Origin of the sequence: Rothia sp. HMSC069D01, assembly GCF_001810135.1 — a bacterium.
In the GTDB taxonomy this organism is placed as follows: Bacteria; Actinomycetota; Actinomycetes; order Actinomycetales; family Micrococcaceae; genus Rothia.
Window position 1 is genome coordinate 748,688 of the sequence record NZ_KV800108.1, and the last position, 57,671, is coordinate 806,358.

Annotated in this window: 40 protein-coding genes and 1 pseudogene; 8 read left to right on the plus strand and 33 right to left on the minus strand. The window is 61.0% G+C overall.

Features of this window, described 5'->3' with window-relative positions; genetic code table 11:
* Positions 1–441 precede the first annotated feature (441 nt).
* Together HMPREF2710_RS07430 and glnA are read right to left on the minus strand one after the other, a co-directional pair.
* Positions 442–3,795, minus strand: a complete 3,354-nt coding sequence (locus HMPREF2710_RS07430; protein WP_210388908.1) for a bifunctional [glutamine synthetase] adenylyltransferase/[glutamine synthetase]-adenylyl-L-tyrosine phosphorylase — start codon at positions 3,793–3,795, stop codon at positions 442–444.
* Positions 3,796–4,008: 213 nt separating this feature from the next.
* Positions 4,009–5,349 (minus strand): type I glutamate--ammonia ligase, encoded by a 1,341-nt coding sequence (gene glnA / locus HMPREF2710_RS07435; protein WP_012903787.1) that lies wholly within the window; start codon positions 5,347–5,349, stop codon positions 4,009–4,011.
* A 441-nt stretch (positions 5,350–5,790) separates the two neighbouring features.
* Between glnA and HMPREF2710_RS07440 the strand changes: the two genes are divergently transcribed.
* Together HMPREF2710_RS07440 and panB are read left to right on the plus strand one after the other, a co-directional pair.
* A complete protein-coding gene (locus HMPREF2710_RS07440) occupies positions 5,791–7,635 on the plus strand; it encodes a geranylgeranyl pyrophosphate synthase (RefSeq protein ID WP_070600396.1) in 1,845 nt (614 codons plus the stop codon).
* A 66-nt stretch (positions 7,636–7,701) separates the two neighbouring features.
* A complete protein-coding gene (panB, locus tag HMPREF2710_RS07445) occupies positions 7,702–8,616 on the plus strand; it encodes a 3-methyl-2-oxobutanoate hydroxymethyltransferase (RefSeq protein ID WP_070600398.1) in 915 nt (304 codons plus the stop codon).
* Positions 8,617–8,785: 169 nt separating this feature from the next.
* Here panB and HMPREF2710_RS07450 read toward each other — a convergent pair whose 3' ends face one another.
* The gene (locus HMPREF2710_RS07450; protein WP_083303513.1) at positions 8,786–9,043 is read right to left on the minus strand and encodes a hypothetical protein; all 258 of its coding nucleotides are present in this window, start codon (positions 9,041–9,043) and stop codon (positions 8,786–8,788) included.
* A 259-nt stretch (positions 9,044–9,302) separates the two neighbouring features.
* Here HMPREF2710_RS07450 and map point away from each other — a divergent pair, with 259 nt between their 5' ends.
* A complete protein-coding gene (gene map / locus HMPREF2710_RS07455) occupies positions 9,303–10,214 on the plus strand; it encodes a type I methionyl aminopeptidase (RefSeq protein ID WP_049350342.1) in 912 nt (303 codons plus the stop codon).
* A 112-nt stretch (positions 10,215–10,326) separates the two neighbouring features.
* Positions 10,327–11,178 carry a polyphosphate--glucose phosphotransferase gene (ppgK, locus tag HMPREF2710_RS07460; RefSeq protein WP_070600400.1) on the plus strand — a complete coding sequence of 284 codons (852 nt, stop codon included), beginning with the start codon at positions 10,327–10,329 and terminating at the stop codon, positions 11,176–11,178.
* A 185-nt stretch (positions 11,179–11,363) separates the two neighbouring features.
* Here the strand turns inward: ppgK and nrdR are convergent, their stop codons facing one another.
* The 24 genes and pseudogenes from nrdR to dinB all read right to left on the minus strand — a co-directional run bounded on the left by nrdR (position 11,364) and on the right by dinB (position 43,663).
* Complete coding sequence (gene nrdR, locus HMPREF2710_RS07465; RefSeq protein ID WP_005506525.1) at positions 11,364–11,819, minus strand: transcriptional regulator NrdR; 456 nt, start codon at positions 11,817–11,819, stop codon at positions 11,364–11,366.
* Between the two features lie 175 nt (positions 11,820–11,994).
* Positions 11,995–15,537: a DNA polymerase III subunit alpha gene (gene dnaE / locus HMPREF2710_RS07470; RefSeq protein ID WP_070600402.1), complete on the minus strand. Its 3,543-nt coding sequence runs from the start codon at positions 15,535–15,537 to the stop codon at positions 11,995–11,997.
* Between the two features lie 91 nt (positions 15,538–15,628).
* Positions 15,629–16,615, minus strand: coding sequence for an RluA family pseudouridine synthase (locus HMPREF2710_RS07475; RefSeq protein WP_005506532.1), 987 nt, complete (start codon positions 16,613–16,615; stop codon positions 15,629–15,631).
* Between the two features lie 107 nt (positions 16,616–16,722).
* Positions 16,723–17,370, minus strand: a complete 648-nt coding sequence (lspA, locus tag HMPREF2710_RS07480; RefSeq protein WP_096740709.1) for a signal peptidase II — start codon at positions 17,368–17,370, stop codon at positions 16,723–16,725.
* Positions 17,371–17,680: 310 nt separating this feature from the next.
* Positions 17,681–18,220, minus strand: a complete 540-nt coding sequence (locus HMPREF2710_RS07485) for a DivIVA domain-containing protein (RefSeq protein WP_049340716.1) — start codon at positions 18,218–18,220, stop codon at positions 17,681–17,683.
* Between the two features lie 479 nt (positions 18,221–18,699).
* Complete coding sequence (locus HMPREF2710_RS07490) at positions 18,700–18,999, minus strand: YggT family protein (RefSeq protein WP_070600404.1); 300 nt, start codon at positions 18,997–18,999, stop codon at positions 18,700–18,702.
* Between the two features lie 10 nt (positions 19,000–19,009).
* A pseudogene (locus tag HMPREF2710_RS09570) lies at positions 19,010–19,321 on the minus strand (cell division protein SepF); the annotation flags it as partial.
* Positions 19,322–20,085: 764 nt separating this feature from the next.
* A complete protein-coding gene (locus HMPREF2710_RS07500) occupies positions 20,086–20,919 on the minus strand; it encodes a YggS family pyridoxal phosphate-dependent enzyme (protein ID WP_049337577.1) in 834 nt (277 codons plus the stop codon).
* Between the two features lie 51 nt (positions 20,920–20,970).
* Complete coding sequence (locus tag HMPREF2710_RS07505) at positions 20,971–21,819, minus strand: purine nucleoside phosphorylase YfiH/LACC1 family protein (protein ID WP_070600406.1); 849 nt, start codon at positions 21,817–21,819, stop codon at positions 20,971–20,973.
* A gap of 149 nt (positions 21,820–21,968) precedes the next feature.
* Entirely contained in the window at positions 21,969–23,159 is a 1,191-nt protein-coding gene (gene ftsZ / locus HMPREF2710_RS07510) for a cell division protein FtsZ (protein ID WP_070600408.1), read from the minus strand.
* Between the two features lie 196 nt (positions 23,160–23,355).
* Entirely contained in the window at positions 23,356–25,026 is a 1,671-nt protein-coding gene (locus tag HMPREF2710_RS07515) for a cell division protein FtsQ/DivIB (RefSeq protein ID WP_246822816.1), read from the minus strand.
* Positions 25,027–25,035: 9 nt separating this feature from the next.
* Entirely contained in the window at positions 25,036–26,535 is a 1,500-nt protein-coding gene (murC, locus tag HMPREF2710_RS07520) for a UDP-N-acetylmuramate--L-alanine ligase (protein WP_070600412.1), read from the minus strand.
* The gene (gene murG / locus HMPREF2710_RS07525) at positions 26,535–27,635 is read right to left on the minus strand and encodes an undecaprenyldiphospho-muramoylpentapeptide beta-N-acetylglucosaminyltransferase (protein WP_049360242.1); all 1,101 of its coding nucleotides are present in this window, start codon (positions 27,633–27,635) and stop codon (positions 26,535–26,537) included. The genes murC and murG overlap by 1 nt, the downstream gene beginning before the upstream one ends.
* Before the next feature lie 210 nt (positions 27,636–27,845).
* Positions 27,846–30,044: an FtsW/RodA/SpoVE family cell cycle protein gene (locus HMPREF2710_RS07530; RefSeq protein ID WP_070600413.1), complete on the minus strand. Its 2,199-nt coding sequence runs from the start codon at positions 30,042–30,044 to the stop codon at positions 27,846–27,848.
* Between the two features lie 149 nt (positions 30,045–30,193).
* Positions 30,194–31,780, minus strand: coding sequence for a UDP-N-acetylmuramoyl-L-alanine--D-glutamate ligase (murD, locus tag HMPREF2710_RS07535; RefSeq protein WP_049337565.1), 1,587 nt, complete (start codon positions 31,778–31,780; stop codon positions 30,194–30,196).
* A complete protein-coding gene (gene mraY / locus HMPREF2710_RS07540; protein WP_049337563.1) occupies positions 31,780–32,985 on the minus strand; it encodes a phospho-N-acetylmuramoyl-pentapeptide-transferase in 1,206 nt (401 codons plus the stop codon). The genes murD and mraY overlap by 1 nt, the downstream gene beginning before the upstream one ends.
* A 6-nt stretch (positions 32,986–32,991) precedes the next feature.
* Positions 32,992–34,611, minus strand: coding sequence for a UDP-N-acetylmuramoyl-tripeptide--D-alanyl-D-alanine ligase (murF, locus tag HMPREF2710_RS07545; protein ID WP_070600415.1), 1,620 nt, complete (start codon positions 34,609–34,611; stop codon positions 32,992–32,994).
* Positions 34,604–36,340, minus strand: a complete 1,737-nt coding sequence (locus HMPREF2710_RS07550) for a Mur ligase family protein (protein WP_070600417.1) — start codon at positions 36,338–36,340, stop codon at positions 34,604–34,606. Before HMPREF2710_RS07550 ends, murF begins: the two co-directional genes overlap by 8 nt.
* Before the next feature lie 168 nt (positions 36,341–36,508).
* Positions 36,509–38,374, minus strand: coding sequence for a peptidoglycan D,D-transpeptidase FtsI family protein (locus tag HMPREF2710_RS07555; RefSeq protein ID WP_049345236.1), 1,866 nt, complete (start codon positions 38,372–38,374; stop codon positions 36,509–36,511).
* 62 nt (positions 38,375–38,436) lie between these two features.
* The gene (locus tag HMPREF2710_RS07560; protein WP_070600419.1) at positions 38,437–39,438 is read right to left on the minus strand and encodes a cell division protein FtsL; all 1,002 of its coding nucleotides are present in this window, start codon (positions 39,436–39,438) and stop codon (positions 38,437–38,439) included.
* 20 nt (positions 39,439–39,458) lie between these two features.
* Entirely contained in the window at positions 39,459–40,523 is a 1,065-nt protein-coding gene (rsmH, locus tag HMPREF2710_RS07565; protein WP_070600421.1) for a 16S rRNA (cytosine(1402)-N(4))-methyltransferase RsmH, read from the minus strand.
* Between the two features lie 102 nt (positions 40,524–40,625).
* Entirely contained in the window at positions 40,626–41,057 is a 432-nt protein-coding gene (gene mraZ / locus HMPREF2710_RS07570) for a division/cell wall cluster transcriptional repressor MraZ (RefSeq protein ID WP_005507741.1), read from the minus strand.
* A 528-nt stretch (positions 41,058–41,585) separates the two neighbouring features.
* Complete coding sequence (locus HMPREF2710_RS07575) at positions 41,586–41,987, minus strand: DUF3040 domain-containing protein (protein ID WP_049350360.1); 402 nt, start codon at positions 41,985–41,987, stop codon at positions 41,586–41,588.
* A 254-nt stretch (positions 41,988–42,241) separates the two neighbouring features.
* Positions 42,242–43,663: a DNA polymerase IV gene (dinB, locus tag HMPREF2710_RS07580; RefSeq protein ID WP_070600423.1), complete on the minus strand. Its 1,422-nt coding sequence runs from the start codon at positions 43,661–43,663 to the stop codon at positions 42,242–42,244.
* 185 nt (positions 43,664–43,848) lie between these two features.
* On the opposite strand from dinB, the gene HMPREF2710_RS07585 reads away from it, so the two are divergent.
* Positions 43,849–45,081: a polyprenyl synthetase family protein gene (locus HMPREF2710_RS07585; RefSeq protein ID WP_070543353.1), complete on the plus strand. Its 1,233-nt coding sequence runs from the start codon at positions 43,849–43,851 to the stop codon at positions 45,079–45,081.
* Positions 45,082–45,194: 113 nt separating this feature from the next.
* Here HMPREF2710_RS07585 and HMPREF2710_RS07590 read toward each other — a convergent pair whose 3' ends face one another.
* Entirely contained in the window at positions 45,195–45,563 is a 369-nt protein-coding gene (locus tag HMPREF2710_RS07590) for an Rv2175c family DNA-binding protein (protein WP_005506572.1), read from the minus strand.
* Between the two features lie 248 nt (positions 45,564–45,811).
* Between HMPREF2710_RS07590 and HMPREF2710_RS07595 the strand changes: the two genes are divergently transcribed.
* The gene (locus HMPREF2710_RS07595; RefSeq protein WP_239669200.1) at positions 45,812–47,500 is read left to right on the plus strand and encodes a serine/threonine protein kinase; all 1,689 of its coding nucleotides are present in this window, start codon (positions 45,812–45,814) and stop codon (positions 47,498–47,500) included.
* Between the two features lie 149 nt (positions 47,501–47,649).
* Here HMPREF2710_RS07595 and HMPREF2710_RS07600 read toward each other — a convergent pair whose 3' ends face one another.
* Positions 47,650–49,014 (minus strand): class II 3-deoxy-7-phosphoheptulonate synthase, encoded by a 1,365-nt coding sequence (locus HMPREF2710_RS07600; protein WP_070543355.1) that lies wholly within the window; start codon positions 49,012–49,014, stop codon positions 47,650–47,652.
* Between the two features lie 336 nt (positions 49,015–49,350).
* A complete protein-coding gene (locus HMPREF2710_RS07605) occupies positions 49,351–50,100 on the minus strand; it encodes a lysophospholipid acyltransferase family protein (RefSeq protein ID WP_070506767.1) in 750 nt (249 codons plus the stop codon).
* 225 nt (positions 50,101–50,325) lie between these two features.
* Here HMPREF2710_RS07605 and HMPREF2710_RS07610 point away from each other — a divergent pair, with 225 nt between their 5' ends.
* Positions 50,326–51,192: an alpha/beta hydrolase gene (locus tag HMPREF2710_RS07610; RefSeq protein ID WP_070600425.1), complete on the plus strand. Its 867-nt coding sequence runs from the start codon at positions 50,326–50,328 to the stop codon at positions 51,190–51,192.
* Between the two features lie 152 nt (positions 51,193–51,344).
* Entirely contained in the window at positions 51,345–53,507 is a 2,163-nt protein-coding gene (locus HMPREF2710_RS07615) for an AMP-dependent synthetase/ligase (RefSeq protein ID WP_070600427.1), read from the plus strand.
* Positions 53,508–53,633: 126 nt separating this feature from the next.
* On the opposite strand, the gene HMPREF2710_RS07620 is transcribed toward HMPREF2710_RS07615, so the two are convergent.
* The 3 genes from HMPREF2710_RS07620 to HMPREF2710_RS07630 form a co-directional block, all read right to left on the minus strand.
* Positions 53,634–55,091, minus strand: coding sequence for a mycothione reductase (locus tag HMPREF2710_RS07620; protein WP_012903832.1), 1,458 nt, complete (start codon positions 55,089–55,091; stop codon positions 53,634–53,636).
* 258 nt (positions 55,092–55,349) lie between these two features.
* Positions 55,350–56,162: a ParA family protein gene (locus HMPREF2710_RS07625; protein ID WP_049350368.1), complete on the minus strand. Its 813-nt coding sequence runs from the start codon at positions 56,160–56,162 to the stop codon at positions 55,350–55,352.
* A 204-nt stretch (positions 56,163–56,366) separates the two neighbouring features.
* Positions 56,367–57,014, minus strand: coding sequence for a MerR family transcriptional regulator (locus tag HMPREF2710_RS07630; protein WP_070600429.1), 648 nt, complete (start codon positions 57,012–57,014; stop codon positions 56,367–56,369).
* Between the last annotated feature and the right edge of the window lie 657 nt (positions 57,015–57,671).

A 57,671-nucleotide genomic window follows, 5' to 3' on the forward strand; every position in this document is an offset into this window, starting at 1 on the left:
GTGGTGCTCTACCAACTGAGCTACAACCGCATATCAGCGTATTCAATTTGAATCATTCCGTTGGAGTTTTTCGCTCCGTCGTGCTGACAGGTAAATACTATACGGGGTTTTTGAGTGTTTGCCAAATCCTTTGTAGATCATCTTGTGTTCCGCGTGTTTCCGGGGCAGAACGGGGTATTTGGGCTCGTTTTTGAGGTGTGCGAGCAAAATTTATTTTCATGGTGCCGGTCACATTTTCGGGGTTTTGGGATGGTTACTGTTCCCGCGAGGATAGCGGCGGGCACACAATGCCCGCCACGATATCCGCGAAACGTCCACAAAATTTTTCACAAGGACACGAAAAGGAGGGGCGGGGAGCCAGGTTCCCCGCCCCTCCCCTATGAAATCCGCATCAGAAATCCGCACCGACAAAAATGCCAGGCTCATGTTTTTCTGGAGTCTCTAGAGCTCTTCGAAGAAGAGGCGTTCGTAGACCTTGCGGGCGTTGCGAGTTTGGCGCAGGTAGTCTTCTTCGAGGGCGCGGGCACTGCCGGCCGGGTATCCGCACCAGCGGGCGATTGCTTCCAGGTCGGCGCGTCCCGAGGGTAGGGTGTCGGATTGGCGCACGCCGCGCAGTACGTTGCCGCCGCGGATCTTCGTGGCGAGCAGCCAGGCGCCACTGAGGATTTCAGCGTCCGCGGCCTCGACCAGCCCCGCCTCAACCGCGGCGTTTAGCGCCTTCAGCGTGGAGGTGGTGCGCAACCCCGGCACGGCGTGCGCGTGGCGTAGCTGTACGAGCTGGACCAGCCATTCCACGTCGGAGAGGCCGCCGCGGCCGAGCTTGAGCTGGCGGGTGCGGTCGGCGCCGTGCGGCATGCGTTCGTTTTCAACGCGCGCTTTCATGCGGCGAATCTGCTGCACCTGTTCGGGCGCGAAATTTGCCGGGTAGCGGTACGGGTCGATGAGCTCCACGAAAGCCTCGCCGAGCTCTTCGTCGCCGGCGATGGGGCGGGCGCGGGTGAGCGCCTGGAACTCCCAGGTTTCCGCCCAGCGTTCGTAGTAGGAGCGGTAGGAGTCCAGCGAGCGCACGATAGCGCCCTGCTTGCCTTCGGGGCGCAGGTCGGCGTCCACGTCGAGGGGCCGTTCGGCGCGAATGGCGGGCTTGACGGGCTGCTTGAGGAGCGCCAGGGTGCGGTTGACAATGCGTGCCGCCTGTTCCTGTGCGGCGTCCTCGTCTGCGCCGTCGAGGGGTTCGTGGACGAACATGACGTCCGCGTCGGAGCCGAAGCCGTTCTCGGCGCCGCCGAGGCGGCCCATGCCGATGACGGCGATGCGGGTGAGTAGCTTCTCCCCCGCTGTCTCCTCAGCTTCGGCGGGTTCAGCGCCTTCCGGTGCCGCTTGGAGCTCACGCAGGGCAATCTGCAACGCCGCACCGATTGTGCACTCGTCGATGGCGGCAAGACCGGCGCAGGTGTCCTCAATGTCGACGATGCCCAGAGTCCACCCCATGGCAGTGCGCAGAGTCTCACGCCGACGCATATAACGCACGGCGCGCATCGCCTCGGCGGCGTCCTCGTGGCGTGCCAGCAGCGAGGAAACCTCGGAAGCAAGCGCCTCCTCCCCCAGCGGTTTGAGGTCAGCGACCTTGTCCAGCCAGGCGATGGAGGCGGAGGCGTCCTCGAGCAGGTCGGTCATGGGGCGCGAGCTGGAAAGTATCTGGCTGAGGCGTTCGGCGGCTGCGGGTGAGTCGCGGAGCATGCGCAGGTACCAGCTGGTGCTGCCGAGCGATTCGGAGACGATACGGAATCCGAGCAGACCGGCATCCGCGTCCACGCCGCGGGCGAACCAGCCCAGTAGTACGGGCATGAGGTGCCGCTGAATGTCTGCACTGCGGGAAAGTCCCGTGGTGAGCGCCTTGATGTGGCGCATGGCGCCGCGCGGGTCGCGGTAGCCGAGGGCAGCGAGGCGGTCCTGTGCCGCCTGTTCGCTGAGCACCACTTCGTCGCGGCTGAGCGTGGAGACGGCGGCGAGCAGCGGGCGGAAGAAGATCCGCTCGTGCAGTGAACGGACGTTCCGTTTAATTTTCTGCCATGCCTTGAGCATCTGCTCGGCGGAGAGCGTGCCGTTGCGTTCCGGGGAGAGGATCGAGCGGGCGAGGGCGCGCTGTTCGGCATCCTTCTCGGGCATCAGGTGGGTGCGGCGCAGCTGCTGCAGTTGGATGCGGTGCTCGAGCACGCGTAGCTTCTTGTAGTCGCGGCTGAACGCTTCGGCGTCGGTGCGGCTAATGTAGCTGACGGCGGTCAGCGCCGCGAGAGAATCCACGGTGGACTTGGTGCGCACGGCGGGGTCGGTTCGACCGTGCACAAGCTGCAGCAGCTGCACGGTGAACTCAATATCGCGCAGGCCGCCCGGGCCCAGCTTAATCTGACGGTCCACCTGGTGCGAAGGGATATTGTCGGTCACGCGGGCGCGCATCGCCTGCACGGATTCCACGAAGGATTCACGGGCGGCGGACTCCCACACGAAGGGGTCAATTGCGCGGGCGTAGCGGGCACCCAGCTGCGCCGAACCGGCGATGGGGCGCGCCTTGAGCAGCGCCTGGAACTCCCAGTTTTCTGCCCAGCGCTTGTAGTACTGAACGTAGGATTCGACGGTGCGAACCAGCGGGCCGTCCTTACCCTCGGGGCGCAGGTTCGCGTCGACCTCCCAGAGGGCGGGTTCGGGTGCGGGGCCCATGATGGCGCGGGTGAGGGCGTGCACGAGTTCCGTGCCGATGGTGGAACATTCGTTCTCGGTGAGCTTGAGCGGGGCGCTCTCCCTCTCTGCCCCGGCATTGGGCGCGGCGCCAGCGGCGGCGGGTTCCACGGGCGCAACCACGTACACCACGTCAACGTCAGAGATGTAGTTCAGCTCGCGGGCACCGCACTTACCCATACCGATAATCGCCAAGTCCAGGGCGTCTACGGCTTCGCCTCGGCGAGGAGCCGCCAGACCGGGCCCCAGTCCCTCCGCTACTTCGGTGCGCGCAATAGCGAGCGCGCCCTCCAGCGCGGCGGCTGCCAAATCGGCGAGGTGACGACCGATGGTGGGCATCATTTCGACCGGGTCTTCACAGCACACGTCGAGCAGGGCGATGCGCGCCAGGGCGGCGCGGTAGGCAACGCGCAGGGTCACGTAGCCGTCTTTGCCGGTCTGTTCGGCGGCAGCGCGCGGACGCTCCGCGTGGGGGTCGGCGCCGAGGGCGGTGAGGATATCGCGGCGGTAGGGGGTATCCAGCGGTGCGATGGGGGTCAGGAATTCCCCGTCGGTTTCCGGCAGGATTGACGCCGGGTGCTGGGAGCGAATCAGCGCGCTCTCAGCCGGGTACACCTGCGTGTCGAAGAGCGGGTCAATGTGTTCGGGGCGGCGGTAGAGAAAATCGCCAATCGCCTGGGACGCGCCGAGCAGTCGGTACATTCCGAATTCTTCTTCGCCGCGGTTGGCGCGTTCGGCGACCACCGGGTGCTTCTCGATGAGGCGCACGAGGGCGGGCAGGGCAATATCCGGTGAGGGTGCGAGGCGCAGCCCGGCAAAGAGCGCATCCTGCGAGACGTGCTTCAGTTCGGGTGCGTTGAGCCAGCGTTCTGCTTTGGACGGGTCGTGGAAGCCGGTGGCGATCATGCGGGTGCGCAGGCGTAGCTGGGCTTTGCGTTCGGCTTCGGCGCGTTGTTCGTCGTCGAGTGCGTCGGGGGCGATATCGGTGAGCGGTTTGGGTTCTTTGGCGGGGTCGATAATGCGGATGAGCCCGGTGGCCGGGTAGTGGGAGCTGTCAGTCATAGCGTGAGAACCGTGGGTAGAGAACTGGGGAAAGAACTGTGGGTGGAGAGTAGATCCGGGGTGGAAAGTATAAATTTCGCCAGCAAAAATCGGCGGCTAAAAATCGGCGGTGAACGGTGCAGCTGATAGGTGCATTTGATAGACCTGTGGGCGGTACCCGCCGGCGTGTTACCGGTAGCGGGTACCGCCCTGAGGCTGTCAGCGGTTACTCATTTAGAGGATTCCGAGGTTGTGCTTGAGCTCGTACGGGGTCACCTGAGCCTGGTACTGGTCCCAGTCGGCGCGCTTATTGCGCAGGAACTGCTCGAAGACCTGCTCGCCCAGAACCTCCGCCATGAACTCGGATTCTTCGGTGATATTGATGGCTTCACGCAGGGACGCCGGCAGCGGGTTGTAGCCCATGGCGCGGCGTTCGGCGTTGGTCATGGCGGCGAGGTCTTCGGTCACGGCGGGCATGAGCGGGTACTCGTTTTCGATGCCCTTCAGACCTGCGGCGAGAATCACCGCGTAGGCGAGGTACGGGTTCGATGCCGAGTCCAGGCCGCGGTACTCGATGCGGGCGGACTGCATCTTATTCGGCTTGTACAGGGGCACACGCACGAGGGCGGAGCGGTTGTTGTGGCCCCAGGAGACGTAGGAGGGTGCCTCGCCGCCGCCCCAGAGACGCTTGTAGGAGTTGATGAACTGGTTGGTGACCGCGGTGAATTCGGGGGCGTGCTTGAGCACACCGGCAATGAAGTGGCGTGCGGTCTTGGACAGCTGGTATTCGGCGCCGGCTTCAAAGAATGCGTTGGTGTCGCCTTCGAAGAGGGAGAAGTGGGTGTGCATGCCGCTACCGGCGTACTTGGTGAAGGGCTTGGGCATGAAGGTTGCGTACATGCCGAGCGAGTAGGCGACTTCCTTGATGACGGTGCGGAAGGTCATGACGTTGTCGGCGGTCTGCAGGGCGTCGGCGTGGCGCAGGTCGATTTCGTTCTGGCCGGGGCCGGTTTCGTGGTGGCTGAATTCGACGGAGATGCCGACTTCTTCGAGCATGGTCACTGCCTTGCGGCGGAAGTCCTGCACGATGCCGCCGGGGGTGTGGTCGAAGTAGGATTCGTAGTCCACGGGCACGGGGAATCCGTCGGCGCCGAGCTTGGAGGATTCGAGCAGGTAGAACTCAATTTCGGGCGAAGTGTAGCAGGTGAAGCCCATCTCCGCGGCCTTGTTGAGCACGCGCTTGAGCACGCCGCGGGTGTCGGATGCGCTAATCTCACCGTCGGGGGTGAGCACGTCACAGAACATGCGGGAGGTGTAGTCTTCCTCGCCGCGCCAGGGCAGGATCTGGAAGGTGGAGGGGTCCGGCTGCAGCAGCATGTCAGATTCGTAGATGCGGGAGAAACCCTCAATCGAGGAGCCGTCAAAGCCCAGGCCCTCATCGAAGGCGCTTTCTACTTCAGCCGGTGCGAGCGCAACGGATTTGAGGGTGCCGACCACGTCGGTGAACCAGAGGCGGATGAAGCGGATGTCGCGCTCTTCGATGGTGCGCAGTACAAATTCCTGTTGGCGGTCCATGAGTTGCCCTCTCGGTGCGGGCGCGCATCCGCGTGGTACCCGTCTGCGGGTGGCGGAGGCGCGCTAAATTTGCTGCCGAGGTGTGGAAGACCCTGCTGCGGAAAGCCCTGCATGTCCCATGGGATTCCAGAGGATTCCAGGGGGTTCCGCAGTGTTGCGTGCCAGCGGTGCTGGCGCCTCCTTGCCCCGGCGTGTGTCCTGTTGTTATCTAGCCTATCGGGTTCTGCTGTGCGTCGCGCGGGTGGAAGGTTTCGTTTGTGTAAATTCTCGCTCGTGTCTCGCTCGTGCGCCTCGGTAGATCAGATTCTGGGCGATGCGAGGAGGGGCGCTCCCCCACTTTTTCTGCGGTGTGGGTTTTACTCAGATGCCAAGCAGGTTCAGATACCTAGCATATGACGGTTCTCGGGGCGGGGAGCGGGGTCGCCTTGCGATAATGGGAGTATGCTACATTCCATTCTTCCCTCGACTGTGCAGTTTCCGTCGGAGCAGTTTCCATTGGCGCAGCTTCCGCTGGCGACCAGCATCGTTGCCGCTGATCCTACCGGTTTAGAGTGGCTACTACTTATTGCCGCCCCCATTGTTTTCTTGGTGTTGTACCTGGTCTGCCTTTTTGCGGTTGCGGTCTTTGGCCCGACAGTCATGAAGAACAGCAAGTCTGGTGGCACGACCTATCTGCTGGATCGCCCCTCCCGCGTGGCGTTTAGGACTCGCACCGTGGCGCTCTTTGCGGTGGTGGGTGCGTTTGTAGAGCTTCTTTGGCTCGGTTATACGGGGCGCGTGGGGTCGATGGCGGTCATTCCGATCCTGCTCTTCACGTGGTCGTGGAAGTACACTTTCTTCTTCCTGCCGCTTCAGCTACTTCGTGCCTGGTATGTTCACGCAAGCCGCGGCAAATATGATGCGCTGTCCGCTGAGGGTGCTCAGCGCCGTGAGAAGCTGAACCGTAAGAGCGCTTACGAGGTGTCGAAGATGATGCAGCGTAACCCGCAGCAGTTCGCGATGAGCAAGGAGCTGCATACGCTGGCGCGCGGTCAGAAGATTGCGGGTGTACGTCCGTTCCAGAATCTTGACGAGGCGGGCAAGAAGCGCCGCACGAACTATACGGTGGAGCTGGCTGTGGCGCTCATGCAGGCGCGTGCCATGAACCCCGGTAAGCTCCCTTCGGAGGCGTTCGGTGAGAGCATCCTGGGTATGGGTGTTGGCATTGCGTCTGATCGGGCGGTGGAGCAGACCTGGCTGACGCTGTGCACGGAGCGTGTCAACGCGCCGGATGCGCCGAACTACCCGGATTCGCTGGGGCCGGTGGCGGCTCGTTTTTCGCTGTTTACCACGATGTCGCTGTTGCATCCGGTGATGGGTCGCCCCTATTCGCCGTTTACTGCGCCGGATGCGCGCCGTTTTGTTCCGCGTGATTTCTCGGCGGATACCGTGCTGTTGAAGACTGAGGAGCTGGGCAAGAAGGCTCTGATGCAGAGCGCGATTTTCCGTCAGCTTCATGAGCGTCTTCTGCCGTTGCATCAGCAGCAGCCTCAGCTGGTGGATGGTCGCGCCCTGGCATATTGCGGTGCCCTGCTGTTGACTGTTGCGAAGGCTGAGGCGGAGAGCCAGCGTCTAACGAGCCAGATTCTGGCGGCGGCGGCTTCGGAGCGCGGCATCCTGTCCTACGGTTTGTTCTCGCAGATTTCTGAGGATTATCAGTGTGTTCAGCGTCTGCTGAATCTGATGGTGAAGGCGACCGCCGACATTGAGCGTTTCCTGAACGCGGTGGAGGCGCTGGTGCAGATGCATTCTGGCCCGGTTCAGCCGTCCGGTATTGCGTACGAGAAGGCGCAGATGGAGTACATTGCCGCTCTTCTGGACGTTATTGTCTTCTCTTCGCACGCCCCGCTCGCCGGTTCTATTCAGGCCTCGTATGCCCTGCTGAAGGCAGACTATGAGGCATTTACGTTCAACACGACCGATGAGTTGAGCCGCAGCTACTGGTTGCAGTACGCGAAGAACGCGGTGAGCGCATGCGATACCGGTCTATCTCAGGGCTACGAGGGTTTCTTCGGCTCTGATGATGCGGCGAAGGCGGCGTGGGAGTCCTACGCGGAGGACGTCGTGAAGGAAGTCTGCACCTACTCGATCACCCAGCTCTACTGGGATGCGCTGGTGCAGCAGGCGCTCATTCAGCGCGATCTGCCGCGTGAGTTTGAGGATGCTTCTTCCGCTATTCCGGAGCTGATGAATAAGAACGCCGCTGCGTCGTTCCCGACCTACTACATCAACCTCATCTGGAACTAGGCATAGTTGTTCCCTCGTGGTGAGCGATACGCCAGGTTGGTACCGTGCAGGGTTAGAATAGTCAGCATGACTACTGAGCGTTCTTCCGAGATCTCTTCGCCCTACGCGGCACAGCCTGCCGCTACCTCTGCGGCGGCTCCCGCGACTACTTCTGAATCGAAGCCTTTTGACCTGGACACCGTCAAGAAGGTGCGTACCGTTCACCTGGCGCAGGCTAAGGCGACCGGGCAGAAGTTCTCCATGCTGACCTGCTACGACGCCCTGACGGCGCAGATTTTTGATCGCGCCGGCATCGACATGCTGCTGGTGGGCGATTCAGCGGCGAATGTGGTGCTCGGCTACGAGTCCACCCTGACCATTACCCTGGATGAGATGATTCCACTGGTTGCGGCGGTTTCTCGCGGTGCATCCCGCGCCATGGTGGTTGCTGATTTGCCGTTTGGTTCTTATGAACAGTCCCCGCAGCAGGCGGTGGCGAGCGCTGTTCGCCTGATGAAGGAGGGCGGTGCACACGCGGTCAAGATTGAGGCGGATGCTTCGATGGCTGAGTGGGTTCGTGCCCTGGTGCGTACCGGTATTCCGGTGGTGGCGCATGTTGGTTTCACCCCGCAGTCGGAGCATGCCCTGGGTGGTTTCCGTGTGCAGGGCCGCGGCGATGCGTCTGAGCGTGTCCGTGAGGATGCGGTGGCGCTGGCTGAGGCTGGCGCGTTCTGCGTGCTCATGGAGATGGTGACCTCCCAGACCGCGCAGCTGGTGGATGAGACTGTGGGCGCTGTGCCGACCATCGGTATTGGTGCCTCGAATGTGACGACCGGTCAGGTGCTGGTGTGGCAGGACATGATGGGTGTTCGTGCCGGTCGCGTGCCGCGTTTTGTGAAGCAGTTTGCGCAGGTCGGCCAAATCATGGAGGACGCTGCGCGTGCTTATCGTGAGCAGGTTCGTTCGGGTGAGTTCCCGGCGGCTGAGCACAGCTTTGAATAGGCTTTAGGTTTAGAAGAAAGCTTGAGAAGAAAGACCCCCGTATCCGGTGCTCCGGGTGCGGGGGTCTTTGAGTTTCAAAATACTTTGCGTCTCACGCTGTATGCCTGTTGGGCGGCGTGCGCCTTGAGCGTTGCTGAGGGCGTTGGGTATGGCTGAGGGTGCTCGTTCTTTAGAGCCAGCCGCCGTCCTTTTCCCAGGCGTCGTTGCGTTCGCGGGCGCGGTCCATGGCGTGTGCCGCCTCCTCGTAGGTTTTGAAGGGGCCCCACAGGGAGGTGACGGCGCTCTGCTGGCCGCGTTCAACCTGACCGGTTTTGAGGTTGTACCAGTACTCTTCGGGGTGCGGGCTGGTGGCTTCGGTCGCGGAGTTCAGGGTCTTTTCGACCGCCGATTCGATGGCTTCGCTCAGGTGGCTTTTCTTCTCACTCATGGGTTCTCCTTCAACGGTATTGAGTCAGTATGTCTAGCATCTCACGCGCCCAGGTTCGTGGCAATGAGGCGGGCGAAGCTTCTCGCGGTGTTCCTCCCCTTTTCCCCTGTCTTCTCCTCCGCTCCCCGCCGCGCGGTTTTGCCGCTAGGGTGTATGGAATTTTATTCACAATCTGGGAAAAAGGTACGGCTTATGTATCCGCCGCTTTTTAGCGCCCCCGCAAGGGACACAACCCGCCCACGCCCGGTAAGATGAAACTATGTCTTCAACCAAAACGAATACTTCGCATAATCTTCCCGCAGAGCCCGGTCGAGCACCCGTCGGTTGCCTGACCCCCGGACGCGTCACCCCCATGCGCCCGGTCCCCTCGCACATTGTTCGCCCCGAGTACGTGGGTAAGCCCACCGCCAACGAGGGTAACGACTCGAACATGTACACCCCCGAGGAAGTTGAGCGGGTTCGCGCAGCCGGCAAGATCGCGGCAGGCGCCATCGTTGAAGCATCCAAGATTTGCGTACCCGGCACCACCACCGACGAAATTGACGTGCTGGTCCACGAGTACATTTGCGACCACGGCGCGTACCCCTCCACCGTGGATTACCGCGGCTACCCCAAGTCCGTGTGCACCTCCCTGAACGAGGTCATCTGCCACGGCATCCCGGACTCCACCGTGCTGGAGGACGGCGACATCCTCAACCTGGACGTCACCGCATACCTGGACGGCATGCACGGCGACACCAACAAGACCCTGCTCATCGGCAACGTGGACGAAGAGTCCCGCCTGCTAGTTGAGCGCACCGAGGAGTCCCTGAACCGTGCGATTAAGGCTGTGAAGCCGGGTCGCCAGATTAACGTGATTGGTCGCGTCATTGAGAAGTACGCGGCACGTTTCGGTTACGGCGTGGTTCGCGACTACACCGGTCACGGTGTGGGTCGTGAGTTCCACTCGGGCCTCATCATCCCCCACTACGATGCGGCACCCGCCTACGACACCGAGATTCGTGAGGGCATGATTTTCACCATCGAGCCCATGCTGACCCTCGGCACCATCGAATGGGACCTGTGGGACGACGACTGGACCGTGGTCACCCGCGACCGCAAGCGCACCGCGCAGTTCGAGCACACCCTCGTGGTGACCGCTGACGGCGCGGACATCCTCACCCTGCCCTAAGTTGTTGTCTTAGGCATCTAAGTTTTACGGCTAACCTGCCGGACCATCTATTCATTATCACTCGATAGCGCAGATATGTTCCTCCGCTCAGGCGAAGGAAAGAAAGGAAATCATGGCTAACTACGCTGAGCCCGGCCTCATCAACGACCTGCCCGAACCCACCCCCAAGGACCTGCAGATTGGTGTGGACATTGGAGGCACCGGCATTAAGGGCGGCATCGTCGACCTGCGCACCGGTAACCTCGTTTCGGACCGTTTCCGCATTGACACCCCCAAGCCCGCAACCCCCGCCGCTGTGGCTGAGGTTGTACGCCGCGTAGTCGACGAGCTGCAGGGTCGCGACCTGGCACCGGATCCCGAGTCCGCTGTCGGCATCGACTTCCCCGCAGTGGTGAAGAACGGCATGGTCTTCTCCGCAGCTAACGTGGACGATTCCTGGATTAACACCGACCTGGAGCAGGTCATGAGCGAGGCGCTGGGCGGCCGTACCGTCTACGGTCTCAACGACGCTGACGCAGCCGGTCTGGCTGAGGCAACCTACGGTCAGGGCCGTAACCGTGACGGCCTGATTGCTGTCATCACCCTGGGCACCGGCATCGGCTCCGCCCTCATCAACGACGGTAAGCTGATCCCGAACACCGAGCTGGGTCACCTGGAGATTGACGGCCACAACGCCGAGTCTCAGGCTTCCGCGCGTGCCCGCGAGGTGCACGAGCTGTCCTGGAAGAAGTACGGTAAGCGCCTGTACCGCTACTTCGACCACGTTCAGATGCTCTTCTCCCCCGACCTGTTCATCATTGGCGGCGGCATCTCCAAGAACCCGGAGAAGTTCATGCCTTACTTTGAGGACCACATCCGTACCCCCATGGTCATGGCTGCTCTGCGCAATAACGCCGGTATTGTGGGTGCGGCACTGTGGGCTGGCGGTATGCTGCCTGAGCGTCAGCGCCGCGGCGAAGCGTAAGATTTACTTCCCGCTTTACCCGCGGCCGCGTCAGCGCTGCGGCGAAGCGTAAAGTGTAGCTACGGCTAAAGGGGCTGTTCCTGAGATAGTTATCTCGGGAACAGCCCCTTTCTGTGTGCCAACCGCGCGTATAGCAGCGGCTGAGCTCATGAGCTACTGGGCTAGATAGTTACTCATCTAGCTAGTTACTGGGCAATGCGGTCCTCACGCAGACGCGCAATCGCCTCCTCAAAGTCTTCAAGGTTCTCAAAGGCCTGGTACACGCTCGCAAAACGCAGGTAGGCGACCGCGTCCAGCTTCGACAGCGGCTCCAGGATGGTCAGACCCACCTCGTGCGCGTTAATCTCCGCCAGACCGCGGGCACGAATCAGCTCCTCAACCTCCTGGGCGAGCTTCGCCAAATCGTCCTCACCCACGGGGCGACCCTGGCATGCCTTACGCACGCCGGCGGCAATCTTCGAACGGTCGAAGGGCTCGGTCACGCCCGAACGCTTAATCACCGAAATGGTGGTGGTTTCAACGGTCGTGAAGCGGCGAGCGCAGGAGGTGCACTGGCGGCGGCGGCGAATTGCGGCGCCGTCATCGGTGGTGCGGGAATCCACCACGCGCGAGTCGGTGTGCTTGCAATAGGGGCAGTACATTCGTTTCTCCTTGGCTGGGCGTTAGGGGCGCCCGCGTATACAGCGCTCAAGAATATTTATACCTATTCTACCGTGATATACAGCGGGTACACCGTATGTTGTGAGTGAATATACGCTCAGGGTGGACTCTGCTATGCAGAATCCACCCTGTCATTCCCCTCAGCGGGGCGTGTTGTTAGCGTCGAATGCAGCTCGGACCGAAAATCGTCTTGATTTCACCGAAGAGGCTCGGGTTCGGTTCCACGCGCACGCTCGCATCCAGCAACACCAGTTGCTCCTTATCGCGGGTGCGGATGAGCATGCGCACATCCGCGGTTCCCTTGTGGTCGCGCAGGGTCTCCTTCAGCTCCTTCAGGTTCGCCTCGGTCACCAGGTACTCGGGTACCACGATGGTGATGGGTGCGGCGCGGCCGTCATCGCTGATTTCCAGGATCTGCATTTCCTGCGCGCTCATGTTCACGCTGCCGTCGTCACGGCGCTGCACGCGGCCACGAATCGAGCAGATGAGGTCGTCCGCCAGGGCGGCGCCCATCGTCTCGTAGGCGCGGGAGAAGAACATGACCGTAATGGTTGCGCCCGAGGGGTCTTCCAGCTCCACGGAGGCGTACTGGTTACCGCTGGACTTGGCGATACGACGCGAAACGCCGGTGAGCATACCCGCAATGGTAACGGTTTCGCCGTCGCGCACGTGCGAGTCTTCACCGATGATGTCGTGTACCGAATGGCTTGCGGCATCCGAGAGCGCACGCTCCAGTCCGCGCAGCGGGTGGTCCGAAACGTACAGGCCCAGCATGTCACGCTCAAAGTTCAGCTTCTCACGGCGGTCCCACTCGGGCACGTCGGGGATGGTCACGGTCAGCTCATCACCCAGGGCGTCATCCATTCCGAGGGAGCCGAAGAGGTCGAACTGACCCGCCGCTTCCTTACGTTTGACCGCCACGGCCGCGTCCACTGCCGCCTCGTGAATGAGGGACAGCGAACGGCGGGTGTGGCCCAGGTCGTCGAAAGCGCCCGCCTTAATGAGCGACTCGATGGTGCGCTTATTGCACACCTGCAGCGGCACCTTCTTCAGGAAGTCGTTGAAGGACTCGTAGCGGCCCTTCTCCTCGCGGGCGGCAATCATGCCTTCGACCACGTTCGCGCCCACGTTACGGATCGCGCCCATACCGAAGCGGATATCGTCACCGACAGGGGCGAAGGTCAGGGTGGACTCGTTCACATCCGGCGCGAGCACGGTAATGCCCATGGCGCGACATTCATTCAGGTACAGCGCGAGCTTGTCCTTGTTATCGCCCACGCTGGTCAGCAGTGCAGCCATGTACTCCTGCGGGTAATGCGCCTTCAGGTACGCCGTCCAGTACGACACCAGACCGTACGCAGCCGTGTGCGCCTTGTTGAACGCGTAGTCAGAGAACGGCAGCAGAATATCCCAGAGCGCCTTAATAGCGCCCTCAGAGTAGCCGTTAGAAATCATGCCGTCGTGGAAGGTAGCGTACTGCTTATCCAGCTCCGCCTTCTTCTTCTTACCCATCGCACGGCGCAGCAGGTCTGCCTCACCCAGAGTGTAGTTCGCGACCTTCTGGGCAATCGCCATAACCTGCTCCTGATACACAATAAGGCCGTAGGTGGTGTCCAGAATATCCTTCAGCGGCTCTTCCAGCTCGGGATGAATCGGCTCGATCTCCTGCTTACCGTTCTTACGCAGAGCGTAGTTGGTGTGCGAGTTCGCGCCCATCGGGCCCGGACGGTACAGCGCCAATACTGCCGAAATGTGCTCGAACTCCTCGGGCTCCATGAGCTTGAGCAGCGAGCGCATCGGGCCGCCGTCGAGCTGGAACACGCCGAGGGTGTCGCCGCGCGCCAGCAGACGGTACGATTCCGGATCGTCCAAAGACAGGGATTCCAGGTCCAGGTCGATGCCTCGGTTGACCTTAATGTTCTCCACCGCATCGGAGATGATGGTGAGGTTACGCAGACCCAGGAAGTCCATTTTGATCAGGCCCAGGCCCTCACAGGTGGGGTAATCGAACTGGGTAATGACCTGGCCGTCAGCCTCGCGGCGCATCACGGGAATCACATCCACCAGATTCTTGCTGGACATAATCACGCCCGCGGCGTGCACGCCCCACTGACGCTTCAGGCCCTCCAGGCCCTTCGCAGTCTCGAACACCTGGCCGTAAATCTTATCGACCGGGTCCTCAATGAGGGCGCGCAAATCTGCCGCCTCGGCGTAGCGCTTATCCTCTTCGTTGTACACGTTCGCCAGAGCAATGTTCTTGCCCATGACGTCCGGCGGCATCGCCTTGGTGAGGCGCTCGCCCACCGAGTACGGCTGGTCCATCACGCGGGAGGCGTCCTTGAGCGCCTGCTTCGCCTTAATGGTGCCGAAGGTGACAATCTGCGCGACCTTCTCTTCACCGTACTTTTCGGTCACGTAGTCGATGACTTCGCCGCGGCGACGATCGTCAAAGTCCACATCGAAGTCGGGCATGGAGACGCGGTCGGGGTTGAGGAATCGCTCGAAGATCAGGTCGTGGTCGAGCGGGTTCAGCTCGGTAATGCGCATCGCGTACGCCACCATCGAGCCTGCACCGGAGCCACGGCCGGGACCCACGCGGATGCCGTTGCGCTTTGCCCAGTTGATGAAGTCGGCGACCACGAGGAAGTAGCCGGGGAAGCCCATGGAGGTAATAACCCCCACCTCGTACTCCGCTTGCTTGCGCACAACATCAGGGATACCCTGCGGGAATCGATAGTGCAGACCCTTTTCAACTTCCTTCACGAACCAGGATTCCTCGTTTTCGCCCTCGGGCACGGGGAAGTTCGGCATGTAGTTTGCCTTGGTGTTGAACTCCACGTTGCAGCGTTCAGCGATTTCGAGGGTGTTCTCGCAGGCACCGGGAATGTCACCAAAAATGGAGTACATTTCCTCGGGCGAGCGCAGGTAGAAGTTATCCGCGTCGAACTTGAAGCGCTTGGGGTCGGTCAGGGTCGAGCCGGACTGCACGCACAGCAGCGCCGCGTGGGCGGTGTGGTCTTCCTGGCGGGTGTAGTGCAGGTCGTTGGTCGCCACATAGGGCAGGTTCAGCTGCTTGGCGAGGCGGTGCAAATCCTCCTGGACGTTGCGTTCAATGTCCAGGCCGTGGTCCATGACCTCGCAGTAGAAGTTATCCTTACCGAAGATATCGCGGAAGTCGCTCGCCGCCTGAATTGCCTCGTCGAACTGGCCCAGGCGCAGGCGCGTCTGGATCTCGCCGGAGGGGCAACCGGTGGTAGCGATCAGGCCCTTCGAGTAGGTCTGTAGCACCTCGCGGTCCATACGCGGCTTGTACAGCTGACCTTCCAGCGACGCAATCGAGGAGGCACGGAACAGGTTGTGCATACCCTCGGTGGTTTCAGCCCACATGGTCATGTGGGTGTACGCGCCACCGCCGGAAACGTCGTCGCGGGAGCCGTCGCCCCAGCGCACACGTGAACGGTCGGTGCGGTGCGTGCCGGGGGTCAGGTACGCCTCCACACCAATAATGGGCTTGATGTCGTGCGCTTTAGCCTGGCGCCAGAAGTCGAAGGCACCAAAGAGGAATCCGTGGTCACTGGTCGCCATGGACTTCATGCCGAGTTCTTTAGCGTGGGTGAACAGGTCTCCCAGGCGCGCAGCACCGTCGAGCATGGAGTACTCGGTGTGCACGTGCAGGTGCGTAAATTCTTTGGTTGCCACGGGAATCTCCTGGAGGTGTGGGCTGGAGGATGGGCGGTGAATGTGAAGCTGTATGCGGCGGCCCGCGGGCGGCTCTACCTAGCCGAGCTGTCTACCCGAGCTGAACTTTGCCCTCGCGCAGAGCGGTCAGCGCGTAGGACAGGTCGAGCGGGTACTCGCTGGTGAAGGTCACGCGCTCACCGGTACCGGGGTGGTCGAAGCCCAGGCGGTGCGCGTGCAGCCACTGGCGAGTCAGACCCAGTTCGGCGCTAAAGCGCGGGTCGGCGCCGTAGGTCAGGTCGCCGCAGCAGGGGTGGCGCAGCGCGGAGAAGTGCACACGAATCTGGTGGGTGCGCCCGGTTTCCAGGTGCACCTCCACCAGGGATGCGGGGCCGAAGGCTTCGAGCACATCGTAGTGGGTGATGGAGTTGCGTCCGTCTTCGACCACGGCGAACTTCCATTCGTTGCCGGGGTGGCGGCCGATGGGTGCGTCGATGGTGCCGCGCAGCGGGTCGGGCAGACCCTGCACGAGGGTGTGGTAGACCTTGTCCACGGTGCGTTCCTTGAAGGCTCGCTTGAGTTCGGTGTAGGCGCGTTCGCTGCGGGCTACGACCATCAGGCCGCTGGTGCCCACGTCCAGGCGGTGCACAATGCCCTGGCGCTCTGCCGCGCCGGAGGTGGCAACCGAAATGCCCTCGCCCATGAGCGCGGAGATGACGGTGGGACCGTGCCAGCCGGGTGAGGGGTGCGCCGCCACGCCTGCGGGCTTGTCCACCACAACGATATCCTCGTCCAGGTGCACGATGCGGAAGCCGTCCACCTTTTCGGGGCGGATGTCCGCCAGATCGCGCGGTGCGGGTGCGTCCACGACGACCTCGTCCCCTGCGGAAAGCTTGTAGGACTTGCCGATTTTCACGGTCTTGCCGTTGTTGGTCACGGTCACGTGGCCGTCACGAATCCACCCGGAGGTGCGGGTGCGCGGCGCATCGAGGGCACCGGCGAGCGCGGCGTCCAGGCGCATACCGGCGAGCGCGCCTTCAACGGTGAATTCAGCGCGGATGCGTGCCGTATCTTCGGCGGCGTTGGTGGTTTCGCTCATGCGGCTCTCCTTCGGATGGTGTTTGCTTTGGTTGTCTGTGTGAGGGGTCGTCTGTGTGAGAACGTCTTAGTAGGCACGTGTAACGGCGATGCAGCCGGGGCGGGGAGCTACTTGGCGCTCTTTTCGTCGGTGCTCTTGTCGTCAGCCGGGGTTTCGTCAGCGGGCGCCTGCACGCGGGTGCCGTTGAGGTTCAGGCCCTTGAAGTTCAGCAGCACGATGAACGCCATGCACACGCAGATTGCGGAGTCTGCAATATTGAAAATCGCGAAGTTCGGTACGGAAATAAAGTCAACCACGTGGCCGGAACCGAAGCCGGGCTCGCGGAAGAGACGGTCGAAAAGGTTGCCGCAGATACCGCCGAGCAGTCCGCCCAGCGCGAGGGTCCAGGACAGAGCGCGGGTGCGGCGCAGCAGGTAGAGCACCACGGCCGCGGCAGCAACCATGACGAGGGTGAAGACCCAGGTGACGTTCTCACCCATGCTGAATGCGGCACCGGAGTTACGAATCGAGTACCACCACAGTAGCCCGTCAATGACGGTGATGCGCTCCCCCAACTGCATCTGGGTAACGACCAGGTATTTGGTGCCCTGGTCGATAGCGAACACGACGGCGGCGAGCACGAGCGCGAGAATCCCCGCGGAGCGAGCCGAAAGGATGCGCACGCGGCGTCCAGTAGCTTCTTCGGTGGTGTTTTCGGCAGCGTTATCGCTAGCCTGTGCGACTGAGGATTCAGCAGTCTTGGGGGTGTTGGTCATAGCTCTCCTCTAGTCTGTGCCGGTTGCGACGGTCTGTGCCGGTTGTTGCGCCTACGGCGCGGAGGCCCTATGGTGCGGAGGCGGGTCGCGCTCGCGTTCGATAGTGCCCCTCTAGCTTAGCAAATCGGGGTAGTGCATCGAGTATTCGGTGGTGATGTGGCGGGTGCTCTCCCCCGCTTCGCGCCCTGGGTTCTTAGGCCGTGCCGGGCGGGCATGAGAATACCGCCCGGTTCTCTCGATCTTCCCCGGTGAATAGCGGTGGAAGAGAAAGAATCCGGGCGGCATACGCCTCAAAGCGTCGTTAGCTGATTTATGCGGAAGCCTCGATGGACTTGAGGTTCTTCAGCTCCTGAACCTGTGCGTCCAGGTGCTGCAGCAGCTTGGAGCGGTAGCGGCTCTCGAAGCCGCGCAGAGCCTCAACAGCGATCTCCAGCTCTTCCTTCTCGTCGGTGAGGCGAGAGAGAACCTCTTCGCGCTGCTGCTGAGCTTCGCTCACCATAGCGTCTGCCTTCCTCTCTGCCTCTTCGAGCAGTTCAGCCTTAGCCTTCTCGCCCTGCGCCACGTAGTCGTCGTGGACCTTCTGAGCCATAGCGAGCAGTGCCGCCGCGTCCTGAGGTGCAGCCGATGCCGCCGAGGACTGTGCGGGTGCTACAGCCGCTGCCGGGGAATCGGGTGCGTTTGCAGAGAGCTGCTCAACCTGACGCTCCAGGGCATCACGATCGGAGTAGAGTGCGCGCAGTTCGACAACGAGCTCGTCCAGGAAGTCATCGACCTCGTTGCGGTCGTAACCGGACTCTTCGGTTACAATCTTGAAGCTCTTAGTGATCAGGTCTTCGGGGGTGATTGCCATGGGCTTCTCCTCTGGGTATCCCTACGGTGTTTGGTGATGAAGTTGGGTGCCGCGGATTCACCAGCCAGATAGGTCGTGATCCCCAATAATTCAGGGTCCCGATGGGTCAGGGCATGGCTATTCCGCTATGCAGTCGTTGGCACCAATTCTACTATTCTTTAGTTTCTGTGCCCGGTTATACGTCGGTTGAACCGTAAAATATTCGCTCTGCGCAAGGGTGGGATTCACCACGTCTAATATCCGCCCTAGTCCCCGCTACCACCCTTATGTTTTCTGCCCTGCGGTGCATTTTGAGAAGGTTTTCGAGAAGACATTTTGACGCTCCCCAGGCAGACCCTAAGCACAGAACCCAGGCAGAGCCTAAGCACAAGAACGCAGGCGCAGAAAACCCCCGCTCTGCACTCAACCCGTGAACGGGTCAGGCAGGCGGGGGTCTATCGTTTGTGCTCGTCAGCTGTCGTCTCTTAGCGGGCAGGCGCTTACGAGAAGGCCGCGGTCATCCGCATCATGATGCTCAGCAGCAAAGACAACAGAACAATCAGAATCAGAAAACCGGTATCCAACGCAACGTTACCCACACGCACCGGCGGAATCAGACGACGCAACAGGTTCATCGGCCAGTCCGTCACCGCGTACACGCCGCTGGCGAAGAGCAACACAAAGCCCTTGGGTCGCCACTCCGGAGCGAACATGCGTACCCAGTCAAAGAGCATGCGCAGCAGCATGGAGACGTAGAGAACGTACAGAATAATCGTAATGAGGGCGAAAATATAACCCATCTATCAGTCCTTAGCCCTGGTCGAAGGGGAATTCGCCGTCGGTCTCAAAGCCGGCGGGAACCTCGGAGTTAGCCACACCCAGAACCTCCAGGTTGGAGGGGGTCAGCAGGAACACCTTAGCGGTGACGCGCTCAATGCGGCCCTCCAGTGCGAATGCCAGACCGGATGCGAAGTCCACCAGGCGCTTTGCGTCTGCGTCAGGCATTTCTTCCACGTTCATAATCACGGGAATGTTCTCGCGGAATGCCTCACCAATGATCTTTGCGTCATTGTAGGAGCGGGGGTGGATAGTGGTGATGCGACGCAATTCGTCCTCTTCTTCCTCGTAACCGTAGGTGTATCCGTTGGTTTCTTCGGGCTCGTAGCCCTGTTCGTAGTAGCCGTCGTTGGAGTACGTATCGGCGTACTGCTCGGTGTATTCGGTATTCGGCACCGGGGTGTCCTCCCAATTGTCTGCGCTGGCGTCGTCCCAAGTCTGTTCGGTTTCCGCCAGATCAGCTGTGGTTTCAGGTGTATGAGCGGTGGCGTGTGCCGCTGCATCTACGGCTGCTCGTCCGTCGGCAGGTTCTTCTGCGTCCAGATACTCGGTTTCTGTACCGTCATCGTAGCTATCAGCCTGCAGGTACTCTTCCTGTTCAGTATAGGCGGGTTCGTCCTGCAGATGGTAGGTTTCGCTCTGCGACTCGGCATCGCTGTACTGTGCCGAGCCGGGCAGTGCTGAGAGCCTGTTGGCGCTATCGGTCTTCTGTGCTGTAGCAGCCTGCCCTGCGGAGGCGTTCGCCTCCTTGCGGGTGTCAGCCTGCACAGCCTGCGGGGATTCTTCCGACGTCGCCTCGGCGTCCTGGTATCGTTCCAGGCCGAGGAAACCCGCCAGACGGCTTTGCTTCGCCATGATTCTCTCGCTGTTCTTTGCTTGTGGTGTACAGGTTCTGCCGTGGTGCTTCGTCAGAAGGTGTGTGCGTGACGGTACGTCATGCACCGGCATGTATATATTACCAGCGCCCACCCCGCGCGGGTGGTCAGGGCACCGATGATTATGCCGCCGCCAGCAGACCCATCAGCTGAAAAGACTAACGGCTAAAGGGCCTAGAGCGCCGGGCGCTTACCCATGATGTCGCTACCCACGCGCACGCAGGTCGAGCCCCAGCGCACCGCCGCTTCCAGGTCGCCGCTCATGCCGGCGGAAATCTCGGTCGCGTGCGGCACCTGCTCACGCACCAGCGAGGCCAAACCATAGAGCTTCTCAAACGCCGCATCCGGGTTCATGCCCAGCGGTGCCACCGCCATCACGCCACCGCAGCGCAGGTGCTCGTGATTCTCGATGCGCTCCACCAGCTCCAGCAGCTCGGAGGCGCTCGTACCGCCGCGCGCGCCCTCGGCGGCGTGGCCAGCCGTCGCGACCTCCGCCAGGGACACCTGCACCAGGCAGGTCAGCGCGCCCTGCTCCGCCGCCGCGGGTGCGGGCGCCTCCCCCGCCTCAAAGTGGGAGAGCTGGTTCGCGTACGCCTTCGCCAGCGCGTCCGCCAGGGAGGGGCGGTCCACCGAATGCACGCTGGAGGCGTACTTGACCACAGACTTCGCCTTGTTCGTCTGCAGCTGACCGATAAACGCCCAATGCGGGGGCTGCACCTCACGCTGGGCGCAGTAGGCGGCAAGCTCACGAGCCTTCCCGCTCGCCTCCTGGTCGCGGTTCTCACCGAAGAGGGTCACTCCCCCATCCAGCAGCGCCGCCGCGTCGGAGGCGGGGAAGAACTTCGTGACCGTCACCAGCTGCACCGGGGCGCTCGCCTCGGTACGCACGGCGCTGTGGTCCTGCTCCGCGGTGCGGATACGCTCAAGCACGCGGCGGTAGTTCTGCAGCAGCTGCTCGGCACGTTCGGGAGTGTACTGCAGGTTCTCTTCTACGTTCATTTCAGACATCTTCTCTCCTTCAGCGGCTCTATCTTCAGCGGCTTTCTATCTTTAGCAGCTCTAGGCGGCGGGCTCTGCCGCCTTCTCAATCCACACCAGACCCGCAATACGGCCTGGCTTCTCACCGCGGTTCGTGAACCCGCGATGCGAATACACCTCGGGCTCCTCAAACGTGCACTGCGCACAGTCCATGCTCACCTGCACGCCCGCCTCCTCCAGCACGGCGCGGGCACCGGCGGGCAGATCCAGGCCGGGGGTCTGCTGGCTGGTCACCGAATGCACCTGCGGAATCAGTTCGGTGGACTCAGTGCGCATCTCCTCGGGCACCTCGTAGCAGCTACCGCAAATGCTCGGACCCAGCCAGGCGGTAATTTTCTCCGCGCCGAGCTGACGCATCCGCTGCACGGTCTGCTGAAGCACGCCATCAAGCAGGCCGCGGCGGCCAGCGTGAGCCACCGCCAGGATTGGTTGCCAGTTCGCGACCCGCTCACCCACCAGCACCACGGGAATGCAGTCCGCCACCATAATCGCCAGGGGCACGCCCTCACTGCTAATCGCCGCATCGGCGACCGGGGAGTTCTCCAGCACCGCGCGGGCACGCTCAGCGGTACGCTCCTCGGGTGCACCGGGCGCGTAGGATTCCACCGCGTAGTCTTCCGGGTAGGCAATCTGCACGCCGTGCACCTGGTTCAGGTAGAAGAACGGCTCGGTACCCAGCGCCTCCTCCAACGCGGCACGGTGGTTGAGGGTGCGCACCAGGGAGGCATCCATACCGCCGCCGAGCTCATCGTCCACATGCAGGCCCAGGTTGCCCGCCGCGCGGGAGGTGAAACCCACCCGCACACGCCAGGGGCCCAGGGTTCGGGTATCGGCAGAGGCAAGCAGCGAAGTTTTGGGGTTATCGCTCATCTTCTATTCCTTCATCAGATGTCAGCGGGTATAACGGCGGGTATAGCAAAGGGGAGCCGAGAACAGCACAATGTGCGTGTTTCTCAGCTCCCCTATAGCTTCATAAGACTCTCAGCCGTGCAACGCCTATGCGTTCACAGCCGGGCAGACTACTTCAGGAAGTCAGGGACGTCCAGGGTGTCGCGGCGAGCAGGAGCTTCCTCCACAACCGGGGGAAGGTCAACGTCGAAGCCAGCAGCGCCGGTGGAAGCCGGAGCAGCAGCGGGTGCGTTATAGCCGTAGCCGTTAGCAGCCGAAGCAGCCGCAGCGGTGGAACCGCCGAAGGATGCCTGGGTGCGCTGAGCCTGAGTAGCAGCAGCGGTAGAAGCGTTGGAGTTGGTCTCCGGGTTCACTGCGTCGAAGCCAGCAGCAATCACGGTCACGCGAGCCTCATCGCCCAGTGCGTCGTCAATAACCGCACCGAAGATGATGTTTGCGTCGGGGTGAGCAACTTCCTGAACCAGGCGTGCAGCCTCGTTGATCTCGAACAGACCCAGGTCGGAGCCACCCTGAATGGACAGCAGAACGCCGTGCGCACCGTCGATGGATGCTTCCAGCAGCGGCGAAGCGATAGCCAGCTCAGCTGCCTTCACTGCGCGGTCCTCACCGGATGCCGAGCCGATACCCATCAGAGCCGAACCTGCACCCTGCATGACGGACTTAACGTCAGCGAAGTCAAGGTTGATCAGGCCGGGGGTGGTGATCAGGTCGGTAATGCCCTGCACACCGGAGAGCAGAACCTGGTCAGCGGACTTGAATGCGTCCAGCATGGAGACGTTGCGATCCGAAATCGACAGCAGTCGGTCGTTCGGAATAACGATCAGGGTATCAACTTCATCGCGCAGAGCAGCGATACCGGTCTCAGCCTGGTTGGAGCGGCGACGGCCTTCGAAGGTGAAGGGGCGGGTCACCACACCAATGGTCAGAGCGCCGAGGGAGCGGGCAATACGTGCCACGACGGGTGCGCCACCGGTACCGGTGCCACCGCCCTCACCTGCGGTCACAAAGACCATGTCTGCGCCCTTGAGGACTTCCTCAATTTCCTGCGCGTGATCCTCGGCTGCCTGACGGCCAACCTCGGGGTTTGCGCCCGCGCCAAGACCGCGGGTCAGCTCACGACCAACGTCCAGCTTAACGTCTGCATCGGACATCAGCAGAGCCTGAGCGTCAGTGTTGATAGCAATGAACTCAACGCCGCGCAGACCAACCTCAATCATGCGGTTGACTGCGTTGACGCCACCGCCGCCGATACCAACGACCTTGATGACTGCCAAGTAGTTCTGGGGAGTTCCAGCGTCCATGTATTCCTCGATTGTTCCGTGTTCCAGCTTCGGAAGACCCGCAGCTTAATCTAAGCCTGAAGGTTTCCTCTAAAGAATGACTTTATCTGCTAGGATACCAAACTGTTTTTGTCGGTTCCTAGTCACACAGCGCAATTACCCCCTCTTTTTGCGGATTTCACACAAAAAGGGAGGATAAAGCGCCTGAATGGTTCCCCTAACGGGTCACCGGTACGCGCGGGGCAGACACGTCATAGACGGTCACCTTCTGCGTCTGTGCCTCGGAGGAGGTCTCCTCCTGGGCACGCTTAGCAATAGCCTGGCGCAGGGAGAGCAGGACCTTAGCCTTCAACTCACTCTCTTCAGCGGTTCCCCACTGCACCGTAGTATTATCCCTCAAGGTTAGAGTGATACTTGAGGTTGACGTAGCGCCGGCTTCCTTAACCTGAGCTAGAAGCTCAGAGGGCATCGCCGAAAGCGCGGTAGAAATAGTGCGGAACTCAGCCGAAGTCTGCGGGTCATCACCGCTGAAACGAACCAGCGGCACCGACGTATCGGGCTGAGTTGCCGACTCCAGAAGGCTCACACCATCACTATCAACAGTATGGTACGTATCGCCCTGCTTCACAACCGCAACCGCGGTACGCTCCTTCAGAGTCACCACCAGCTCATGCGGCGGACGGCTCTCCACCTGCACGCTACGAATCACATTATCCTGCCCGATCAGCTCACGCACCTTCTTCTCATCGATGCGAGTGAGCGGAACGCCGCGCAGAGGCTCAAGCTTCTGCTCCACCTGGGTGGTTTCCAGCAGGGACGTGCCGCGCACCGTGATCTTCTGAGTCGCCAACAGGGGCGAGAAGAAGACCAGCACCACATACAGCACCGCGATAATAGCCAGTGCCGAGACGGTGTACAGCAGCTTACGGGCACGAGTCAGAGGCGCACGCTCCTTACGGGGGCGCTCCTCAGCACGCAGACCGTCCAGACCCGGATCCTGACGCAGACGCTCACGGTGAGCCTGACGGCTCGCACGCTCGCGCTCCTTCTCAATCTCCGCTGCACGCTGCTGCTCACGCTCGGCACGCCAACGACCAAAACGGCTCGCGGGACGAGGCTCTTCAACAGCCTTCTCCCCCGCCTTATCGGCGCTTTCTTCAGCTTTCTGAGCGGCAGACTCTTCGCGAGATTCAGCAGAATCGGCAGAAGACTTCTTATCAGAACTCTTCTGAGCAGCCTTCTGATCGGCTACTTCCTTTTCTGCGCTCTTCACCGACTGCGAGGATGCAGTCTGAGCAGATGCACCCTTGGCGGATGAAGTCTTCGACGAAGAATCCTCAAACGCCTCAACATCAAACAGCTCGGGCGCATGCTCAACCTCAGACACGGTACGACCGGTCATCAGCGCAGAACGCACCGAATCCTTCAAAGACTGTGCTGAAGAATGAACCGCCGCAGCGCTCTTGGACGCCGAAGAATCAGCACCGTTCTGACTGGGCGACTTATGCACCACCGGCTTACGCGGCATGTGTCGCACGGAGCTCGAAGACTGAGTAGCGGAAGGCTGATTAGCGGCAGACTGCGCACCAGAAGGCTGAGCAGAAGCCTCCGAGGATGCAACCTCGACAGGCTTCACGGCGTCCACAGACTTCATAGCTTCCGAGGGCTTTGCAGTCCCAGTAGCTTCTGCGCTCTTCACAACCTGAGGCTGGGTGGCCTGCGGCTGAGTCAGCTGAGACTGCGCAGATTCAGCCTGCACAGACTCAGATTTCTTAGCCTCAACCTGCGCATTCTCAGCTACCTGCTGGGCGCGCAAACGAGCACGCGAACGCGGAGCCTTCGGCGCGCGCGAGGAGGAATGCCCCTCCGAAGAGAGACCAGAACTCATCGGCACAGCCTAAGCCTCCGACTTCTTCGACTCGCCACCGTGACGGATTTCCAGGGACTCCAGCAGACGCGCACCCAAAGCGGTCACATCGCCAGCGCCAACGGTCATCACAATATCGCCAGCCTGAGCGCAGGTCACAATATCCTCAATAGCGTCCTCAGCGGTAGCGTAACGAACCTCAGAGAAACCAGCACCGGTAATCAGCTCACTAGTCACACCCTCAATCGGCAGCTCACGAGCCGGGTAAATATCCAGCACATGAGCACGGTCAGCCATCGACAGAGCCTCAGCGAACTCCTTCGCGAACTCGCGAGTACGAGAGAACAGATGCGGCTGGAAAATCACGTACAGGTTGTGGCCATCAGCCACGGTACGACCGGTCTCCAGAGCGCGGAACACCTCGGTCGGGTGGTGCGCATAGTCATCAAAGACCTTCACGCCCGCAACCTCACCACGCAGGGTGAAGCGGCGGTCAGCACCCACAAACTCAGCCAGAGCGCGAGCAATATCGGCAGCCTCGTAACCAGAAATCAACGCCGACACAAAAGCAGCCGAAGCGTTCAACTGGTTATGAATACCCGGCACCTTCAGCGCAAGATCATGCTCACCCTCATAACGCACGCCACGGCATTCAAACGACCAGGACAGGTGCGAAGACGAGGACGAACCGGCGCTCGTAATCTCGCTAATGCGCAGGTCAGCATCTGCAGACTCACCGTAAGTCACCACGGGCACACCCGCCGCACGAGAACGAGCCGCCAAATCAGCCGCGCCCGCATCATCAGCACAGGTCACCACAACACCGTTAGGTGCCAGCGAACCCACAAAACGGTTGAACGCCTCAAAGACACGCTCATCCGTCTCATAGAAATCCAGGTGGTCCGGCTCAACATTCGTCACCACAGCAATAGCCGGGCGGTAACGCACAAACGAGCCGTCCGATTCATCAGCCTCAGCCACAAAAATCGACTCCGGGCCCTGAGCACCCAGGTGAGCGTTCGTGCCGCGACCAGCAATCACGGTGCCCACCGCAAACGACGGGTCAGCACCCAGCTGATCAAACATCACAGAAATCATCGAGCTGGTCGTGCTCTTACCGTGAGTACCGGCAACAGCAACCACCTGAGACTCACCCATCACAGCGGCAAGCGCCTCAGAACGGTGCAGCACACGCAGACCCTGCGCACGAGCGGCAACAAGCTCCGGGTTATCCTCACGAATCGCAGTAGAAATCACCACGGTATCAACATCCACAATATTCTCAGCCTGCTGAGGAACACCCACACGAGCACCCGCAGCACGCAAAGACTCAACAGTAGCCGACTCGGCACGATCCGAACCGCTCACCGTCACGCCAGCCTGCAGCATCAGAGCGGCAATAGCGCTCATACCCGCGCCACCAATACCGATGAAGTGTACACGGCCCAACTCGCTCATCTTCGCACGCTCAGGGAACGGCGGGTTCAGCGGTGCCGGCAACACCATCTCAAGATTCATCAATTCAGTCATTACTTCTCAGCTGCCTTCAATACTGCTTCAGCCATAACGCGCGCCGCGTCACGGATACCAAGTTCATACGCCGCAGCGCCCATGCGCTCCAGCTCCTCCGGGTTCGCCATAAGAGCCGGAATCTCACGGGCGAACCACTCACCGGTGACCTCTGCATCCTTCACCAGCAGAGCCGCAGACGCCTCCACCAGAGAACGAGCGTTCAGAGCCTGCTCACCATTACCAATAGGAAGCGGCACAAAAATCGCGGGAACACCCACAGCGGCAACCTCACTGACGGTCGCCGCCCCCGCACGCACCAGCAGAAGATCAGCGGCAGCATACACATCCTGCATGCCGTTGCTGAACTCAATCTGACGGTAATTCGGCGCACTCAGCGGCTCACCATTCTCATCCAGAACAGCCTTACCCTTGCCGGTAATATGCAGAATCTGGAAGTCCCACTCCGCAAAGTAGTCACGGCACGCCGCCACCGCATTATTCAGGCTCAACGCACCCAGCGAACCGCCCGTCACAATCACGGTCGGCTTCTGCGGGTCCAGGCCCAGGTTACGGCGAGCCTTCGAACGGTGCGCCTCACGGTTCAGGTAGGCAATCTCATCCTTCATCGGCATGCCCACCAGGGTTGCACGCGGGAAAGGAGTATTAGGGAACGCCACACCGGTGAACTTAGCGAACGTACCGCCCAGGCGGTTCGCCAAACCGGGCTTCGCATTCGCCTCATGAATCACCACGGGAATCTTAGCGCTCAACGCCGACAGATACGCCGGCGGGCACACGTAGCCGCCCACGCCAACAACCACGTCTGCATCTGCTTCTTTGAGGATGCGGCGGGTCTTCGACAGGCCACCAAAGAACTTAGCGGGGAAAGCCAAAGCGGCACGGTTAATGCTACGAGGGAACGCTGCACGAGGAATGAACTCAATATCGAAACCAGCTGCCGGAACCAGCTCGGCTTCCATCTTATCCGCAGTGCCCAGCATCAGAATCTTAGCGTTCGGTTCAAGATCACGAACCGCACGCGCAATCGCGAGCATCGGATTAATATGACCGGCGGTGCCACCACCGGCGAAGACTATAGAGGGCGCCTTCTTCGTCATAGGTCTTTCTCCCAACACATCGGTACAGCATCATTTTACGCTATCGCACCTGTTCAAAAGAGCGCCCCCGCCATTGAGCTACAACTCAACAGCGAGGGCTTTATCTTATATTCAGCACATATTCATCACGGGTAGAGGCACGAACCGCAGCTCACTCCCCCGAATGTCAGCCCCCGATATGCAGGCTTCACGGAGCGGGTTCCGCGGGGTTTAGCCCTGCTTACGGGTGCCGCGCTGATCCGAGTTCCGAGCCGCGCCCTGAGCCGGACGCTGCGCCTGCTGAGCGCTGTTCTTCGGAGCGCCCTTGGCCTGAATACCCTTTGCCTGGGTGCCCTGTCGCGGCGCTACCTGACGTTGAGCGCCCTGTCGAGGATTACCCTGTCGAGGATTGCCCTGTCGCTGGGCACGACGCTGACGATCCTCAGGATGCAGCGGCTGCAGACCCGCAGGTAGCGAACCCGACGGACGGTGCTGTGCGCTACGGGGCTGAGCACCACGAGCCTGCTGCACTCGCTTCTGAGCAGCAGGTTTCTGAGCAGTAGGCTGCTGAGCGGTACGGGGCTGAGCAGTACGAGGCTGAGCAGGCTTACCCTGTGCCGCTCGAGTAGAGGCAGTACTCTTCTGGGCAATACGAGTCTGCTGACCGGTACGAGGCTGAGCGGGAGCCTTCTGCGGAGCTGCCTTCTTCGGTGCAGGCTTCTGCGGTGCAGGCTTCTGCGGTGCAGGTTTCTGCGAGGCCTTCTGCTTCTGAGCTTCAGCCTTCTGCTCCGCCTTCACACGGGCAGCTTCCTCACGAGCCAGACGCGTTTCCTCACGAGCCAGACGCGCCTCTTCTCGAGCCTGCGCCGCCTCCTGGCGAGCCTGTTCCTCCTCACGACGAACCTGCTCCCGAGCCTGGCGCTCCTGCTCCTTCTGCTGCTCACGAGCCACACGAGCCAACTCACGCTGCTGATCCGGCGCAAAACCCAACCAGCGGCGCAACGTGCTCTCCGGACCGAAAACAACCTTCAAAGGATTATGTTCCTTCAACAGGTGACCACCAGCAGCCGCACGAGCTGCCTCCTCCTGATTCAGCACAATCTGCAACGGCGTACGACGCTGCCAATCAGCATTCGCACGACGAACCTCACGCACGCTCTGAGTCTCAATATTCGACGGTGCCGTCGCGCCACGCAACGGAGTCTGCCGCGCAAACGCCAACAACAAACCCGCCGCAAACAACGAAGACAACAGCGACGAACCACCATAGGAGACAAACGGCAGAGGCACACCAATCACCGGCAAAATACGGGACACCATGCCCATATTGATAATCGCCTGAGAAGTCAGCCAAATCATGATGCCGCCCGTAGCCAAACGCACCAGCGGGTCAGTAGTGCGCAGCATAATACGCACCGCACAATACACCAGGCCCGCATACAGCAGCAGAACCGCCAGCGTACCCAGCAGGCCCAGCTCCTCACCAATAATGGCGAAAATATAGTCGTTATGCGCCTCAGCCAAGTAGTTGTACTTCTGACGCGACTGACCCAGGCCAACACCCAAGAAGCCGCCGGTCGTCAGCGCCACCTCACCAGAATTCGCCTGGTCACAGTTAGCGTTCGTGCACGAGCCCCAAACACCGAAAATACGAGCCACACGGTTCGCGCTACTGAGAACGCCCACCAGCGCCAACGCCGCAAACGCGCCGCCAATCTTCAGCAGCGAGCTACGAGAAGCGCCCGCCAGCCACATCATGCCCACAAAGATGAAGCCGTACACCATGGCGGTACCCATATCACCGCCGAGCATAATCAGCAGCACCAGGGCACCCACACCATAAATCGAGGGGAACAGAGTACGCCAAATACTGCGAGAAATATCGCCGTGGCGGCTGTACACCCATGCCAGCCACATAATAATCGCCAGCTTCGAAAACTCCGACGGCTGAATCTGCACGCCGCCGGGGAATTTCAACCAGTTACGGTTACCGTTCACCTCAACGCCAACGACCACCACAGCAAGCTGCATGACCAACGCGGCAATCAGCATCGCGTTCACCACAAACTTCTTGTGGTAGACACCCACCGGGATGCGCGTAATACCCGCCATCGCAATCACGCCAAGAACCAAGAACATGACCTGCGACGAAACCTGCGAGAACGGCGACTGGCCCTGAGAAATCATGGTGACGCTCGAGGCCGACAGCACCATAATGCAGCCAAAAATAGCCAGACCCAAGGTGGTGATCAGCAGCATCACCGGCACATCCCACAGGTCAGCCTTCAAACCACGACGGTACAGCCTATCGGCACGAGCACGGAACGGCGCAGAGAAATCCTCCCAACCGGCTCGCAAAGACGCCCAACGACCACTCGCGGTCGAACGCGCCGAAGAAGCCGAACGCTCCGAAGATGCGCTGGTACTCACATGCCCTCCTATAGGCCTCAACTGCCACGGATTCGTCGTGGCGACTACACGAAAAAGGTTCAGGGGTGGGACACCATTACCATCCCACCCCCGAGAAGAACCCGCAAAAAGCACCCCGGTCACCCGAGACACCCCCTGCAGGTAGCGTCCTAAGAGTCAGCCAGCTGGGCGGCGACAGCGTTCGCAAACGCATCACCGCGCACCGCATAATTCTTGAACTGGTCCATCGACGCAGACGCGGGAGCCATCAGCACGGTATCGCCCGGATGCGCCAGCTCAGCAGCCTTCGCAACGGCCGCGTTCATCACGGCAATGCCGTCCGAAGAATCAGCCACAGCGGCGGTCATATTGTAGGTCGGAACCTGCGGAGCGTGGTTAGCCAACGCCGACTTCAACGCCGCAGTATCAGTACCGATAATCAGTACAGCCTTCAGGCGCTGAGCGTGAGCAGCAATCAGCTCATCGTACTCAACGCCCTTCGACAGACCACCGGCAATCCACACCAGCGAGGGGTAACCGCTCATCGACGCATTCGCGGCGTGAGGATTCGTAGCCTTCGAATCGTTCACCCACATGATGTCGTTCGCATAACCCACCAGCTGGTTGCGGTGCGCACCGGTCTTGAAGGAACGCAGGCCCGCGCCCACAGCCTTCGGGTCAATATCAGCCGCACGGCACAGCGCCGCAGCCGCCAGAGCGTTCTCCACGGTGTGCTTCGCAGGCATCTTACCGGGAGCCGGAGCCAAATCCTCCAGAACCGCCAGCTCATACGCCTCGTTGTAACGGTTCTTCAAGAAGGCGCGGTCCACCATAATGTCCTCAGCCAGGCCGAGCATCGACACGGCGGGCATCTCAGTGGAGCTGAAGCCAATCGCGCGAGCGCCCTCAATAACGTCCGCGTTCTCAACCATGCGCAGGGTGTCCACATGGTCGGTGTTGAAGATGCAGGCAACCTGAGTGTGCTCGTACACGCGAGCCTTATCAGCCTTGTAACGCTCGAACGAGCCGTGCCAGTCCACGTGATCCTCAGCGATGTTCAGAACCACCGAAGCGTACGGGGACATCGAGTAGGTCCAGTGCAGCTGGAAGCTGGACAGCTCCACCGCGAAGAACTCGTAGGGCTCATCGTCGGCAATGGCGTACACGATGGGCATGCCCACGTTGCCTACCTGAATAGCCTTCTTACCGGCAGCCTTCAGGATGGAATCAACCATGCCCACGGTGGTGGTCTTACCGTTCGTACCGGTCAGGCACAGCCACTTGGGGGTCAGGCGGTCGCTACGCTCATTCAGGCGCCACGCCAGCTCCACATCGCCCCAAATCTGGATGCGACGCTCGTAAGCGTCCAGCATGACCGGGTGGTCGGGACGCACGCCCGGGGAGGTCACCACAAGCTCGGGTTCCTGACCGTCTACCAGGGGCAGTGCACGCATGTGCTCGGGACCAAATAGGCCCTCAACGTTGCCGTAGGCGTTAGCGTACAGGTCGATGCGTTCACGCTTCTCCGGGGTATCAGCCCCGTCGATGACAACGATCTTCGCGCCCAGCTGGGCAAGCACGTCGGTCACAGCGTCGCCGCTGGTGCCCATACCCACCACGACCACGCGCAGGTTAGCCCAGGGCGCACCCCAGTGAGTCAGCTCCGCGAGGCGCTCGTTCTCGTACACCGGGTTCACCGCAATAGCGGCGGCGTTCGCTTCAATGCGAGCTGTATCCGGCTGTTCAATAGTTGACATTAGTGAATCACTCCAGAAGTCTGCGAGAACCAGTCACCGAAGAACAGCGCCAGGGCAACGAGCACGCAGAGGGCATTAACAACCCAGAGGCGGAACACGGAGTTCACTTCGCCGCTGCTGACGGTACCGGGGGCAATGCCTCGCTTATCAATTGAGTACATGCCGTTGACGCCGACCTTCTCCATGTGATGGTGGAAGGGGGTCATACGGAAGTAACGGTGCGCGTGTAGGGGCTTCTCCCCCGCTGCCACCGAACGCTTACGGCTGGTCTTGAACACGAACTTCTGCACAATCACAGAGAACACTTCCAGCACGGGAATCAGAGCGATAACCAGCAGAAGCAGCTCGGTGCGGGTGAACAGCGCGAAAGCAACCATTGCGCCGCCCAATGCCAGGGAGCCGGAGTCGCCCATGAAGATCTGTGCCTTCGACACGTTCCACCAGAGGAAGCCAGCCAGCGAACCCACCAGGGAAGCAGCAATCAGCGCCAGCGAGCCGGGGTCGCGCACATCGTAGCAGGCGGTGCCAGCGCCAGCGGAGCAGGCGTGCACGTACTGCCAGATGCTGATGGTCAGGTAGCCGGAGAAGATGGTCATCATGATGCCGCCGGCCAGGCCGTCCAGACCATCGGTGAAGTTCACCGCGTTCGTACCGGACAGAGAGATGAGGGTAATCCACGCAACCAGCAGGATGCTACCGAAGACCGCGCCCGCCGCGAACAGGTCAATGGGAAGGTCACGTACGAAAGAGATAGCGGTCGACGCCGGGCGAGCACCCGACTCGTTCGGGAACTGGAACGCCAGGTATGCGAAGGGCAGGGTCACGCCCAGAAGACCAATGGTCTTCTGCTTCTCGGTCAGACCCTCGTTGCCCTTATTGCGGAACTTCATGATGTCGTCCGCCGCGCCCACACCGAGCATGCCCAGGGTGAAGGCGATGGTCAGCCACGCGGTAGCGGTCGGCACCGGCGCGGTACCGAAGAACAGGGCGCTCACCGCAAGGGTCAAGAAGTAGGCGAGAATCGCCGCGGGGATGAAAATCAGACCCGCCATGGTGGGGGTGCCCGCCTTGTGCTGGTGGGCCGCCGGGCCTTCCTCACGGATGAGCTGGCCAAGCTTGAGGGACTTCATCTTCTTGATGAACACCGGCAGCGCGGTGAGGGAGATGAGGAATCCGAAGATTCCAGCAATCAGCACGGTAATCATAAAGCGCTACCCTTCGTTCGTGGTCTGTTCGGTCGAAGTACGGTCGCCATTAGCGGTACCGTCCAGGTGAGCGGCAAGGTGGTCGCTCAAATCGGTGGTTTCAACAAAGTCACCGGCAGAAAGCCAGGTCGGTGCCTGCTCTTCCTCAGCGCCGAAGGTGTACTCGGCGAAAGCAACCTGGTCACCCAGAATGCCCAGCTTCGCGCCGTTCGAGGACTTGAAGAGCACAATGTCGCCGGGGTGAACCTCGGCGCGCAGGATCTGCTCTGCCTCTTCCGGGGTCTTCACCCAGGTCGCCTCGTTACCCCAGGAGCCTTCCAGGTGAGCCGCATTGTAGATGGGCTTCGTCTCGTCGCCCACAGCAATCAGCTTGGAAATGTTCATGCGCACCACGAGGCGTCCGATGCGGTCGTGCTCCTCCAGGGAGGCGTCACCGAGCTCCAGCATGGCGCCCAGAACAGCCCAGGTGCGGTGCGGCTGACCGGTCGCCGGGTCGACGGTGCGACCCAGCTGCGCCAGAGTGCGCAGCGCCGCAGCCATCGACTCGGGGTTCGCATTGTATGCGTCGTTAATGACGGTCACGCCGTCGGCACGGTCGGTGCGACCCATACGCCACTTCGAAGCTGCCGCCGCCTTGTTGAGCGCGCGAGCAATCTTCTCACCCGAAATACCGCTGTTGTAGGCAATCGTCGCCGCAGCCAGCAGGTTGTGCACGTGGTGCTCACCGATCAGCTGCGAGGAAATCTCGTACTCGCTACCGTCGGGCAGGCGCAGAGTGAACTCGGGGCAGCCAGCGTCGGTGGTGCGCAGGTTCAGCGCCGCCACGTAGCGTTCGTAGGGCTGGCCGTTCGCGTCGGTCTTCTCGCCCACGCCAAAGTAGGTAATGGGTGCAACCGAACGCGACGCCATGCGCAGCACGCGCTCATCGTCAGCGTTCAGCGCCAGGGAACCGGTCGGCTGAACGCCCTCAGCCAGCTCGCCCTTAGTGCGCTCAATATTGTCCACGCCGCCGAACTCGCCAGCGTGCGCGGTACCGACCTTCAGGATTGCACCGTGATCGGGGTGCGCAATATTCGCCAGGTACTCGATGTTGCCCACACGGTCCGCACCCATCTCAATGACCAGGTAGCGGGTGGATTCATCCGCACGGAAAACGGTCAGGGGCACACCCACCTCACTGTTGTAGGAGCCGACCGGTGCAACGGTCGGGCCCTCCGGGGTGAAAATGGCGGCAAGAAGGTCCTTGGTGGTGGTCTTGCCGGCAGAACCGGTAATACCGATAACGGTCAGCTCCCCCTGAGCGCGCATCTGCTCAATGGAATAGCGCGCCAAATCGCCCATCGCCAGCACCACATCGGGCACCTGGATGCTCGGGTAGGGCACGCCCTGCTCGTCGAGTACTTCACGCTCGACCAGCGCCAGGGTCGCGCCCCTCTCAAACGCCATGGGGATGAACCTGTGACCGTCAGTGACCGCGCCGGGCTTCGCCACGAACAGGGTACCGGTCTGCACCTCACGGGAGTCGGTGGTGGCGAAGTCTGCGTACACCTGCTCCTCACGGCCCTCCAGGCCGATAGCGGTGCCGCCGGTTGCCTCAATAATCTGGGCGGCGCTGAGCTTAATCATTCTTCACCATACCTTCAGCGGTTTCAGAGTCACTTTCATCGAGCATGCGCTGGTAGTCAGGCAGAATCTCGAAACCGTGCGCACGCAGGGCACGGGCGGTTTCAACACGGTCGTCCAGGGCGATATCCACGCCGTCAACATCCTGTTCGGTTTCGTGGCCGCGGCCAGCAATCAGGATGGCGTCGTGCTCGCCCGCCAGGGCAATTGCCGCATCAATAGCGGCGGCACGCGGAGAAATATTCAGGATCTGGGTGGCTCGGCGGTTCTCAGCCTTCTGCGCGCCCTCCTCAACGGCGGCACGAATCGGCGCGGGTGCCTCACCGTGCGGGTCGTCATCAGTCACAACCACAATATCTGCGTACTGTGCAGCAATCGCACCCATAATCGGGCGCTTGAGCTGGTCACGCTCACCGGTCGCACCGAAAACAATCATGACCTTGCCGTCTCCGGGGCGGTCCATCGCCTCCAGGGCACGGGTCAGGCCGTCAGGGTTGTGGGCAAAGTCCACAATCGCGTGCGGAGCCAAAGAAATCAGCTGCATACGACCCGGCACCACCGGAGTCAGAGCCGAACCGGACGCCAGCTCGGGCAGCAGGCGCTCACGCTCAGCGGAGTCAGTGTCCAGGTACGCCATGAGCGCCGCCAGCGCAGCATTCGAAACGTTAAAATCAGCGGGCAGACCGGTGTAGCATTCAACGCTCTCACCGGCACCGTTAGCCACGTGGAAGCGGTGGCCCAGACCCTCACGCTGAACCTTCACCACAGCCCAGTCGCGGGCACCAAACTCTGCGGGCACCTCAGCCAGACCGGCACCGCGCGCAGTCACCAGACGGTGCACCTGCTGCGCACCCATCTGCTCGCAAGCGGCGGAGAACATCTTCTCGCCCCACTCGTCATCAGCAGTAATCACAGCCAGCTCGGCACGTTCGGGGGTGAACAGCTGAGCCTTCGAGTCGAAATAATGCTCCATAGTGCCGTGCAAATCCAGGTGATCCTGAGTCAGGTTCGTAAAGCCAGCAACCGCATACTTCACGCCGTCCACACGGTGGTAATCAATCGCGTGTGAGGAAACCTCCATTGCGGCGCAACGCACCTGATGCTGACCCATAATCGTCAGCAAAGAATGCACGTGAGGAGACTCCGGGGTGGTCATCTTCGAAGGAACCGACACACCATCAATCAGAATCTGAATAGTGCCAATCAGACCGGTCTTCACCCCCAGACCGGTGCGGAACACCGACTCCAGCATGTAGGTGGAGGTGGTCTTACCGTTCGTACCGGTCACAGCATAACGGTGAGTGGCGGGGAACGACGCCGAACCATAAATCAGCGCAGCCAACGGACCCACGTACTCGCGGAGGTTCTCCGTCACCAGGACAGGCACCGGCGCCTCGCCCAGCAGCTGCGCACCGGCAGCATCCGTCAAAATAGCGGAAGCACCCAACTTCAACGCAGCCTCAGCAAACTGTGCGCCGTGTACCTTCGCACCGGGCAGAGCCACGTACAGGTCCTGCGGACGCACGCCTCGGGAGTCCATGCTGATACCGGTGACCTCAACGGATTCAGAGCTCTGAACACCGTTAGCCGGCTGGGAGCTCACCTGAGCACCCAGGCCCTGCAGATGTTCGCGAAGGTGCGCCAAACTCACCGGGCGCACAGAATTCGGGCGCAGAGTCTGAGCGTCGCCGCCCAGCAGGTTCTGGCCGGGTGCGTGAGATGCGGTATCCATCGTCCTTCTTTCCTCTCCGCTGTCCGAAGCGGTGAGCTCTGTATGGTCAATGCGCTCAAGGCACACAGGGTCATTCAATATTCTACGGGCTTTAGGCTTCGACAGGTGTTCAGTCCCGGGGCTTCTTCATCACGAATCAGCTACCGGGAACCTCTCCCCCGCTCGCCTTTAGCTCGTCTTATTGGGGCTATCCTCAGCAAAAAGCGGAATCAACTCCGGTTCACCGGTAGAACGCGGCACATTATAGGTGTGCAGGGTCTTCTCCATAATCTTGGAGAACTCAGCCGTCGTACCGTTCGCACCCACGCTACCCTCAGGACGCTGCATGGTCACCGCCACCAAGAACTGCGGGTTCTCAATCGGCGCCACACCAATAAAGGACGTCGTGTTGCCGTCGTAGCCGCCCTTCTCACTCGGAGTTTCCGCAGTACCGGTCTTACCGCCCACGCGGTAGCCGGTCACCTTCGCCGGACGGGCGTGGCCTTGCTCCACCACATTCTCCATGAGAGTCAGGCAGGAAGCGGCAGTCTCCTCGCTGACCATGCGTTCGCCAGGCTCTACGGCACGCTTATGTTCGGTACCGTCGGCGTCAATGATCGCGTCCACAATGCGCGGCTTCAGACGAACGCCCTTATTGCCCAGCGCCTGGAAAATCATGGCGGTCTGCAGCGGAGTCTGCGCAACACCCTGACCGAACAGCACAGTGTACTGCTGACGGCCATCCCAATCACGCCAATCAGCGATTATACCCTGCTCCTCACCGGTCAGCTCAATGCCGGTAAACTCGCCGACGCCGTACTTCTTCAACCAGTTGTAGCGCTCTTCCTTGCTGAGCTTCTGACCGACCAGCACCGTACCGGTGTTCATCGAGTCATGAATAATGCCCGAGAAAGTACGCCGCTGCGCCCCGTGCTCAAACGCATCCTTGAAAGTCTGGCCGTCAATCGTGAGGGTCGCGGGCACGTCATACACGCTCGTCGGGGTGGTCAGGCCCTGCTCAATCAGCGCCGAAGCAGTTAGCATCTTCTCGGTCGAACCGGGCTCCACGCTCTGCGAAATAGCGCGCGGGGTCATGTCCGCCGCGTCCTCAATGGTTGCCGCGCCCGGGTCCATCGTGGAGGAATCAGCAAGAGCCAAAATGGAGCCGTCACGCACATCCATAACAATGGCGGTACACCATTCAGCTTTCAGCTCCTCGGCGCGGGCACGCACCACCTGCTGCGCAAAATACTGCACATCACGGTTAATGGTTAGGCGAATATTCTTACCGTCCACCGCCAGGCGCTGCTCTTCCTTCGCTACGGGGATACGCACGCCATCAGCGCTAATCTCGTAGGTGCGCTCACCGGGGGTACCGGCAAGCTCCTTCTCAAAGACACGTTCAATGCCCACGGAGTAGTTACGGGACACCGTACCGCCCGTACCGTTGCCGTCTGCCTCTTCAACAATGTTGTACTTACCGACCACGGAACCGCCCACACTACCGTTGGGGTACAGGCGCTGAGAGAACGCCTCACCGTAGATGAAGGGCGCACCCAGGGCATCAATCTTATTGAAAATTTCCGGGGTGATATTTGCTTTGATCACCGAGTACTTTGAGGTGCCGTCCAGCTTGGACTTGATGAACTCGTCGGTAATGCCCGGGTCAACGGTCTTGAGAATATCGACCATCTCGTACACCAGCTGGTTGGGGGTGACCTCAACCTTCTGGGTGCGATCCTCGTTGTAGCGTTTGAAGGTCGCCACGGCGCTCTGATCTGCGGTCAGGTTATAACGCTGCACGGTACGCGCCATAACGTTACCGTTGATATCGAGAATCTGGCCACGCACAGCAGGCAGCACCTGCGAGCGCAGACGCTTCTGACGGGACGCATTCGCCACCGCACCGGGGTCAAAGCCCTGGCGGATAAACAGGTTCGCACCGATAACGCCCAGAGCGCAGGTGGCTGCGGCGCCTGCGACGAAGCCACGGCGGGTCAGATCCGGCTGACCGGATGCCGATTCGTTCGCGTTCTTACGCGCGTCAGAGCTCATGCGGTGGTCCTTTCGCTGGTCTAGTCTATCGGTGATGCTACGCATCCTGTGGTCAGTGTTGTTTATCGTGCGGGCTGGCTTGCTGCGGGGCTAGCGGCAGGGCTCGCCGCGGGCTGCTGAGCGGCGCTCGGCGCGGCGGAAGCAGCCGGGCCAGCAGGGGCGCTATTCGCCGGTGCGGGGTTAGCCTGCTGAGTGGGGTTGGCCTGCTGAGCGGGGCTTGCCGAGGCGCTTGCAGATGCCTTTGCCGCCGCGCTCGCCTGGCTGTGGCGCTGCTGAACGGACTTGTCCGCATCCACAATGCTCTTGGCGTAGCTTTCGTTCGAGCCAGCTGCCGGCGGGGCGATCAGGTTTTCCTGCTTGTTTCCCTCAACGCCGGTCGGGCTTGCCACCGGGGCGGGGGTGCCCTCAATCGTGGAGGACTGCAGGTTCAGGGTCGCCTGCGAAGAGCTCACAAACATGCCCAGGGTACTGGCGCGTATCGCCAAATCCTGCGGGGCTTCCTTGAAGCCAATCTCCTGTTGCAGCGCCTGGTTTTCCTGCACGAGGCGCTGTTCTTGCGCGCGCAAATCCACCATGTCGTACTGGCGGGTCACAATCAGCACATTGAGCAGCAGAATAAAGACCAGGGTCAGCGGGATTGCCGCAAAAACAGCGAGCATGGTCGGCGGGCTGAGCTTACGAGCTCGGCGGCGCACAGTGGACAGCGGGTTACGCTGCTTGGGCTTCGTTTCGCGTGCTTCTTCGGTGCGTGCTGCCGCACGAACGCTCGAGGGCACACGGCTCGCATTCGTCGAGGTGCGCTTACCGCCGTGCGATGCTGCGGTACTGGCGGGGCGGACCACCGGATGGGATGCAGTGACCGGCTCCAGACGCGCGGTGCGGGTGCGGCCGGAGTGGGCTCGGGTGGAGGTGCGGCTCGCCCCGGTAGAGCCGCCAGTAGAGGATGCGCGGGTAGAGCCAACGGCGCCGGGGGTGCCGGCGGCAGGGCGCGAGGAACCGGCGCGTCGACTCCGCGGGGCGCCCTGGGTGCGGGTGGGGCGCTGGGATGCGTGCTGGGTGCTCACTCTTCTTCGCTTTCTGTCTTCTACTTGGCGGGGATGCGGATCTTCTCGGCGGCGCGCAGCTTGGCGCTGGCGGCGCGAGAGTTCTGTTCGATTTCCTCGTCGGTAGGCGGTTCGGCGCCGCGGGTAATGATTTTTACGGTGGGCTTGTGCTCTTCAAGCTCTACCGGGAAGCCCTTGGGTGCCTTGGAGGTTGCCTCCGCGGTCAGTGCCCTCTTGACGATTTTGTCTTCGAGGCTGTGGTAGCTCATGGCGACAAATCGGCCGCCGAGGTTGAGCGCCTCCAGGGCTGCCGGTACAGCGCGTTCGAGGGCTTCCAGCTCGTGGTTCACTTCGATACGCAGCGCCTGGAAGGTGCGCTTAGCGGGGTGGCCGCCGGTGCGTTGCGCGGCGACGGGCACTGCCTTCTGGATAATGCGCACGAGCTCACCGGTGGTTTCCAGCGGCGCGTTGGCTCGGGCGGTGCAGATAGCGCGGGCGATACGCGACGCGAACTTCTCTTCGCCCCAATTGCGGATAATGCGGCGCAGCTGGTCTTCGCTATATTCGTTGACGACGATGCGGGCGGTGAGCTCATCCTCGGAATTCATGCGCATGTCCAGGGGCGCGTCGTAGGAGTAGGCGAAGCCGCGGGTGCGTTCGTCCAACTGCATGGAGGAGACACCCAGGTCCATCAGGATGCCATCAATTCCCTGCACGCCGGCGGTTTCCATGGCGCGGTCAATTTCATCGTAGACGGCGTGCACGGGTACGAAGCGGTCACCGAAGCGCGCCAGGCGTTCACCGGCGATGGCGTGCGCCTGCAGGTCGCGGTCAATACCGATCAGCACAAGGTTTTCGAAGCGTTCAAGCAGCGCCTCGGAGTGACCGCCCATACCGAGGGTGCCATCAATAACGTAGGCGGTGCCGCGCTCCTCAACGGCGCGTTCAATGCCGGGTGCCAGCAGGTTAATACAGCGGTCCAGCATGACGGGCACGTGACGTTCGCTGGCTTCACGCTGGGAGAGGTTCTCAATGGATGCGCCGGTCACCTTAGCGGCAGAGCCGGATGCGGTCGTACCGGTTTCGGGGGCGTGGTCTACGCTCATGGGTGCTCCTGTGAGAGTTTGTCCTGCGGGAAAGCTTACGGAAGAGTGGTGCGGTGGTGATAGAGAGATGCCGGGCGGGCGCCGCTACACCAGCAAAACTGGCTAGAGTAGCGGGCTGAACGGGTCCTCGTCGAGGGAGGCAAATTCAGCTTCGGTGCGGGCGAGGTATTCCTCCCAGGCGGCTGCATCCCAGATTTCTGCGCGGGTTCCGGATCCGATGACGACGAGGTTGTCGGTCAGTCCTGCGTATTGGCGCAGTATCGGCGGGATGGTGATGCGTCCCTGCTTGTCGGGCAGTTCGTCTGAGGCTCCTGAGAGGAAGACTCGCAGGAAGTCTCGGGCGGCTCGTCCCGGCAGGGGCGCGGTGCGCATCCGTTCGTGGATGCGTTCAAATTCTGCGGCGGGGAAAACGTACAGGCATCGTTCTTGACCGCGGGTCAGAACGAGGCCTGCTGAGAGTTCCTCACGGAATTTGGCGGGAAGGATGATGCGTCCTTTGGCATCCATTCGTGGTGAGTAGGTACCTAAGAACATTCACTTCACCTCCCCGATGTGTGCCCCTGACGTGTGCCGATGTGCTGAAGTCTGCGGGAGCGGGGTTGCTCCACAATCCTGCAGGTGCCGGTGGCGGGGTGTGCCGGGCCGGCGCCTCCGCCGTTTGTTTGAGGGCACGGCGATAGGACTGACTTTCAGCTTTCCCCTCCACTTTACCCCACTTTCCACCACCTACCCCACCCGGCAGAGCATCTTTTAGTGTTTTTATGCTCTCTCCTGCATTTTTAACGCTGACGCACAGCTTCTACACAGCTTCGGGCGTATTCCCGCTCAGTGTGCAACCCTCAGATTGCCTGCTTCGAGGGGGCTCAGGTCTGTTCACCGTTCGGGTCTGTTCACGGTTCGGGGCACAACACCCGGCACCGGGAACTGAGTGCAGAAAATGGGCACAAGAAAGCGGAGGTAAGAGAATTCTTACCTCCGCTTAATCAGTCTTGAGTTTTGAGATGTTCGCATCGAGGGTCAGCTCTATGAGCTAAGCCGCGAAGCTTCTGCACCCTAAATGCTTTAGAGCTGGCCGTTATTACGCTCGTCCCAGCGGTTCTCCAGGCGGTTCATGAAGGAAGACTGATCCTTCTGCTCGCGCTGACGCACACGGGCTGCGCCTTCTGCCTTACCGCCGAGGAAGGAATCCACCGGGGTCTTCTTGCTGGTGGTTGCGAAGTACACGCCACCGGCCGCGAAGAGGAAGCCGAATACGCCCAGCCAAATCATGTTAGATGCGACCGCGCCAATAATGATGCCCAGGCCGATGAGAACGAAGAGAATACCGAGAGCCAAATGGCGAGCACTAAAAACCGGCGCAGTATTGCCGGTTGAAGACATGGAGGAGGCAAAGTGCGGATCCTCATTGCTCATGAGTTCTTCAAGCTGGTCCAGAACCTTCTGTTCGCGCTCGGACAGTGCCATCGTTTTCTCCTTTGAGGTGTCTCTGCTCAAGATGACGTCGGTATCAGCCGGGTTAGCTAGTGCATCAGCTGGCGCGGTGAGCGCTTCTTCCCGCTGTATGTTTCCGGTCGTATGTTTCCCATCGTACCGCGCGGGGTGGGGTTGGCGCATCCTTTTCAGGCAGAAGCGCCTTAAGGTCTTCTGTGGAGGGTGCCATCCTTTCGGCGGAGCTTTCCCTCAGCATAGTTCCCTTCCTCAGCCTTTTGCCCAGTCTTTTACTTGGCTTTTTGTCCAGCCTTTTCCTCGGCTTTCTGTTCCGGCCCAGCCACCCCGGAGGCGGGTTTGAGGCTTTCGCGGCTGTACTTGCGGTGAATGGCGTCCATGACATGCTCCACCTCGGACCATCTGCCGCTTTTCACGAGGCGCGCGCCAGATCCCAAGTGAATACCAGACCCTGTGCGAGTACCGTTCTGCGGACTATTACCAGCTCCCCCGCCGCCCCATTGTACGGAGACGGTTTGTGCGGAGGCAGTTTTTGCAGAGCCAGTTTGTGCGGAGCGTGAGTTTGCCCCGCTCTCGATGGAGTCGAAGAGGGTTTGTTGCACTCCGTCTTCTGCGCGGGCGAGCTTTTCGGCGCGCACTCCGATGAGTCGCAGGGCGCGGGGCGCCGCCTGCCCCACCAAGATTTCATCTGCGCGCAGGGCTTCCAATGCCAGGGAGGCAATCTGCATGCCGGAGTCTACGGGCACGTTCAGGGCAATAGCGCGGGTGTGCGTTTCGAAGGTGCTGTAGCGGATTTTGAGGCTGAGCCCTCCGGCAAGTTTCCCGGCGGCGCGCAGGCGCTTTCCCAATTTGAGGCTCAGCTCCCGAATAGCGGCGCTCACCTCCTGGGCATCGGTCGTATCCGTCTCGAAGGTGTGCTCGCCACCCATGCTTTTCTCTTCGCGTTCGGTCACCACGGGGCGTTCGTCAATGCCGCGCGCCATGGCCCAGAGATGCTCACCCTGGGCAGTGCCGAAGCGTTCTTTGAGCCAGTCCAGGCTCATGGACCTCATCTGGGCAATGGTGTGAATACCGTATCGGGAGAGCTGCTCGGTGCTTTTCGCACCCACTCCCCACAAGTCGGAGACTTTTCTCGGGTCAAGAAATTCTTGAACGCGCTCGGGCGGAATAACCCACAGCCCGTTCGGTTTACTACCGGTGGACGCCATTTTGGCGAGCAGCTTATTGGGCGCAACCCCCGCAGAGGAGGGCAGGGATAGCTCCTGCGCGATGCGGTCGCGAGCGCGCTGCGCCAGGGCGACGGGGTCTTGGCCGTGCAGGTAGGCGCCGGTGAGGTCTACGAAGGCTTCATCCACGCTGACCTGCTCAACGTAGGGGCTCAGGTCGTTCAGGATCGCCATGACGGCGCGGGAGTAGTGCCGGTAGTCGCCGCGCAGCGGCAGGACAGTCGCGTTGGGGCTGAGGTTTCGGGCGCGACTGAGCGGCATGCCGGAGTGCACTCCGTGGGCGCGCGCCTCGTAGGAGGCGGAGCATACAACCGAACGGGGGCCCAGGGGCGCCACGATAATGGGTTCGCCGCGCAGAGCGGGGTTTTCGAGGAGTTCGACGTTGACGAAGAAGGCGTCCATGTCCAGGTGCATAATGACGCGGCCGTTCCTTGAGCCGCTGTTCTTGCTGGTTCGCGCCTGCCCCATGTCGCCTCCTCTCATAGCTTCTACGCCTACCTACCGAAAATATAGCACATTTCTACGAAAAATAGAGGCAACCTATCGCAAACATGTTCGCAAATGCGTTCTCTTGGACTTTTCTCCACTAAGCTAGAAGAAGTGCACACCGCACCGCATCAGGACCGTACACAGCGACCATCAGCGAGGATAGTATGACTCCCCCTTCTCCTTCCGGAGCACCCACTCCCCAGGCGACCGAGAGCCTCACCGTAGCGGCACCGAATATCCCGGCGACTTCTGCGCACCTCGCTGAGCGTATTGCTGAAGAGCAGCGAGCCTACCTTCACGCTTTTGACACTCTCATGGCGGAGTTTTTTACCCGCCTGCGCGAGCTACTTGAGGGCATTTCTTCTGAGACTCTACCCCTGCTGGAGGCTATTGAGTCTCTCTCCACCGGCGGCAAGCGCCTGCGTGCCCTGTTGAGCTACTGGGGTTGGCGAGGTGCCGGCGGTGCACCAGTAACCGAGAACCGCGCGTCCTGGTCTATTGTGAAGGCCGGCATGGCGGTGGAGCTGTTCCAGACCTCCGCACTGATTCACGACGACATTATCGACCGCTCCGATACCCGCCGCGGCGCTCCCTCCGTGCACAAGCGTTTCGAGGCGGCGCACGAGCAGAATAGTTGGCGCGGTGATGCTTTCAACTACGGTCTGACCGGCGGTATTCTTGCCGGTGACCTGACCTTGGCGTGGTCTGCCGAGGTTTTCGCGTCCCTGGGTGAGGGAGCGATTTATGGCGCCCCTGCGCGCACTATTTTTGACCGGATGCGCACCGAGGTTCTGGCGGGTCAGTATCTGGACGTCTACTCCGAGGTTCTCGAAACCGAGGACGCTCAGGCGGCTCTACAGCGTGCCCTGAACGTGATTCGTTTCAAGTCCGCCAAGTACTCCTGCGAGCACCCCTTCACGATTGGTGGTGCTCTGGCTCTGCAGGCTGCCGCGCTGGAGAACGGCACCGGTGCCGTGAGCGAGCAGCACCCGGTACTTGCCGGTTACCGCGCGTTCGGCCTGCCGCTGGGTGAGGGCTTCCAGCTGCGTGATGACGAGCTGGGCGTCTTCGGCCAGCCCGAGGTGACCGGCAAGCCCGCTGGCGATGACCTGCGTGAGGGTAAGCGTACCGTGCTGGTGGCGCTCACCTCCGCCGTCCTCGACGAGCAGGATGCGGCGCTTCTGCACAATAGCTTGGGTGACCCCGAGCTGAGCGATGAGCAGGTGGAGCGCATCCGTGAGCTGATGGTTTCTTCGGGCGCTTTCGCCAAGCATGAGCAGCTGATTGAGCAGAAGTCTCAGGCTGTGTTTGAGGCGCTGGAGGCGATGAACCTGGACGAGCTGACGCATGCGGCACTGACCGATATTGTGGGCCGTGCGCTGCGTCGCAAGGCATAGATGCGCTACGTCGCAAGGCGTAGAGGTCCAGCACATATAAACGTTAAATAGGTTGAGGCGGCATACCGAAGGTATGCCGCCTCAACGTATTTAGCTATAGTTCTGAGCCGCTATTACCAAGCCAGTGCCTGCGCACGGCGACGGATCTCAGTCTTACGACCGTCAATCAGTGCGTCGATGGGACGGCCGGGCAGGGACTCGTCGCTGGTGTACAGCCACACGATAGCTTCTTCATCGCTGAAGCCGGAATCCTTCAGGACAGCGAGGGTGCCCTTGAGGGATTCGAGTACTCGCGAACCGTTCATGAACAGTGCGGGTACCTTGCGCACGTTGGTTTCCGGGTCGCGCAGAGCGATGAGCGTACCGTCAGAAATCAGGTTGTGAACGCGGGTCACCTTCAGGTCGAGTGCCTGCGCAATTTCGGGGATGGTTACCCAATCGCCGACGAGGGCGAAGGTCTGAGCAATATTTTCGTTAGTCACCTTTTAAGAGTGCCAGAGCTGGCACGTATTTACCACTTTTGACCCGCCGCAGGTTCGCTGCCCCTCCCGGGTTCTTTCGTTCTTGTACTTTGCCCGTTGTTCTTGCGTTGGAGTCGGGTCCACCGGCACTTTGTAAGAATTCGCTGAGTGTTCACCTGCCCGGCGCCCTCTAGTATCGCTTCTGCCCAGGTGGGCGGGCTAAAATGTTGAGACGTATGAATACTCCCAGCCCACGCCGGATTTCTCCTGTGACCCCTCGTTCTTCTGCAAATACTTCTGTTCCTCCCGCCACTCGCCCCGCTGCCCCGGATACCGCTATCGGTTCTTCGCAGTGGCTCAGTGGCGCCATTATTGAGGGTCATTACCAGGTGGGTTCGCTCATTGGCCGCGGCGGCATGAGCGAGGTCTATTATGCGCTGGACCTGTGGTCGAATAACCCGGTCGCGCTCAAGGTCCTCTCCCCCACCCTGGCGAAGGATGCGGCGAACCGCCAGAAGTTCCACCGTGAAGAGCGTTCGATGCGCCAGGTGGGCGGCGGCGGGCATACGGTGGGTGTGATTTCTTCGGGTACCGAATATTTTTCGGGCGAGATGGTCATGTACATCGTCTTGGAGTATGTGCACGGTTGCACCCTGAGCCAGCTGTTGCGTGTGCGTAATGCCCTGTCCCTGGGTGAGGCTCTGGATATTCTCATTCCGGTGGTGGAGGCGCTCTCGGAGGTGCACGCGAACCGCTACCTGCACGGCGATATTAAGCCGGGCAATATTCTTCTCGACGCTAACGGTCAGGTGAAGCTCACGGACTTTGGTCTTTCCCGCCGTGACGATCAGGTGGATGCGGGCGCACCCATGGGCACCCCCGCCTACGTTGCGCCGGAGGTCCTGGATCCAAAGGTGAAGGTCGGCGCGCAGGCTGATATTTTTGCGCTCGGTGTGATGATGTACCGCATGCTTTCGGGTCGTCTGCCCTTTGTGGGTCTGGAGAATGACCAGCAGGTGCTCTACCACAACGCCAACATTGAGATGCCCGCGCTGACCGATGTGGCGCCGGGTGCGGACCGCGATATTGCGGGGCTGATTTCGTGGTGTACCCGCAAGCAGCCTCACGCCCGCCCGGAGGATGCGACCGAGCTGTTTACGGCTCTGCTGGAGATTTCTGAGTCGCTGGGTGAGGCTGAGCGCGCCTGGCGTGCCCCCTCGTGCCCGGAGCCGGAGCTTCCCCTCTGGGAGGCTGTTGCCGATATTGCGGAGCGTAGCGGTGCCGCGCAGATGGTGCGTAACACCCCGATTAGTGCGTTTAGCGATGCCCGCGATCTGCTGGCGTACGATGTGTACTCCCCCGACAGCCTCGTGTACGATGCCTCGGCAACCGGTCAGGGCGTGCACCTTGCCGACGTGGACGCTGAGGACTCCGTGCTGAACCGCCAGGGCATTCCGCCGCTGGTGAGTTCTGCCTCCGATGCTGACGACTCTGAGGATGAGCCGGACGGCGCAAAGGGCAAATCCGGCAAGCGCGGCCTGGGCTCGTTCATGGGCCGCCGCGCCGCAGCTGCGAAGGGCCCGCTCACTCAGTCCGTTGGTATTGGCCCGCAGACAGAGCAGGAGTTTATCTCAGCTCACGGCGAGTACGCACCGATTCATGCCGAGCGTTCGTTGAGCCCCTCGGGTTCGCGCCGTTCGAAGGCTAAGAGCTCGGCGAGCGCTTCTGAGGCTGAGGAGTCTGCGGGTATTTCTGATGATTCCGCTCAGTCTTCGAAGAAGGATCCTCGCCTGCCCGCTAAGCAGTTTAGGACTCCGCCCTCCGGTATGGCGGTGGGCGGTTGGGCTCTCGCGCTCATTCTGCTGGGTATGGGTTCGAGCTTTACCGGCTGGTGGCTTGCGACCTCGCTCGTGCAGTCTCAGTGGTGGCGCAATATTGAGGCGTTCCTGACCTTCTAGCAGCGCGCCTTCCTGAGCGTCTTTTCCCCGTTTGTACCGCGCGCTACTTAAACGCACGTGCCCGGGTCTTCACTCAGTGTGAGTGAAGACCCGGGCATTGTCGCGTCTGCTACTCTCCGCCACCTATCGCGGCGAAAAGCGTGAGCGTTTTATGCGCGGTTCTTGAGGTACTCGGAGACCAGGAACGCGATTTCCAGGGACTGCGAGTGGTTCAGGCGCGGGTCGCACAGGGACTCGTAGCGGTCTGCCAGTGCTGCCTCGTCGATGGCGTCGGAGCCGCCCAGGCATTCGGTTACGTCGTCGCCGGTCATCTCCACGTGGATACCGCCGGGGAAGGTGCCCAGAGCCTCGTGCACCTCGAAGAAGCCGCGAACCTCGTCGAGCACGTCGTCGAAGCGGCGGGTCTTGTAGCCGGAGGGCACGGAGATGGTGTTGCCGTGCATCGGGTCGGTGACCCAGACGATCTTCGCGCCTTCAGCCTGCACGCCCTCAACGATTGCGGGCAGCTTCTCGCGGATGTTCTTTGCGCCCATGCGGGTGATGAAGGTCAGGCGGCCGGGTTCGCGGTTCGGGTCGAGCTTATCGATCAGTGCGAGTGCATCCTCTGCGGTGGTGGTCGGGCCCAGCTTCACGCCGATGGGGTTGCGGACCTTGGAGAGGAAGTCCACGTGTGCATCGTTGACGCCGCGGGTGCGCTCGCCAATCCACAGGAAGTGTGCGGAGGTGTCGTAGGGCAGCTGGGTGCGCGAGTCGATGCGGGTGAGGGCACGCTCGTAGTCCATTACCAGGGCTTCGTGGCCGACGTACATGTCGGTGGTCTTGAGTGCTTCGAAGTTAACGCCGCAGGCTTCCATGAACTTGAGGGCGCGACCAATTTCGCTGGCAGTCTTCTCGTAGCGCTCATGCGCGGGGTTGGAGGTGAAGCCGCGGTTCCACTGGTGTACGGCGCGCAGGTCTGCGAAGCCGCCCTTGGTGAAGGCGCGCACCAGGTTCAGGGTGGAGGCGCTGGTGTGGTAGCCGCGCAACATGCGCTTGGGGTCGTGCACGCGTGCTTCGGGGGTGAAGTCGAAGCCGTTGACGGTCTCGCCGCGGAAGGAGGGCAGGGTGATGTCGCCGCGGGTTTCCATGTCTGCGGAGCGCGGCTTGGAGAACTGACCCGCCATGCGACCCATCTTCACCACGGGCATGGAGGCGCCGTAGGTGAGCACTGCAGACATCTGCAGGATGGTCTTGACGCGGCCGGAGATCTTGTCGGCGGTTGCACCCGCGAAGGTTTCTGCACAGTCGCCGCCCTGCAGGAGGAATGCGCGGCCTTCAGCAACCTCACCGAGTGCCTGGCGCATGGCGTCGACCTCACCGGCGAAAACGAGCGGCGGTACCGAGTTCAGCTCGGCGATGGTGCTCTCAAAATCTTCGTGCTCGCTCCAGGTAGGCTGCTGGTCAATGTGCAGCTGACGCCAGGTGTCCAGGCCGTGGTCGGGGGCCTGCGAGGTGCTGAGGTTTTGATTGCTCATCTTCACTCCATTGGGATGGTCTTGTGCGTTTTCTGATTCAGCCGCCGTTTCGGGTGCTCGGCGCGCCGTGTGCGGCGTGCTGGCTTGCGATTCTTCAGGCTGAATAGACCTAATTGTACTCTTGCTTGCTTCAACACCTAACCCTGCAGTCAGGTACATCTCACATGTTTAGATGGCGCCACCCGGTGTCGGCGATACGAGGGGTGAAAAGCGCCCTGACAGAACGGCATACGAAAGGGCGGGATGCGGCACGTACCGCATCCCGCCCTCTGGCGCATGTGTGTATCTGTCGTATGTGTGCACCCGGGGTGCTGTCTCAGGGTGTTGTCTCAACGTTTAGCGTTGCAGGTGTGCGACCGCCTCATCAGCGCTCATGTTTTTATCAGCCATGAGCTTCTTGACGCGGTCGGCGTACACGTCCACGTATTCCTGGCCGCTGAGGGCACGGATCTCGGAGCCAATACGGTCGGCGATTTCACGCTGAACGCGGTGGCTCAGGTCTGAGCCGTCGGTGTATTCCTCGAAGGTGAGGGGCTTGCCGATAATGGTACGCACCTGGATGGGCTTGCCGTCATGGCGCAGACGGATACGGTTCGAGCCGGAGGGCTGAATCAGGTCGGTACCGATCTGTCCGACGGGCACTACGGGCACGCCTGCTTCAACTGCGAGGCGGGCGACACCGACCTTGGGGCGGTAGCCGCGTCCGTCGGGGCTACGGGTGCCTTCGGGATAGATGCCGATGATGCCGCCGTCCTTGAGGACCTGCGCGCCGGCATTGAGGGATTCCTGGCTCTTCTGGCCGCCGGAGCGGTCCATGGGAAGCTGGCCGACGCCGCGGAAGAACGCCGCCATGGCACGGCCCTTCACGCCGGGGGTGGTGAAGTAGTCGCTCTTGGCGAGGAAGTTCACGGTGCGAGGCATGGCGAGAGGAATGAAAATGGAGTCACAGAACGCCAGGTGGTTGCTTGCGACAATGTAGGGACCCTCGGGCAGATTCTCAAGGCCCACCACGTCATGGTGGTACAGTCCCTGCAGCAGGGGGGAGCCAAGAATCTTGAGCGTTGAATAGAGGGCGGCGTTAGGCATGGGGTCTCCTCTCTGAATGTTCCCGGCTCAATTCTAGCGTGTCTGGAGAGGCGCGAGAGAACGCGCGATAATTAAAGAAAAGAGAACGATTTTTCTGCGCACCGGTGTATTGGGTGCGCTGGAGGCGATATACCAGCATCGGCGCTGTGCCCGCGGTAGCCGGTCGGGGTACGCTATAGAGCCTGCACCTGCGTTCATATTCGCGCAGGTTGGCTAAGGAGGACCATGAGCATTTTTGATAACTCGTTGGAGCCGCTCAAGCGGATGCACCGCAAGGCTCGCGAGCGCAGGCTTCTAGCGACCCAAAATGTTAAGGACTCCCTGGCGCGTCGCCTCGAGGGCGACCAGGAAGCGTTCGATCACTCCCCCGTTTCTTTTAGTCCTGACCCGGCGCAGCATTCTGTGGGTATTTTGCTGGTGCACGGTTTTACGGGTTCACCGCATAGCATGCGCCCGTTGGCTCAGCATTTTATGGAGCTCGGGTATGCGGTGGAGATGCCGTTGCTGACCGGTCACGGTACTCATTGGAAAGATTTGCGCGATAGCACCTATGAGCAGTGGCTAGCTTCTGCCGAGCAGGGGTACCGTCGCCTAGCCGATCAGGGTCTGCGTGTGATGGTCGTTGGTATGTCGATGGGCGGCACGGTGGCGACCCATCTGTCGGCGCGCCTGCCGGTGGCGGGTACGGTACTCATCAACCCCTACATGGTGGATGTGAACCCGATGATGCGTCACGCCGGTAAGGTGTCGAAGGTTCTGCCGGTGCTCAAGGCGATCGGGTCTGATATTGCGGTTCCGGGTGTGAGCGAGGGCGCGTATTCTATCGTTCCAACGGCAGCAGTGCATCAGCTACATCTTTTGGGTGCTGAGACTCGTGCTCTGATCCCGCAGTTGAAGTCGCCGGTTCTGTATTTGCGTTCACTGGGCGATCATACTGTGTCGGATAGCTCCCATAAATATTTTCTCGAACATTGTTCAGTTCCTGTAGAATTTAGGTGGCTGACCCGCAGCTACCATGTGGCAACGCTCGACTACGACGCCGAGTATCTTCTCTCTACTGTTCAAGCTTTTGTCGCATCACTAAACCACTAAATTCTGACAGTTCCGCCCGCTGCACACCGGCGAATGCATCACCCGCCGCGGTGGACAGAACACTCAGAAAGCCATCACGGCACCTCGAGAAATCGAGGACAGCCCGCGGCACCGGACCGCCCGAGCTTACGCCCTGATTTGAAAGGCGCATTATGAAAGTCTTCTCCACTCCCGCTGAGGTTCTTGTCGACCCCTCGCTGAACCTGACAAGCATTGTTGAGCGCCACCGAGCCGATAGCTCCAACCCGGTGCTGTACCGCCGTCAGATGTCGCCGGGTAACTGGCAGCCGGTTCGAGCCCAGCAGTTCCACCAGATGGTGACCGACCTGGCTAAGGGCATGATTGCTGCGGGTATCCGCCCGGGTGACCGTGTGGGCATTATGAGCCGCACCCGCTTCGAGTGGACCGTCATTGACTTCGCCATCTGGTATGCCGGTGCTGTCTCCGTGCCGGTATATGAGACGAACGCTGCCGCCCAGGCTGCATGGGCGCTGTCCCATTCTGAGGCTGTCGCCATCTTCGTCGAGGATGAGAAGCTCCTGAATCGTGTGGCTGAGGCTGAAGAATACGCCGCTTCCACTTCTGAACCGTGCCAGCTCAAGCACCGCTGGGTCATTGAGAACGGTGACCTCGATACCCTGAGCACTCGCGCCTCCGAGGTAAGCGATGAGCGGCTGGAGCAGGTACGTTCCGCAGCCGGTTGTGACGACCTCGCGACCATTGTGTACACCTCCGGCACGACCGGCCGCCCCAAGGGTTGCCCGCTCACCCACGGCAATTTCCTGAACCTGAGCGCCAACACGCGCTTCGTGGAAAGCGAAATTGCGAACCCCCGCAACTCGTCGATTCTCTTCCTGCCGCTGGCCCACGTGCTGGCTCGCCTGATTCAGGTGCTGGCCCTGGACGCCGGTGTGGTTATCGGCCACTCCCCGAACATTAAGAACCTCGCGGCCGACCTTGATAGCTTCAAGCCGACCATGCTGCTGGTGGTCCCCCGAGTCTTCGAGAAGGTGTATGAGGGGGCCAAGGCCAAGGCAGAGAAGGGCGGTTCTCTCAACAAAGCTCTTTTCGACCGCTCGGTGGACATCGCGATTGCCTGGTCGAAGGCGAAGGTCACCGGACATGTATCTTTCAAGCTCGCGGCGCAGTACGCCCTGTACGACCGTCTCGTGTACTCCAAGCTGCGTGCGGCTCTGGGCGGCGAGCTGCGCTACGCGGTCTCCGGCGGCGGTCCCCTCGGCGAGCGCCTGGCGCACTTCTTCCACGCGGTGGGCGTGCAGGTGGTTGAGGGTTACGGCCTGACCGAGACCTGCGCCCCGATTGCGGCTGGCCGCATCAACCCGTACCAGATTGGCATGATTGGCCCGCTCATCCCCGGTTCCGAAGGCTATATTGCTGAGGACGGCGAGCTTCTGGTTCGTGGCGTGGGCGTGATTAGCAGCTACTACAAGAACCCCGAAGAGGACGCTCAGGCGTTCACTGAGGACGGCTGGTTCCGTACCGGTGACCTGGCTCATTTCGATGAGCGCGGCTACCTGAAGATTGTGGGCCGCAAGAAGGAAATCATTGTCACCGCCGGCGGTAAGAACGTGATTCCGGGTATTGCGGAGACTCATCTTCGTACCTCTCCCCTGGTTTCTCAGGCGATGCTGGTAGGCGATGAGAAGCCGTTCGTTGCGGCTCTGGTGACCCTGGATCCGGATACCCTGCCCGAGCAGTTGGAGCACTTGGGTCTGCCGCGTTCGCTCTCCATCCCGGAGGCTGCTGTTCACCCGGCGGTTCGTGCTGCAGTTCAGAAGCTCGTGGACGAGGCGAACCAGTTGGTTTCCCGCGCTGAGGGTATTCGCGAGTTCCGCATTATGAACCGCGATCTGACCGAGGCGGACGGCTATCTGACTCCTTCGCAGAAGTTGCGCCGCGCGAAGATTCTGCAGGACTTCTCCTCCTACGTGGATGAGATGTACGGCAAGGTTTCCGATAGCACGTCGGATTCTTTGGCTCGCCTGCAGGAGTACGCGGCGGAGCAGTCTGAGAAGTTCGCTGAACTGCGTGAGCAGGCGGCAGAGCGTCTGCACGAGTACGCGGACCACCAGGCGGAGCGTCTTGCCGAGCTGCGTGAGCAGGCGGCTGAGAAGTTTGAGGAGCTGCGTGAACAGACCGCCGAGATGATGCAGAAGCCTCAGGAAGAGGAGGCTGAAGAGGTAAAAAAGGCTGAGAAGTCTTCCGCTAATGCTCCCGCTGAGAAGCCCGCGCAGACTGAGAAGAAGACTGTTGCAGAGCAGAACCCGCAGAAGTCTGACAGCGACAAGGCATAACCGGCTCTGGCCACCAATAACGAGAGGAGGGGGTCGTACCGCTTAGGTACGATCCCCTCCTCTCTGTTTGTTCGCTAGAAACCTCGATTTTCGGACGTTATCTAGCCGTCGTTAGATGGCGGGTTCTTAGTTTGCGGGCTCGTCGAATTCCAGACCGAGCAGCGCGTTCTCAACGATTTCGGTCAGTGCCGGGTGAATCCAGTACTGGCCGCGTGCGAGGGTGCGCGCATCCATGCCGAAGCTCATTGCCTGCAGGAGCGGCTGGATGAGCACGGAGGACTCTTCACCGACCAGGTGTGCACCGAGCAGCTCACCGTTGTCCTTACGGGCAATGAGCTTGCACAGGCCAATCTTGTCTTCCATTGCCCAGCCGTAGGCGGTGTCGCCAAAGTTCTGTGCCTTGACGGTAATCTCAAAGCCTTCACGTTCAGCCGCCTGGCGCGCCTGCTCTTCGGTCATGCCGACCACAGCAATCTGCGGGTTGCTGAAGACGGCAGCCGGTACGTAGCGGTGGTCGCTGGCACGCAGGTCCTCGGGGTGGCTGAGGTTGTGCTGCACAACGCGTGCCTCGTGGTTTGCCACGTGCTTGAGCTGGTAGCGGCTGGACACGTCGCCGAGGGCGTAGACGCCGGGTACGGGCGCGCCGTTGTAGAGCACGCGCTGGTACTTATCGACGCTGAGCTGACCGCCGTCCTGCACGTCGAAGTAGTTCTTCGCGTTGAGGGTGTCGGTGTTGGGGCGGCGGCCGGTTGCCACGAGCACAGCGTCTGCCGGGATTTCGAGCAGTTCTTCACCGTTCTCGGTAGTGTGCTTAGCTACGACGGTTACGCTACCGTCGGCGTTCTCACGGATTTCGGAGAGGGACGCATCCTTGACAATGTTCCACTGCTTGCTTGCGGCTTCTTCAAAACGTGCCACGACCTCTTCGTCCACGCCGCGCAGCAGGCGGGAGGAGCGGTTCAGCTGGGTTACTTCGGTACCGAATGCGGAGAAAACGTGGGAGAATTCTGCCGCAATCACGCCGCCGCCGATGACGACCATACGGGCGGGCAGCTCGTCCATGCGCATGACGTTGTCATTGGTGTAGACCTTGGAGGAGTCGATACCGGGTACGGGAGGCAGCACGGCGCGTGAACCTGCCGCAACAACAATCTGGCGGCCCTGCAGGCGGGTGCCGTCGGTCAGCTCGACGGTGTGGGAGCCGACGAAGCGCGCGTACTGGTCGTAGAAGTCGACGTTGGGCAGACCGGCACGCCAGTTGCGGCCGCCTTCAACAATCTGGTCAATGCGGGAGGCAAAGATACGGTCACGAATCTGCGCCCAGTGCACGGCGTCTACGTGTGCGTCGACGCCCAGGTGCTTGACCTCGCGGGTCTTCTGCGCGATGGTCGCCGGGTAGACGTACATTTTGGTGGGGATGCAGCCAACGTTCAGGCAGGTGCCGCCAAAGATACCGCCGTCGATGAGGGCGACCTTCTTGTCGTCCCATTCGGGGCCGATGAGGGTGTTGCCGGATCCGGAGCCGATGACGATGAGGTCGTACTGTGCTACGCCGTCAATGCGTTCTACGTTCTCGATGCTCATGTGGTCCTCTCGTTGATGATGTTGAGGCTGGGCTTGTCCCCAGCGTGCCCCTCGATGACGGGGTTATTTCTGTTACTGCCACTATAACGTGTATGGGCGGCACGCTATTCCCGCCATCTCGTATCAATGGTGACGGATATGCGAAAGTGCGCCCTCCCCAAGAACACAGCGCTGAGAACACAGCGGTTCTTTGAGAAGACGCACTCAAGCATTGAAACGATATTAGCCCGCAGATTAGTAATCCGTAGATGTCTGCGCTTAGAGATCAGCCATGAGCCCAGCCAGCAGGCGGGTGAAGTCAATGGCGGGATCAACCGATTCTTCGTCGGGCCAAAAATGAATCGGGTACGCGGCACCCTGGGCGCGCTGCAGCACGGGGCTTTCAGCGAGCACGGGTTCTGCCACGAGCTCGCCGAAGAGGGAACGCATTTCGTCGCGTCGGTAGCGGTGTTCGCTGTCGTTGGGGCGCATCTTGTTGATAACTACTCCCGCACCGTCAATGCTGATGCCGCTTTCCTGTTGAAAACGCACGATGGCGCGCAGGGTTCGTTCGGTGCCCGCTACAGAGAAAAGGGAAGGCTCAGCGACCGAGAGGATGCGCTCACTAACCGCCCAGCCCATCGAAGACAGGGTTCCGAGGAACGGCGGGCAGTCGATCAGGATGACGTCGTAGGCGTCCGCAGCCGCCTCCACCATGCGCTTGAATCGGCGGATGAACGGCGCGGCTTCCTGCCGGTCCACGAGGGTGGAACGAGCCGAACCGCGCGCCACCTTCACGCTACCGGTGGTCACGGGGTTATTGGTCAGCAGGGTGGGTTTGCCGACGAGCGAGTTCCAAGAGGAGCTACCGGCTTCCTCCGCGAAGGCACGCTCATTGGAGCTGGCAATCAGGGAGGCAACGTCGGGGATGGTTTCATCCACCGCCAGACCGGTGCTGGCGTCGCCGTGGGGGTCGAGGTCAATAACGAGTGTGGAGAGTCCGCTGTGTAATGCCGCGGAGGCGAGCCCCAAAGTGATGGACGTTTTGCCAACGCCACCCTTGAGGCTGCTGATACTGACGATGCGGGGCATGCAGGTCCCTTTTATGAGTGAGGTGTAATGCCCCTTTATTTTAGCGAATCTTCGCTTTTCTTCCGGGTCTGACAGGGGTTTATCTTGAGTTTTTTCTCAAGTGAGCAATGAATATTCCCTCGGGTTTAAAACTTCTGCCCGCGCTCGCCACCTGGTAGGTAGTGAGCGCGGGCAGGTTCAAGTTTTGTGGTTTAGGCCTGTGCTTTATGCCTGTGCACGGCGGGCACGGCGGGCGGCGAGTTCGTCGCCTTCGAAGCTTTCGTGCATTTCTTCGCCGGGCTGGCCGTTGAGGTTCATTTCGATTTCGCGCCAGACGCGGCCAATCGCGATACCGAAGACGCCCTGACCAGCCTGAACCAGGTCGATAACCTCGCTCGGGGAGGTGCATTCGTAGACGGTGGTACCGTCACTCATCAGGGTGATGTTCGCGAGGTCGTCAATGCCGCGGGTACGCAGATGCTCGATGGAGGTGCGAATCTGCTGCAGGGACACGCCGGTGTCGAGCAGTCGCTTCACAATCTTAAGCACGAGCACATCGCGGAAGCTGTAGAGGCGCTGGGTACCGGAGCCGGAGGCGCTACGCACGGTGGGTACAACCAGGTCGGTGCGTGCCCAGTAGTCGAGCTGACGGTAGGTGATGCCTGCTGCCTTGCAGGCGACGGCGCCACGGTAGCCGAGGTTTTCCTCGACGACAGAGACCGGGTCGGTGAAGAGTACGCCTTGTTCACCGCGCGGAGGCGGCGCTACGGGGAAGAGGGTGTCGAAGCCATCCAGGGGCTGGTCGAAGCCCTGGAGTGCCTCATGGGTGCCTGCGGCCTCGCCTGCATTTTCGGCTACCTGCTGCTCTAGCACGGTCCCTCCTTTTCGTTAACCCGTTTAATGCGATTCACCGCGCCCTATCAAATGTGGTCGACTTCGTTCCGGTGTAGCCCCGATTTTCGGGGTGAGATTCTAGGGCTAGGCCTTAGAATCTGCATCTATGATTCGCGTGGCTTCCCTCTGCGAGGTTAGCTACGCGGTTTTCAATACTACACATTGGCTCGACTATTCGGTTCGTAGAACACGATTCGATAGTGCGACCGATGCGCGATAGGCGCGGTTGTTCAATCTATTTTAACTGATAGAGGGCTCTACTTAAAATTGAACCCACCGAAGCGAATGATCTTTTCAGATTCATTCGTACCTCTTTAACGCCCTGTGGGGGTGCTCCTCCCCCGCTATTCTCCTCGCTTTTTCTGGGTATCCATCCCACAGGGGAGTTTAAAAAGTAAATGCGTACGGAGCAGTCCGTACGCATTTACAGCTGAGTTGAGTGAACAGCCTTGGCAGGCCGGGAGCCCCCTGGTGAGAAAGCTCTTCGTGTTGGACGAAGGGGTAGAAATTCCGAGCGTGCCAGCGTCGGCTTCGTCCAAGTCTAGAGGCCGCTACCCGTTGGTAAGGGGTAGGGACTATAGAGGGAATCACCATGGTCAGTGGTGTTTCCCGAGGGAAATCCCCGTTTGGGGTGCG

Bases quoted from the DNA above. Each gene is read 5' to 3' on its own strand.
- murG (WP_049360242.1), bottom strand. From the start codon at position 27,635: ATGACGAAGAAGGCGCCCTCTATAGTCTTCGCCGGTGGTGGCACCGCC.
- HMPREF2710_RS07490 (WP_070600404.1), bottom strand. From the start codon at position 18,999: ATGGGTTATATTTTCGCCCTCATTACGATTATTCTGTACGTTCTCTAC.
- HMPREF2710_RS07620 (WP_012903832.1), bottom strand. From the start codon at position 55,091: ATGAGCATCGAGAACGTAGAACGCATTGACGGCGTAGCACAGTACGAC.
- mraY (WP_049337563.1), bottom strand. From the start codon at position 32,985: ATGATTACCGTGCTGATTGCTGGAATCTTCGGATTCCTCATCTCCCTC.
- HMPREF2710_RS07475 (WP_005506532.1), bottom strand. From the start codon at position 16,615: ATGAGCGAAACCACCAACGCCGCCGAAGATACGGCACGCATCCGCGCT.
- lspA (WP_096740709.1), bottom strand. From the start codon at position 17,370: ATGACCAACACCCCCAAGACTGCTGAATCCTCAGTCGCACAGGCTAGC.
- HMPREF2710_RS07515 (WP_246822816.1), bottom strand. From the start codon at position 25,026: ATGAGTTCTGGTCTCTCTTCGGAGGGGCATTCCTCCTCGCGCGCGCCG.
- rsmH (WP_070600421.1), bottom strand. From the start codon at position 40,523: ATGAGCGTAGACCACGCCCCCGAAACCGGTACGACCGCATCCGGCTCT.
- HMPREF2710_RS07500 (WP_049337577.1), bottom strand. From the start codon at position 20,919: ATGTCTGAAATGAACGTAGAAGAGAACCTGCAGTACACTCCCGAACGT.
- nrdR (WP_005506525.1), bottom strand. From the start codon at position 11,819: ATGTACTGCCCCTATTGCAAGCACACCGACTCGCGCGTGGTGGATTCC.
- HMPREF2710_RS07625 (WP_049350368.1), bottom strand. From the start codon at position 56,162: ATGCCCCGCATCGTCAGTATCAGCAGCCTCAAGGGTGGCGTTGGCAAA.
- HMPREF2710_RS07575 (WP_049350360.1), bottom strand. From the start codon at position 41,987: ATGGCACTGTCCGAGCGCGAACAGAAGGTTCTGGACCAGCTTGAAGAA.
- HMPREF2710_RS07505 (WP_070600406.1), bottom strand. From the start codon at position 21,819: ATGAGCGATAACCCCAAAACTTCGCTGCTTGCCTCTGCCGATACCCGA.
- murC (WP_070600412.1), bottom strand. From the start codon at position 26,535: ATGACTGAATTGATGAATCTTGAGATGGTGTTGCCGGCACCGCTGAAC.
- HMPREF2710_RS07430 (WP_210388908.1), bottom strand. From the start codon at position 3,795: ATGACTGACAGCTCCCACTACCCGGCCACCGGGCTCATCCGCATTATC.
- HMPREF2710_RS07555 (WP_049345236.1), bottom strand. From the start codon at position 38,374: ATGAGCTCTGACGCGCGTAAGAACGCGAACGAATCGGCATCCGGTCAG.
- HMPREF2710_RS07485 (WP_049340716.1), bottom strand. From the start codon at position 18,220: ATGGCAATCACCCCCGAAGACCTGATCACTAAGAGCTTCAAGATTGTA.
- murF (WP_070600415.1), bottom strand. From the start codon at position 34,611: ATGATTAAGCTCAGCGCCGCCCAGATTATTGAGGCAACCGGCGGCACC.
- murD (WP_049337565.1), bottom strand. From the start codon at position 31,780: ATGTCAACTATTGAACAGCCGGATACAGCTCGCATTGAAGCGAACGCC.
- HMPREF2710_RS07615 (WP_070600427.1), top strand. From the start codon at position 51,345: ATGAAAGTCTTCTCCACTCCCGCTGAGGTTCTTGTCGACCCCTCGCTG.
- map (WP_049350342.1), top strand. From the start codon at position 9,303: ATGTCTTCAACCAAAACGAATACTTCGCATAATCTTCCCGCAGAGCCC.
- HMPREF2710_RS07610 (WP_070600425.1), top strand. From the start codon at position 50,326: ATGAGCATTTTTGATAACTCGTTGGAGCCGCTCAAGCGGATGCACCGC.
- dinB (WP_070600423.1), bottom strand. From the start codon at position 43,663: ATGGGGCAGGCGCGAACCAGCAAGAACAGCGGCTCAAGGAACGGCCGC.
- HMPREF2710_RS07585 (WP_070543353.1), top strand. From the start codon at position 43,849: ATGACTCCCCCTTCTCCTTCCGGAGCACCCACTCCCCAGGCGACCGAG.
- ftsZ (WP_070600408.1), bottom strand. From the start codon at position 23,159: ATGGACGCTGGAACTCCCCAGAACTACTTGGCAGTCATCAAGGTCGTT.
- HMPREF2710_RS07440 (WP_070600396.1), top strand. From the start codon at position 5,791: ATGCTACATTCCATTCTTCCCTCGACTGTGCAGTTTCCGTCGGAGCAG.
- HMPREF2710_RS07550 (WP_070600417.1), bottom strand. From the start codon at position 36,340: ATGGATACCGCATCTCACGCACCCGGCCAGAACCTGCTGGGCGGCGAC.
- HMPREF2710_RS07450 (WP_083303513.1), bottom strand. From the start codon at position 9,043: ATGAGTGAGAAGAAAAGCCACCTGAGCGAAGCCATCGAATCGGCGGTC.
- panB (WP_070600398.1), top strand. From the start codon at position 7,702: ATGACTACTGAGCGTTCTTCCGAGATCTCTTCGCCCTACGCGGCACAG.
- ppgK (WP_070600400.1), top strand. From the start codon at position 10,327: ATGGCTAACTACGCTGAGCCCGGCCTCATCAACGACCTGCCCGAACCC.
- HMPREF2710_RS07605 (WP_070506767.1), bottom strand. From the start codon at position 50,100: ATGCCTAACGCCGCCCTCTATTCAACGCTCAAGATTCTTGGCTCCCCC.
- mraZ (WP_005507741.1), bottom strand. From the start codon at position 41,057: ATGTTCTTAGGTACCTACTCACCACGAATGGATGCCAAAGGACGCATC.
- HMPREF2710_RS07600 (WP_070543355.1), bottom strand. From the start codon at position 49,014: ATGAGCAATCAAAACCTCAGCACCTCGCAGGCCCCCGACCACGGCCTG.
- glnA (WP_012903787.1), bottom strand. From the start codon at position 5,349: ATGGACCGCCAACAGGAATTTGTACTGCGCACCATCGAAGAGCGCGAC.